At 46.0% G+C, this 49,001-nt stretch carries 38 protein-coding genes; 14 read left to right on the forward strand and 24 right to left on the reverse strand.

What is annotated here, in order from left to right:
• The first annotated feature begins 141 nt into the window (after positions 1 to 141).
• Positions 142 to 2,727, forward strand: coding sequence for a PAS domain S-box protein (locus QUA34_RS23795; RefSeq protein WP_333389509.1), 2,586 nt, complete (start codon positions 142 to 144; stop codon positions 2,725 to 2,727).
• Positions 2,728 to 2,820: 93 nt separating this feature from the next.
• Here QUA34_RS23795 and QUA34_RS23800 read toward each other — a convergent pair whose 3' ends face one another.
• The 12 genes from QUA34_RS23800 to QUA34_RS23855 all read right to left on the reverse strand — a co-directional run bounded on the left by QUA34_RS23800 (position 2,821) and on the right by QUA34_RS23855 (position 24,417).
• On the reverse strand, positions 2,821 to 3,282 hold the full coding sequence (locus QUA34_RS23800; RefSeq protein WP_333325004.1) for a VOC family protein: 462 nt from the start codon (positions 3,280 to 3,282) through the stop codon (positions 2,821 to 2,823).
• 495 nt (positions 3,283 to 3,777) lie between these two features.
• Positions 3,778 to 4,263: a glutathione peroxidase gene (locus QUA34_RS23805; RefSeq protein ID WP_333081401.1), complete on the reverse strand. Its 486-nt coding sequence runs from the start codon at positions 4,261 to 4,263 to the stop codon at positions 3,778 to 3,780.
• A 392-nt stretch (positions 4,264 to 4,655) separates the two neighbouring features.
• Positions 4,656 to 5,549 carry a DUF2382 domain-containing protein gene (locus tag QUA34_RS23810; protein WP_333389512.1) on the reverse strand — a complete coding sequence of 298 codons (894 nt, stop codon included), beginning with the start codon at positions 5,547 to 5,549 and terminating at the stop codon, positions 4,656 to 4,658.
• A 220-nt stretch (positions 5,550 to 5,769) separates the two neighbouring features.
• Complete coding sequence (locus tag QUA34_RS23815; RefSeq protein WP_333325001.1) at positions 5,770 to 6,630, reverse strand: DUF2382 domain-containing protein; 861 nt, start codon at positions 6,628 to 6,630, stop codon at positions 5,770 to 5,772.
• Positions 6,631 to 7,026: 396 nt separating this feature from the next.
• Positions 7,027 to 7,542 carry a DUF1499 domain-containing protein gene (locus QUA34_RS23820; protein ID WP_333389514.1) on the reverse strand — a complete coding sequence of 172 codons (516 nt, stop codon included), beginning with the start codon at positions 7,540 to 7,542 and terminating at the stop codon, positions 7,027 to 7,029.
• Between the two features lie 213 nt (positions 7,543 to 7,755).
• Positions 7,756 to 9,414 (reverse strand): adenylate/guanylate cyclase domain-containing protein, encoded by a 1,659-nt coding sequence (locus tag QUA34_RS23825; RefSeq protein WP_333389516.1) that lies wholly within the window; start codon positions 9,412 to 9,414, stop codon positions 7,756 to 7,758.
• A complete protein-coding gene (locus QUA34_RS23830; RefSeq protein WP_333389518.1) occupies positions 9,389 to 11,947 on the reverse strand; it encodes a response regulator in 2,559 nt (852 codons plus the stop codon). The genes QUA34_RS23825 and QUA34_RS23830 overlap by 26 nt, the downstream gene beginning before the upstream one ends.
• Complete coding sequence (locus QUA34_RS23835; RefSeq protein WP_333081395.1) at positions 11,944 to 12,336, reverse strand: response regulator; 393 nt, start codon at positions 12,334 to 12,336, stop codon at positions 11,944 to 11,946. Before QUA34_RS23835 ends, QUA34_RS23830 begins: the two co-directional genes overlap by 4 nt.
• Before the next feature lie 380 nt (positions 12,337 to 12,716).
• A complete protein-coding gene (locus QUA34_RS23840) occupies positions 12,717 to 14,141 on the reverse strand; it encodes a response regulator (protein WP_333324992.1) in 1,425 nt (474 codons plus the stop codon).
• Between the two features lie 7 nt (positions 14,142 to 14,148).
• The gene (locus QUA34_RS23845) at positions 14,149 to 18,093 is read right to left on the reverse strand and encodes a PAS domain S-box protein (RefSeq protein ID WP_445242840.1); all 3,945 of its coding nucleotides are present in this window, start codon (positions 18,091 to 18,093) and stop codon (positions 14,149 to 14,151) included.
• A gap of 450 nt (positions 18,094 to 18,543) precedes the next feature.
• Complete coding sequence (locus tag QUA34_RS23850; RefSeq protein ID WP_445242841.1) at positions 18,544 to 21,285, reverse strand: family 10 glycosylhydrolase; 2,742 nt, start codon at positions 21,283 to 21,285, stop codon at positions 18,544 to 18,546.
• Positions 21,286 to 21,678: 393 nt separating this feature from the next.
• Positions 21,679 to 24,417, reverse strand: coding sequence for a DEAD/DEAH box helicase (locus QUA34_RS23855; protein WP_333389524.1), 2,739 nt, complete (start codon positions 24,415 to 24,417; stop codon positions 21,679 to 21,681).
• 101 nt (positions 24,418 to 24,518) lie between these two features.
• On the opposite strand from QUA34_RS23855, the gene QUA34_RS23860 reads away from it, so the two are divergent.
• On the forward strand, positions 24,519 to 24,650 hold the full coding sequence (locus tag QUA34_RS23860; RefSeq protein WP_333389525.1) for a hypothetical protein: 132 nt from the start codon (positions 24,519 to 24,521) through the stop codon (positions 24,648 to 24,650).
• Positions 24,651 to 24,690: 40 nt separating this feature from the next.
• On the opposite strand, the gene QUA34_RS23865 is transcribed toward QUA34_RS23860, so the two are convergent.
• On the reverse strand, positions 24,691 to 25,455 hold the full coding sequence (locus QUA34_RS23865; protein ID WP_333389527.1) for a sulfotransferase domain-containing protein: 765 nt from the start codon (positions 25,453 to 25,455) through the stop codon (positions 24,691 to 24,693).
• Positions 25,456 to 25,588: 133 nt separating this feature from the next.
• Positions 25,589 to 25,777, reverse strand: a complete 189-nt coding sequence (locus QUA34_RS23870) for a hypothetical protein (protein ID WP_333389529.1) — start codon at positions 25,775 to 25,777, stop codon at positions 25,589 to 25,591.
• Between the two features lie 351 nt (positions 25,778 to 26,128).
• On the opposite strand from QUA34_RS23870, the gene hpsA reads away from it, so the two are divergent.
• From hpsA to QUA34_RS23890, 4 genes are all read left to right on the forward strand, one after another.
• Complete coding sequence (hpsA, locus tag QUA34_RS23875; protein ID WP_333389531.1) at positions 26,129 to 31,057, forward strand: hormogonium polysaccharide biosynthesis protein HpsA; 4,929 nt, start codon at positions 26,129 to 26,131, stop codon at positions 31,055 to 31,057.
• 32 nt (positions 31,058 to 31,089) lie between these two features.
• Positions 31,090 to 31,692 (forward strand): prepilin-type N-terminal cleavage/methylation domain-containing protein, encoded by a 603-nt coding sequence (locus QUA34_RS23880; protein WP_333389532.1) that lies wholly within the window; start codon positions 31,090 to 31,092, stop codon positions 31,690 to 31,692.
• Positions 31,693 to 31,754: 62 nt separating this feature from the next.
• Positions 31,755 to 32,825, forward strand: a complete 1,071-nt coding sequence (gene hpsC / locus QUA34_RS23885; protein WP_333389534.1) for a hormogonium polysaccharide secretion pseudopilin HpsC — start codon at positions 31,755 to 31,757, stop codon at positions 32,823 to 32,825.
• 59 nt (positions 32,826 to 32,884) lie between these two features.
• Positions 32,885 to 33,508: a prepilin-type N-terminal cleavage/methylation domain-containing protein gene (locus tag QUA34_RS23890; protein WP_333389536.1), complete on the forward strand. Its 624-nt coding sequence runs from the start codon at positions 32,885 to 32,887 to the stop codon at positions 33,506 to 33,508.
• A gap of 294 nt (positions 33,509 to 33,802) precedes the next feature.
• On the opposite strand, the gene QUA34_RS23895 is transcribed toward QUA34_RS23890, so the two are convergent.
• Positions 33,803 to 34,591, reverse strand: a complete 789-nt coding sequence (locus QUA34_RS23895) for a cobalt-precorrin-6A reductase (RefSeq protein WP_333389538.1) — start codon at positions 34,589 to 34,591, stop codon at positions 33,803 to 33,805.
• A gap of 81 nt (positions 34,592 to 34,672) precedes the next feature.
• Between QUA34_RS23895 and QUA34_RS23900 the strand changes: the two genes are divergently transcribed.
• Entirely contained in the window at positions 34,673 to 35,491 is an 819-nt protein-coding gene (locus QUA34_RS23900; RefSeq protein WP_333389540.1) for a tetratricopeptide repeat protein, read from the forward strand.
• 308 nt (positions 35,492 to 35,799) lie between these two features.
• On the opposite strand, the gene QUA34_RS23905 is transcribed toward QUA34_RS23900, so the two are convergent.
• Positions 35,800 to 36,036, reverse strand: a complete 237-nt coding sequence (locus QUA34_RS23905) for a hypothetical protein (protein WP_333324968.1) — start codon at positions 36,034 to 36,036, stop codon at positions 35,800 to 35,802.
• Positions 36,037 to 36,393: 357 nt separating this feature from the next.
• The gene (locus QUA34_RS23910) at positions 36,394 to 37,179 is read right to left on the reverse strand and encodes a TIGR01548 family HAD-type hydrolase (RefSeq protein WP_333389542.1); all 786 of its coding nucleotides are present in this window, start codon (positions 37,177 to 37,179) and stop codon (positions 36,394 to 36,396) included.
• A 178-nt stretch (positions 37,180 to 37,357) separates the two neighbouring features.
• On the opposite strand from QUA34_RS23910, the gene QUA34_RS23915 reads away from it, so the two are divergent.
• The 4 genes from QUA34_RS23915 (at position 37,358) to obgE (ending at position 42,067) form a co-directional block, all read left to right on the forward strand.
• The gene (locus tag QUA34_RS23915; RefSeq protein WP_333037125.1) at positions 37,358 to 37,669 is read left to right on the forward strand and encodes a 30S ribosomal protein PSRP-3; all 312 of its coding nucleotides are present in this window, start codon (positions 37,358 to 37,360) and stop codon (positions 37,667 to 37,669) included.
• Positions 37,670 to 38,056: 387 nt separating this feature from the next.
• Entirely contained in the window at positions 38,057 to 39,130 is a 1,074-nt protein-coding gene (locus QUA34_RS23920; RefSeq protein ID WP_333324964.1) for a class I SAM-dependent methyltransferase, read from the forward strand.
• A 416-nt stretch (positions 39,131 to 39,546) separates the two neighbouring features.
• On the forward strand, positions 39,547 to 40,440 hold the full coding sequence (locus tag QUA34_RS23925) for a Mo-dependent nitrogenase C-terminal domain-containing protein (RefSeq protein ID WP_333324962.1): 894 nt from the start codon (positions 39,547 to 39,549) through the stop codon (positions 40,438 to 40,440).
• A 586-nt stretch (positions 40,441 to 41,026) separates the two neighbouring features.
• Positions 41,027 to 42,067: a GTPase ObgE gene (gene obgE / locus QUA34_RS23930; RefSeq protein WP_333389544.1), complete on the forward strand. Its 1,041-nt coding sequence runs from the start codon at positions 41,027 to 41,029 to the stop codon at positions 42,065 to 42,067.
• Between the two features lie 139 nt (positions 42,068 to 42,206).
• On the opposite strand, the gene QUA34_RS23935 is transcribed toward obgE, so the two are convergent.
• From QUA34_RS23935 to QUA34_RS23965, 7 genes are all read right to left on the reverse strand, one after another.
• Positions 42,207 to 42,632, reverse strand: a complete 426-nt coding sequence (locus tag QUA34_RS23935) for an HNH endonuclease (RefSeq protein WP_333389559.1) — start codon at positions 42,630 to 42,632, stop codon at positions 42,207 to 42,209.
• A gap of 21 nt (positions 42,633 to 42,653) precedes the next feature.
• On the reverse strand, positions 42,654 to 42,965 hold the full coding sequence (locus QUA34_RS23940; RefSeq protein ID WP_333389545.1) for a hypothetical protein: 312 nt from the start codon (positions 42,963 to 42,965) through the stop codon (positions 42,654 to 42,656).
• A gap of 93 nt (positions 42,966 to 43,058) precedes the next feature.
• Complete coding sequence (locus QUA34_RS23945) at positions 43,059 to 43,487, reverse strand: HNH endonuclease signature motif containing protein (protein ID WP_333389547.1); 429 nt, start codon at positions 43,485 to 43,487, stop codon at positions 43,059 to 43,061.
• Positions 43,484 to 43,957 (reverse strand): hypothetical protein, encoded by a 474-nt coding sequence (locus tag QUA34_RS23950; RefSeq protein WP_333389549.1) that lies wholly within the window; start codon positions 43,955 to 43,957, stop codon positions 43,484 to 43,486. The genes QUA34_RS23945 and QUA34_RS23950 overlap by 4 nt, the downstream gene beginning before the upstream one ends.
• Before the next feature lie 8 nt (positions 43,958 to 43,965).
• The gene (locus QUA34_RS23955; protein ID WP_333389551.1) at positions 43,966 to 44,355 is read right to left on the reverse strand and encodes a hypothetical protein; all 390 of its coding nucleotides are present in this window, start codon (positions 44,353 to 44,355) and stop codon (positions 43,966 to 43,968) included.
• Between the two features lie 65 nt (positions 44,356 to 44,420).
• Positions 44,421 to 46,007, reverse strand: a complete 1,587-nt coding sequence (locus tag QUA34_RS23960; protein WP_333389553.1) for a serine hydrolase — start codon at positions 46,005 to 46,007, stop codon at positions 44,421 to 44,423.
• Between the two features lie 305 nt (positions 46,008 to 46,312).
• Positions 46,313 to 47,101: an RNA methyltransferase gene (locus QUA34_RS23965; protein ID WP_333389555.1), complete on the reverse strand. Its 789-nt coding sequence runs from the start codon at positions 47,099 to 47,101 to the stop codon at positions 46,313 to 46,315.
• 158 nt (positions 47,102 to 47,259) lie between these two features.
• On the opposite strand from QUA34_RS23965, the gene QUA34_RS23970 reads away from it, so the two are divergent.
• From QUA34_RS23970 to QUA34_RS23980, 3 genes are all read left to right on the forward strand, one after another.
• Positions 47,260 to 47,415 carry a DUF2256 domain-containing protein gene (locus QUA34_RS23970; RefSeq protein WP_333081368.1) on the forward strand — a complete coding sequence of 52 codons (156 nt, stop codon included), beginning with the start codon at positions 47,260 to 47,262 and terminating at the stop codon, positions 47,413 to 47,415.
• Between the two features lie 72 nt (positions 47,416 to 47,487).
• Positions 47,488 to 48,423 carry an isoaspartyl peptidase/L-asparaginase gene (locus tag QUA34_RS23975; protein ID WP_333081367.1) on the forward strand — a complete coding sequence of 312 codons (936 nt, stop codon included), beginning with the start codon at positions 47,488 to 47,490 and terminating at the stop codon, positions 48,421 to 48,423.
• A 338-nt stretch (positions 48,424 to 48,761) separates the two neighbouring features.
• Positions 48,762 to 49,001, forward strand: a 240-nt coding sequence (locus QUA34_RS23980) for a hypothetical protein (protein ID WP_333389557.1), incomplete at its 3' end; no start/stop codon positions are given.

A 49,001-nucleotide genomic window follows, 5' to 3' on the forward strand; every position in this document is an offset into this window, starting at 1 on the left:
GCAGGTTTTTTTCCATAATTGTAATATTCCGCCCAGAATGTCACACTTGTCAATACCCTCTGACCTGAATCCTTACACTTATTCATAGCCTAAACTGCCAAAAAGCGATATACTGGCAGCAAACTTTCTCCTGCAATATCCGTGAAGTATTTGCTCGATCGCTGCCTCCACTTTGTATGGACAGACCGACCAATTCGCCAGCGGGGAACAATCATCGTTGCTATCCCCATTATTTTTCTGTTTGCTTCCCTGCTAGCAATTGCAGCCCTCCGAGAGATTACCATACAGATAAGAGAGCGAGGAGATACTAATAGGGCAATACTTCAGGAAACTAACCGCTTGTTAACCCTTGTGGTGGATGCGGAAACGGGCATTCGAGGTTACGGCTTGACGAAGCGCCCCGCATTTCTCTCACCCTACTTAGAAGCCAAGAAGAGTTTGCCTCCGCTGCTGGCTAAACTCAAGGTTATGGTTCAAGAAAACAAACTGCAAGCTCAGCGATTTGAAGAGATAAAAAAAAGTACCGAACAGCATATAAATTTCTTGCAAAACACTTTGAATAAGCTCGACAGTTCGGCAACAAGCTTGCAGTCGCCGGAAATAATTGAGGTGTTCACTCAAGGCAAATTGAGGAGGGATAACCTGCGTGCAAAAATTAATGTGTTTGCTAATGCCGGCGAAGCCTACCAGAAAGCTCTAGATGAGCAAAGACGGGGTTTGATAGATTTCACTAATTTTGTGCAAGTTGCTGGTTTGCTTTTCGGCTGTTTGGGCGCCGGGGCTTCGTGGTATTTATTTGATGCTTTAGAGAAGGAGTTGAGGAAGCGGGAAGCAGGCTTGGAAGAAAGTAAAAGTCGCATTCAAGCTGTTGTAGACAATGCGGCTGACGGGATTATCACTTTGGACGCAGGGGGAAATATTGAGTCTTTTAATAAGGCAGCAGAAAAGATTTTTGGCGAGAAAGCCGATCGAATAATTGGCTCTAACCTGCGGCGACTGATAGCTCAACCGCAGCCGTACAGCAGCGTGGGGGATTATTCGGTCGAATATTTTGTGTTACATCCAGATACTACGCTGAAGACTTACCAGCAAGAAACAGTTGGAATTCGCCACGACGGAACTAAGTTTCCGATGGAATTAGCTATCAGCGAAATGCGTCTGGCAAATCAACATTTGTTTATTGCAATTTGCCGCGATTCCAGAGGACGAAAACAAGCCGAGGAAACTCTGCGAAAGCAAGCGCAAATGCTGAATTTGGCAAATGATACGATCGCGGTACTAGACTTGAATGGGGCAATTTCTTATTGGAATTTGGGGGCGAAGTGGCTTTACGGGTGGCGGAAGTCGCAAGCAATAGGAAAAAATATTCACAAGCTTTTACAAACAGAATGGACCCAACCTTTTGAGGTAATTCAAAAAGTATTCTTCGAGAAGGGTTCTTGGCAAGGAGAACTCGTGCGAACTAAGAAAGACGGGACAAAAATAACGGTGGCAAGCCGATGGACTTTGCAGTACGACGATCAAGATCAACCGGTTGCTATTTTGGAAATCAGCAACGATATTAGCGATCGCAAACGCTCAGAAATTGCTTTAGCCCAAAGCGCCCAGCGGTTTCGCGCTACTTTTGAGCAGGCGGCAGTCGGCATGGTTCAAGCGAGTGTGGAAGGCAAATTTCTGTTAGTCAATCAAAAAATTTGCGAAATTTTGGGCTACAGCCGCCAAGAATTGGTGGAGAAAAAATTTCAGGATATTACTTGGCCTGGAGATTTGGCAAGTGAACTGGAACTTGTGCGCCAATTGTTAGCAGGAGAAATTGAAAATTTCTCTCTGGAAAAGCGCTACATCCGCAAAGACGGAGAGTTGGTGTGGGCAAACTTGACGGTTTCGCTGCTGCGAGAACAAAATGGCACTCAATTTCTGATGAGTGTGGTTGAAGATATTAGGGATCGCAAACAAGCGCAGGAATCGCTGCGGTTGCGCGCTCAAGAATTGAGGTTAACAGCCCAAAATCTGGCTCAAACGACGAATGTTTTAAGAAAGCGGAATCAAGAATTAGACCAGTTTGCTTATGTAGTTTCTCACGATTTGAAAGCGCCACTCAGGGCGATCGCAAATCTCAGCAGTTGGATAGAAGAAGACCTCAGCGAGTCGATGACAGAGGATACTCTGCACCAAATGAACCTACTGCGTGGCAGAGTTCACAGGATGGAAGGTTTGATTGAGGGACTGCTGCAATATTCCCGCGTCGGACGAATTCAAGTGCCTTCAGAAATGGTAAAAGTTGAGAATTTATTAGCCGAAATAATTGATTCGTTGGCGCCACCCTCTGGATTTGAGGTGAAAGTTGAACCGGGAATGCCAACTTTTGTGACAGAAATATTGCTGTTGCAACAGGTTTTTTCTAATTTAATTAGCAACGCAATTAAGCACAACCGATCTGAATCGGGTCACGTAAAAATCTCGGTTAAAGAGTTAGATGATTTTTACGAGTTTTCTGTAGAGGATGACGGGCCGGGAATTGATCCTCAATATCACGATAAAGTTTTTGTAATTTTTCAGACCTTGGAAGCTCGCGATAAAGTAGAAAATACTGGGATTGGTTTGTCGCTGGTGAAAAAAATTGTCGAAGGTCAAGGGGGCAGTATTTCCATAGAATCTGCCGAAGGTGAGGGAGCTACTTTTCGGTTTACTTGGCCGAAGCAACCTATTAGCCAAGACGGAACATAAAACAACTCTAAAGGTAGGATGTTTACGGATTACCGCAATCCAAAGAGTAAATGTAGGCTGCAGACGGACTACAGAGAACCCGATAGCGAGTGTTTAAACTGGATCACAACGGATTTCGATGATAAATCCATCAGGATCGTAAAAGTAAATGCCGCGTCCTGTAGCGCGAGTGACGGGGCCGCTGTCGATCGCAATTTGATTAGACTTTAGCACTTCCAGAGCGCGATCGAACAAAGCCGGATCGATGTCGAAGGCTAAGTGGTTGGCGCGGGTAAAAGCTTTCTCCGGGTCTGAATTTGGCGGTTCCAAGTCTGGCTGCCAAAATAAGTCAATAACAGTGCCGTCTGGGGTAACGAAATTAGCGACTTTACCAGCGGCTACCATTTCTGTTAAAGTTGCGGGAATTTCTGCGCCTGTTAGTTCGTGCAGGCCGAGAATTGTACCGTAGAAGTGGCGGGAAGCTTTCATGTCGCGCACGTTTAAAGCGATATGGTGAACGCGGCGCAAATTCCCCGGCGCGAGGGCAATTTTGACGTTGTTTTCGGTAGTTTGCATGATTGTCATCAATTGCGAATGTTCAAATTGAAAGCAGTTTGATTTATTCAGATGGTCTGCTGTAAAATAAGCATTTTCAGTGGGTAGTCAGGAGTGGAACCCTCCGATTTCTATGAGGACTGAAGTCCTCACTACCAACACTTTTATTCGGGTCGTGCGATCGCACATACTATCCATTAGTATTATTTTTCTTTAGGAAACGATGCCATGCCTACAAATAGCATGGCCAGACCACCTGCCAGAATTGCGAAGGCAAGTACACCTACAACTAAATCTAATCCCGATGTATTTTCCATTAAATTAAACCGTTCTCCAATTAAATACAATCATCGGTATTTGTTTATGGTTTAGTGCTTGCACACAAGGGGGAAGAGCAGAAGAAAAAAAATAGCTTTCAACTTATTGGAAAAAAAGCCTATTAATTTCTTCCGTCTTCCCTAAACATCCATCCGTTAAATCAGTTAAATCCTGTACACTGCTTAGTTGCCGAACTTCTTATTTCGCCAATTCTCGATCGATAGCAGCGATTAGTTCGGGCGAATCGGGGCCAACACTGCTGCGGAATCTGGCCACCACTTCACCCTGTTTGCTAACTAAGAATTTCTCAAAATTCCACGAAACCTCACCCTTGGGATCGACTGCATTCGTAAGCTTAGCGTATAGCGGGTGCTGTTGAGTACCTTTAGCGCGTACTTTGTCAAATAATTCAAAGGTTACGCCGTACTTGGTAGTACAGAAATTGACGATTTCTGGATTACTTCCGGGTTCTTGACCTCCGAAGTCGTTGCAGGGAAATCCTAAAACACGGAGTCCAGCCTCGCTGTACTTCTTGCTCAATTCTTCGAGCCCTTTGTATTGAGGTGTATAGCCACATTTCGAGGCTACATTAACTATCAAGAGTACCTGGCCAGCGTACTCTCCTAGCTGCTTGTCTTCGCCTGCGATCGTTTTTACTTTAATGTCGGAGATTGTGCTTGGCATTTTCAAATACTTTTAAATTTTACCACCACAATTTTACCCCAAGTCGGTACAATTTTGTCTAGATGCCGATCACTAAAAATTTCAATATCCTGGTCGGGGCGGGCTGACGGGTATCGCGCTTATATTATAGATATGGGTGAACCCGCCCCTACCAAAATTACGGTTAATTTACCCAAGACGATATTAGTAGATGGCTGTGAAATTTTCCCACAGCATCTATAACAATCCTTGCATCATTTGTGAATTTCTTACTCCCTCCCCTTGAGAAGGGGAGGGCTGGGGTGGGGTAAAAAGTTTACGACTCCGGCAAGGATTACTATATCCCCCCAGTCAGCTATTAGATTTAAGTTTCTTGCTAATAGCTAAAATCTACACCGAAAAGCACGAATGTTTTAACTCTCTGAGTGGTGTTCCGTCATCCATTTTTGGTAAGTATCCTCAAGTTGCTTGTCTTCGAGAACGAGTTCGAGGCGGACTTTGACGCAACCGTGGCGGGGTTGAGATGCGATCGAATTTAAGATCCTGCTAGCTTTCTGCACAGAGGTAAATTCCGCCTTAACTGTCGGTTCATGGCGATCGCTCTTAATCTCCGTCAAATCTATACCGGTGATGTTTCCCTCGCCTAAATCTATTTCGGCCAACACCTTCGGATCGTCGCCGACTTGTTCGACAATCAGCTTTTCCCACTGGATGGGTACTTGTACCATCCGAGTTTCAATTTCTTTACGCACTATGACTTCGCCGACTTTGCGCTTGCTGCGATTGATCACCAATCGTTCTTCTAGCAGGCGAATTACTTCTTGATCGACAATATCGAAGTTGTCCTCATCCTCATCTGTCTCCAAATTGGGATCTGTGAGATCGGCATCTGTTATATTTGACATATCTGTTGAGGGATTGGTTAACTCACTGTTGCTAAATTCACTATGCGTTTCAGAGGCATTTTCTAAATACGGATGCGCGCCGTTTGCCGACACTACCGGCAGCATATCTACTTGATCCGAATTAATAGTTACGAACAGTGACTTTTGGTGATAATCGACTTTTTTGAGCAGCTTAATACTTAATAAAAAAGTGCGGGTATTTTCGCTACCTAACCCGGTCACCACAAAATTTAACTGACCGTTAGCATCAAAATAGACATCTTTAACTTTGCCGACCAAGTGACCTTGGTTGTCTTTGACGGTAAAACTTTTTAGCTTAGTTCTGACTTTTTCAGGAACCCGGTTGAGACCGGTTATTGATTTAGCAGTTGCTATCTTTTCTGCTGATGCTTGACCGTTCATTTTTTAAACTTTCCTGCTTAGGGATTTTTATTATGAATTGGTAAGGGGAAATTGGTAAAGGCGGGGAAAGTGCATAAACGTTGCCACAACTAGACAAGTTTTGTACCCCCCCGCCGCTCACATAGGAATTGTGCGATCGCTACCAATCCAATCAAACCTGCGCGGTGACAGAATTATGTCATTAAGGCGCAATTCCTATGCAATAGCTGTTGCGGTTGGTTTAGATCTTTTGATTTGTATTATCTACAACCGCAGTTCCATCAGTCTTAACGTCTAATTCTTCACGACGCAAGGTTTCTTCGCCCTCAACCGTGCTGCGAACAACTTCTTTTCTGATGTTGACTTCTTCGCGCACGAAAGCTTCCTTGTGGATGTCGGCAGTTTCTTCGTAGACTTCCATGCGTGCAACTTCCCCTGATTGGAAGTCAGCCTCACCGACTGAAACTACTCGACCCGCTTCTACCGGGGTTACTCGATCGATTACAACTCGTTCTTTTTCAATGGGTACTGAAGCTCGCGCTGTTTCAGTTTCCACGCGCTTGCCAACTGCTACTTCGCCTGTTTTTGCGCGGTGTTTGTTGGCAATCAAGCGTTCTTCATAAAGCTTGAGATTTTGGTGCTGCTGTTCGTTGGTTTCGTAGAGAGGGCGGTCGATATCGTAGTTGTAGCTGCTGCGATCGTAGCTAGCAGGAGTTGCAGTGCTTGCAGCGGCAGTTTCTTGATTGCGGTAGACGCCTCTTACCTGTTCTTCGCGATCGTAATCTACTGCTTCTAATTCATTGTAAGCCGGCAATTGTTCTGCTTGAGCTTTGTTGCGAAGGCCTGTGGCGTGGACGCGACGGGCTCCGTAGTCGAAGCGGGCCGAGCCGATTGGCAACAATACTTTTTTGCCAAAAATCCAAATACCGGTATCAATTACCAGATAGCGGAAACGACCAGTGTCATCAACCAAAGCGTCATAAACCGTGCCTACTTTTTCATCAGAGTCGCCAGCATAAACATCAAATCCCTTGATGTCGTCTCCAGCAAAAATCTCTTCCTGATAGTTAGGATAAAATTCTGCTAATCTTTGAAGTGCCATGTGTTTTTTCCTCTTTGCTCTACTTAAATTAATAGTAGAAATTAATTCGCTAACTTCCCTCTCCCTAAAGTCAGAAGTGTATAATTTAGGTTGTTTAATACTATAGGAATACTACGGCATCTCTGCTTCTGTGCTAGCGCGCTCAGCTATTTTAAAGATTGTAAAACTATACAATCGTCAATCTTATAACAAGTATTAAAAGTCAAAGCCATCCGTAGGAACAGGGCATTGCTGTGTCCTACTCCCCCCTGCCGGAGACTCCTTTGTGGTGTGCCTACTGTTAATAATTGTTAACTATGTGGTGACAAATCAACATTACCTAGTATAGTAATAGACAAAAATTAAAGTCCCTCATCTTGCAGGAGAGGGGCTTCGGGAAAGTTAGAAATTTTCAGTTCAGAGTTGATTGAATTGAGTTCTGATAGCTTCTATCCGACTGCGGTTAACTCCCATATCCGACTGTCCCAGACGGGAAGCCGATCGCACATGGATGACTTTTGCTGCATCATCTACCAAAAATTCAACGTCATCAACAAACCCCATCAAAGCACTGGTAAACTCCGCATAGAGGTAATTATCAGTTGCCGTGATAATTTTAGTTTTTCCATAGGACTCGATTACCCCTTTGAGCTTTACCATCGCTTCACTCTGGGACGAAGTGTATGCCAAAGGCTCAATTTTGTGTTCGGCATCTTGACTGAAGCTGCTGACGCAGTTGGGGGAACTCGGGCACGCTGCGAGTTTTCCTGACTGAATCCCGATATTGGCAGGTCTGGTTCCAGCAAACATTGTTTTTTCTCCGGGTATAGCGATAAAAGTAGCGATCGACAGTACCGCTACTGCTAGCAGTGATATTAAAATAACTAGGACTCTTTTCAACGCTGTCGGCGATTTTGTTTCAACTGTTTGCAAAGGATTAGCCCTCCAGAAAGTGCAAGTTGGATATAATACCAAATCCGGCTTAAATACCCCCTTTATTTCTTAGTCTGCGTGGGCGAAGCCTGCGCGTCAGCGCTTAGGCAGACTTCGTTTGTATAGTAGCGGTTTCAACCGCCGAATCATAAAGGGTATGGCAAACCCAGATTTGGTCTACTTTTCATATTAATTGAAATTGACCTCTAAAATTTAAAAAGATTTTTTTTGTTCTTCAATTAACCAGTAAGTCAGCATTCTTCCTTTACCTTTAACCGGGATATGACCCCGTTCTTCCAAAACAAACTGCTCTTTCAAACGCTCATAAGTCGCAGCCGTCACTTGAATTTTACCCGGCAATCCGTTCGACTCCATGCGTGAAGCAACATTAACAGTATCACCCCACAAATCATAGCTAAATTTACTAATCCCAATAATTCCAGCCACCACCGAACCGCTGTGAATTCCGAGTCGCAATTGAAAATTTTCTCCCATTTTGGCATTAAACCTCCTCAAAGCTGCCTGCATCTCCAAAGCTAAAAGTGCGATCGCCTCAGAGTGATCCTCCCGTGGCGTCGGCAAACCCCCAACCACCATGTAAGCATCCCCAATCGTCTTAATCTTTTCCAACCCGTGCAATTCAGACAACCTATCGAACTCCGAGAAAATCCCGTTCAAAATTTCTACCAACTGCGTCGGACTTTTGTGAGCCGAAAACTCTGTAAAACCCACCAAATCAGCAAACAAGACGCTCACATCATCAAAATGATCTGCTATCAACTTTTGCTCTTTTTGTAAGCGATCTGCAATAGGTTTCGGTAAAATATTGAGAAGCAATTTCTCGGTTTGTTCTTGCTGCACTTTCAGCGCTGCTTCAGCTTGTTTCCGCTGAATCAGTGAACCTAGCTGCGTAGCAACCGCACTCACTAATTCCAACAGGCGCGGCTGACATTTCAGGACTTTTTCCCGATAGAAAATTAAAATAGCTAACACTTGGTTGTCCGCCAAAATGGGCACCCCAAAAGCCGCTTTTAATCCCACACTAACCGCAATTTCCGCGCGTAAAAAAACTTGTTCAGGTGCAGTAGACACATCATCGATCCATTCAGACTGCTGCGACTGCCAAATCCTACCTGGGAGTCCCACACCGGGAGCAAAAATCAACTGCCAACTTGTTTGTCGGAATTCGGCAAAACTGGAGTCGCTGACGTACCTGCCTGTAGCGCATTTTAAAAAGCCCTCACTGCAAGGAATCCAAGCTTCGCCCAGATTCCATTCAATAGTTTGGCAAATTAAACCTAAAATCACATCTATAGCCGACTCAAAATCCTCAGATTTACTAATAGCTTGAGTTGCCTGCAGCAGCAATCTTGTTTCCATTTCCACCTGGTGGCGTTCAGCTATTTCCTGGTGCAACTGGATATTTTGAGCAGTCAATTTTTGATTTTTTTCTTGCAATTGCATTTGCAATGAACGCACAGTAAGTTGATTGCTCACTCGCGCCAATACTTCTTTCACCTGAAAAGGTTTGGTGATATAATCGGCTCCGCCAACTTCAAAAGCTTTTGCTTTATTTATTCCTTCTTCTAGCGCGCTGAGAAAAATGATGGGAATTTCCCTAAATTGCGCTTGTGCTTTTAATTTTTTACATAGTTCGTAGCCGTCAATATCAGGCATCATAATATCAAGCAAAATCAAATCGGGGGGGCTAGATTGAATTGCATCTAACGCCGAAAAACCATTAGTAACAGGTCGAACCTTATAGCCATTTTTTTGCAATATTCTAATCAACAAACGCAGATTATCTGGCGTATCGTCAACTACTAAAATATCTGCTTGATAGTTTTCAGTTTGTTCCGCCTTCATCTGCATTATCTGATTCCTCCGCCTCGGCAATTAAATTGAGAATTTTCTGGTAATCAAAATTATCGAGATGACCCTGGAGGATTTCCGCCAATTCAGGATGAGGCTCCCTTATTTCGTCGATTGTCCTGACAATTAAGTCAAAATCAGCACTGCGGATTACCTGCTTTATGTTGTCTATCCATTCTGCGGGAAGTGTAGGTAAATAAGCAAGCGCAGCATTAGGGAGGGAGCCAGATAAATTATTGCGATCGCCTATTGAGATAAAATCCCTTGAGTTAGAGTAGAGATACTTAACCCCCAAATGTTTGGTCAGGGTATCAAATATATCTGTTTTGCGGAAAGGTTTGCTAATAAAATCGTCGCAGCCGACCAGTAAAGCAAACGCTTGCCTTCCTTCAATTGTACTAGCTGTCAAAGCAATAATCTTCGGAATCGGGGAGTCGGGATGGGAAATATTCATTTCCCCCTCTTGCTCTCTCTGCTTGATTCTAGCCTTAATTTGTTTAGTAGCTTCGTAGCCGTCCATCACTGGCATTCGCACATCCATCAAAATTAAATGCGGATGCCAATTTTCCCACATTTCTATTGCTTCCTGACCGTTGGTGGCTTGTTCCACCGCGAAACCCAAAGGAGAAAGCATTTTGACTAAAAGTTGGCGGTTGTCTTCGCGATCGTCCACAATTAAAATCCGGTAGCACGGTTGATTGGGTTCCAACCCACTAACTTCGCGGTTAAGTTCCGGATCGGGAATCTCACCAACATTAACTGCACTGACTGGAATTTCAAATTTAAAAGTAGTGCCTACTTCCAGTTGACTTTCTACGACAATTTCTCCTCCCATCAGGCGGACAAATTGACGGCTGATTTTCAATCCTAAACCCGTGCCTTTCTGAATTTTTTTACCGGAAGCTGTTTGCACAAAAGCCTTAAAAATATTTCCCAATTCTTCAGTAGCAATGCCAACTCCTGTATCTTCAATTTCAAAGAGAAGGAAAAAAATAGGCACAGTTGAATCCTCAGCCTCATCCCTCAATTCTACTCTGGCTAAGTTAGTGCTATTAATCGCAAATTCCCGAATGCTTCTTGTGGTATCAAAGCAAGCTGTAGGACTATCCAATAAATCCATAAATCCCGATTTCTCTAACTTTATAACTCTTAAGATGATTTCGCCTGTTTGGGTAAACTTAATCGCATTACTCAGAAGATTAATCAGCACTTGCCGCAGTTTAATATCATCGGTTCGCACGTACTGAGGAACGTCAGAATCGCGATCGAAACGCAACTGCAATTCTTGAGTTTGTGCCCGCAGTTGAAACATATCTTGCAAATCGTCAAGCAAGCGGTAGAGATCGAAGTTTTTCGGGTTTAGCGTCATCCGCCCCGCTTCGATTTTTGACAAGTCTAAGACTTCATTGATCAAGGTCAGCAAATGTTCGCCACTACGGCGAATAATTCTCATATTTTCTCGGTTTTCGACAGTCAGATCCGGGCTGGGTTCCATGATTTGTGCAAAGCCGAGTATAGAATTGAGAGGGGTGCGTAACTCGTGGCTCATATTGGCCAGAAACGTGCTTTTAGCTTTGTTTGCCGCTTCAGCAGCTAAGACGGCTTGTTGCAGTTGTTCTGTGCGTTCGTCAATTTGGGCTTCTAAGGTGTGGTGGTAATCTGCTAGTATTTTTTCGGCTTGTTTGCGATCGCTAATATCTTGAAAAGCTGCGATCGCATAAACAATATTTCCGCTAGCGTCAAAAATCGGCGTGGTATTGATCTCGATCGCAATTCTTTTGCCACCTTGACGAATTTCTACATCGTCAACCTTGACAGATTCTCCTTTGAGTGCGCGCAAAATTGGCAGATTATTCGGCGGATAAAGCTCATCACTATTGGCAACATAAAGTTGATAAGTGGCAGCTAATTGTTCCGCAGTGCTTTCCGGGATAGTGTCTGCACCCAGCAAATCCCGCGCTGTCTGGTTGAAATAGGCGATCGAGCCATCGGGATGATAAACAGATACCCCCACTGGTAAAGCTTCTAAAAATTGACTCAGGCGGCTTTCACTCGCAGACAGCGCCTCATTTGCTAGCTTTAACTCCTCGTTTACTTCTTGCCGCTTATGAATTTCATCTGTTAATTTTTGGTCTTGCAAGTAACTGTGAACTGCTTCTACTACCGTTAATTTTAAGTCTTCGTTTTGCCAAGGTTTAGGAAGATAACGGTACAATTTAGCATACTTGATAGCATTACTCAGTGCTTCCAAATCTGCTTGCCCAGTTAGCATAATAGTCAGCGTGTCCGGCGAGCTTTCGTGAATTCTTCTGAGCAGTTCATCCCCTTTAATATCCGGCATGATATAATCGGAAAGCACCAAAGCAATCTCGTATTCATCTGCCTGCAAATCAGCCAGCAACTCTAAAGCATCAGCCCCCCCTTCAGCGGTTTCAATTATACACCGATCGCCGATCGCCTTTTTCAGTTCAATCTTTAAACTGTTCAAAACATCAGGTTCATCATCAATACAAACAATCACAGGTTTTTTCATAACTTAGCCAGCCCAGATTTTATCGTCTCTATTAAGTCTTTGCTTTGCCAGGGTTTGTACAAACAACAGTATAAATCTGCTTCTTCTACTGCCCGCTGAACAGCCGCTGCATCCGCTTGTCCAGTCAACATCACTTTAATGATTTTAGGATATTTTTGGTGAACTTTAATTAAAAGTTCGTCACCTTTAATTCCCGGCATCAGCCAATCAGAAACAACCACAATCACCTGAGCTTTTTCTTGAAAGTCCTCCAGTAAATCTAAAGCTTCATCACCACTTTCAGCTAATTCATAAAAGTAATCATTTTTAAATTCCTTCTTTAGCTGAATCTTGAGAGTATTCAAAATATCGGGTTCATCATCAACGCAAAGAATTATAGGCTTATTCATCTTTTCCTCTCTGCTTAAATTTTAGTAGGTTTACCGACATGACTTGCTTTTACATTGCTTTTACATTATTGATTTCGGGGAAGGATGCAGGATATCTGTCCCCTATCTTATTTTAATAGGACTTCCGAAGATTAACCCGGTTTCTTGTAATAAATCTTGTATTTGTCAGCGAGACAGCAACGAGTATCAATCGATTTTAGATTTTAGATTTTAGATTTTAGAATTGAAGCATTGACCTCACGGATAAATTCGGGGGGCAAGTTTCATCGGATACAGGTTTTTTATTTCTGGGTCCTGAGTCTGCGAAGGAATGAATCCGGGGGCTGGCATCCTGGATGCTTTCGGTCAGAGGGAATCTGCCCCCTACAGGTAAGTTTTGTTTAATAAATTGGCAGCGAGACTGTAAAAGTTGTCTGCCCCGGTACAGAATCTACAGCGATTGTGCCTTCGTGTTTTTCCACAATTTTTCTCACAATATCCAATCCCAAACCGCTACCTTCGCCCGCAGATTTAGTCGTAAAAAACGGCTGAAAAATTTTGGTAATAACTTCTGAGGGAATACCTTTGCCGTTATCAGTAAACTTGAGGAAAATATTTGCCTCTTGCTGCCGAGTTTCAATTGTCAAAATACCTTTATAATCCATTGCTTGCAGGGCATTATGAACGAGATTAGTCCAAACTTGATTTAAGTCATCGGGATAGCACATAATTTGGGGTAAATCTCCATAGTTTTTAACTACTTCTATACCGTGTTTTAGCTGATTTTGATAAAGGGTTAATACGGTTTCAATGCCATCATGCAAGTTCGCCTGGACTTTTTCTGGTTTGCTATCAAAATGAGCGTAGGTTTTTAAGGCAAATACTACTTTTCCCGACTTCGCTGTCGCTCTTTGTATCAGACTAATACTTTTTTTAAAGCTCGCAAACTGGTAAGCACTATTTAAAACTACTTCCCAATCCGGCGATTTAAAAAGTGGCAAGAACTCTTCTATATTTTCGTAGATTTCCATGTCAACTAAAGTATCCGCAATTTCCTCGGAGTTTTCCACAGCTTCTGCCATCAAATCCGCCGCCAACTGCTGTTTAAATTTACGTTTTTCTCTGCTTGTGAATAAAACTTCTTGATGGGTTGTTCTGTACAGTAAAGCTAAAAAATAAGCTTTGCTTTCCTCAGAAAGTTGTTGATAAATTTCAGGAAATTTTTCTAAAAACTCGTCAGAAAAATTAGCTATATTATTAATAGATGAACCTATAATTCCCAGGGGGGTATTGATTTCGTGAGCAATGCCGGCAATCAGTTGTCCCAGGGCTGCCATTTTTTCCGATTGAATCAAATGCTCTTGGGTGGCTTGCAGTTCCTGCAGCGCCGCTGCTAAATCTTGATTTTTTTCTTGCAAAGTTTGTTGCAGTGAACAAATTTTTAAATGAGTTTCTATCCGGGCTAAAACTTCTTCAACCTGAAACGGTTTAGTAATAAAGTCAACTCCGCCCACTGCAAAAGCTTTAACTTTATCCAGCACGTCATTGATCGCACTAATAAAAATAACAGGAATGTTTTTGGTAATTTCAGAATCTTTGAGTTGCTGACAAACTTGATAGCCGTCCATTTCCGGCATCATAATATCCAGCAGCACTAGATCCGGGGGTATTTTTTGAGATGCAGACAATGCTAGCTTGCCATTGGGTACGGGGCGAACTTGATAGCCTTTTTCGCTCAAAATTCCTGCCAGCAACCGCAGGTTTTCTGGCGTATCGTCCACTACTAAAATATTAGCTCGATTGGTTTTAGGTGAAGTTGAATTCATCGGGTATTTACTGTTTCTCGCTGAGTTCGATTATGTTCAAAATTCTGTCATATTCAAAATTATTAATGCAATCTTGAAGCTTGCCCGCAAGAGAGGGATTGACAGTGCCGATTTGTGCGATCGAAGTCGCGATCGCCTCCATGTCCACACTCAAAATATTTTGCTTGAATTGGGCCATCCAGTCTGGAGAAAGAGAGGCGAAAGCCTCCGGTGTCAGCACCTCTTGACTTGACTCCTCTACACCTGTGGCACTTACTGCGGTTGGATCTTCATAAATATAGCGTACTCCTAAATGTTTTCCCATTGCCACAAAAATGTCCTCCTCTCGGAATGGTTTCCGCATAAAATCATCGCAACCCGCCGAAAGAATCACCGCCCGTTCTTCCTCCAAAACGCTAGCAGTTAGGGCTACAATCGCCGTTGCTTGCCCGCCAGTTGTAGTTTTAATCTGTTTGGTAGCCTCGTAGCCGTCCATGACAGGCATTCTCATGTCCATCCAAATCAGATGCGGTTCCCACTCCATAAAAATATCAACCGCTTCTTTACCGTTATTCGCTTCTCTCAACTCAAATCCGAGTGGACTCAGAAGTTTTACTAACAGTTGGCGGTTCAAAGGTTTATCGTCCACAATTAGCAAGCGATAACTCGGCTGATTCGGTTCGAGGGCAACAACTCGACGTTGAGTTTTTTTGCTTTCAATATCAGCAGCTTCAACCAGATGAACTTGGATATCAAACTGAAATACTGCACCCTTTCCGATCTCGCTGCTAACAGTAATTTCACCTCCCATTAATTGCACGAATTGGCGGCTAATAGCTAAACCTAAACCCGTTCCTTCCTGAGAATCTTTACCTGTTTTCGTCTGCACGAATGCTTCAAACAACTGATGGATTTCCTCAGCAGCAATGCCTGCACCAGTATCTTGAACTTCAAAATGCAGCCAGTAGCGGCCGGGTAATTGGTCAGTGCTGTTTTTATGTATATTCCGTCTTCCTCCTTTGACTTGCATCGACACTCCCCCTTCTGAAGTAAATTTAATTGCATTATTGAGCAAATTAATTAAGACTTGTCGCAATTTAACTTCATCAGTACAAATGTAATGGGGAACTTCGGCGTCTCTGTCGAAGATTAACTGCAAACCTTTTTGCTCAGCTTTGAGAGCAAACATATCTTCTAAATCGTCGATTAGTTGGTAGAAATCGAAGTTTTTTTCATTAATAGTCGTGCGTCCGGCTTCGATTTTTGACAAGTCTAAAACTTGGTTAATTAAAGCCAGTAAATGTTCACCACTCCGCAGGATAATTCCAACATCTTCTTGATTTTCTTGAGACAACGTTTTACTGCGAAGCATGACTTGAGCAAAGCCGATGACCGCGTTCAGGGGCGATCGCAATTCGTGGCTCATATTGGCGAGAAACGTACTCTTCGCTTTGTTTGCTGCTTCGGCCGCTTCTTTCGCCTGCTGCAGTTTGATTTCCGCTTGTTTGTTATCAGTAATGTCTTTAATAAAACCTTCGTAGTAAAGTAGATTGCCTGCTTCATCGCAGGCAGCGCGACAATTTTCCGAAATCCAGATTATGCTGCCATCTTTGCGGTAAATTTCCGATTCAAAATTTGATAATATCCCGTACTCGTTCATCAGCGCTGCAAATTCGTCGCGACGGTTCGGTTTCACGTAAAGCTGGTTATGGAAATTCGGCTGTGCTGCTATTAATTCTGTCGGCGAGTCGTAACCGTAGATGTTAGCTAAAGCGGGGTTAGCGCTGATGTATTTCCCATCAATAGCAGTTTGAAAAATTCCATTCAAAGCATTTTCATAAATGTTGCGGTACTTTTCTTCTGCTTCCCGAAGGGCAGTTTCTGCTTTTTGGCGCTCGGTAATATCGCTAGAAATCGACAAAAAACAAGCTTCTCCGTCAATATCGATGGTTTCTATCGACAGCAGTGCCGTTCTTTCTGTACCATTTTTATTGCGAAACCTCAGCTCATAATTGTGAAGAGCCGTCTTGTTTTTTAACATTTGAATCATGCGATCGCGCTCTGCTAAACTCGCCCAAAAATTGAGTTCTACCGCTGTTTTGCCAATGATTTCTTCGTGACTGTACCCCATCATCCGACAAAAGCTCTCATTGGCTTCTATGTGGCGACCATCGCTGATTCTAGTCAGGGTAATCGCATTAGGGCTTAAACGAAAAGCTTTAGAAAACTTTTCTTTTGCCTTGGCAAGATCGGCGGTACGTTCTGCAACTTGCAGTGCTAAATTGTCGTTGTATTCCCTTAACAGTTTCTCCGCTAGTTTGCGTTCTGTAATATCTTGAAAAGCACACATTCCATAGATAATATTTCCTTGGGCGTCATAAATAGGAGTTCCCGAAATTTGCATGGGAACAGTTTTGTCAGCCGAGGAGATTTCAATGTCATCAACAGTGACACTTTTGCCCTGTAAAGCATTTAACATTGGGTCGCGTTCCGCCGGATAAATTTCCTGAGTTCCAGCTAAATAAGCTCCGTAGGATTGGCGCAAATTTTCGGAATTTGTTGCCACAATTCCTTGACCTAAAAGCTGCTCTCCTATAGGATTAATGTAGTGAGCTTGACCGTTTGGCTCTGCAATAAAAATCCCTAGCGGTACTGCATTAAAAAATTGTTTTACTCGGTTTTCGCTTTCCGAAAGAGAAGTAAATGAATGCTGCAATTGCTCGGCCATGCTGTTAAAAGCAGTGGCAAGTTCTCCGAGTTCATCTTCGCGATTCAGAGTGAGCTTTGTATCCCATTCATTCCGCGCCAAAGCTTTCGCCGCCGCATTCAATCTTAAAATCGGCCGCACCACCCATTTAGCAGTAAGAATCCCCAGAATTGTCGCCCCAATCAAAGCTGCAACCGACAGCAAAAAAGTCGTGCGCGTATTGAGGTTAATTTGCTCCATAAAGTCAGACTCTGGCACAACTACTACAATCAGCCAATCCAACCCTCGATCGTCTTTAAAAGGAGCTACCTGAAGAAAATTTCGATTGCCATCAACATCAAAAGTACGTTGTTGAGAATTATTAATTTTAGCTAAGCTATCGTAGGATTTATCTAAATGTTGTGCAGTTTGGCGAATTACCGGATTCTCGCTTTCTGAAGCTTTAATGCGTCTGGTTTCTTTACCTTCCACCACGAATTCTGGACTCGACGTTGAAGTAGCAATTAACATCCCCGATCGCTCCATGACAAAAGTTTGTCCTGATTTTCCTATTTTTAGGCTAACCAGAAATTCTTTGATTCTGGAAAAGAGCAAATCGCTGCCAGCTACTCCTAACAATTTGCCAGCATCGTCATAGATAGGCAAAGCAGCAGTAATTGCCAGTTCCCTCGTCAAAAAATCTGTATAAATTGGAGTCCAAATAGGTTTTTTTGCGGCAGTGGCAGCTAGGTACCAAGGACGAGTTCGCGGGTCGTAAATATTGGGTGAAATTTGGACTAATTGAACACGGTTTCCCTGAGAGTCCGCAGTATATCGACCTAATTTATTGCCAGTAGAGCTGTCAGCAGCAGATATCAAAATCCCATCTTTAGTGCGGATTGCTCCAGAGTGTTCTCCATTTTCTTTGCCTGTGTAAATGATGCTGATCGAATCAAAATATTGAATTTGTTCTAGGAAATGATGTTCTAGTTTTTGCTTGTCTTCTAGGTTCAACTGCCCCAGTTTTATGCCTTGAACGTTCAGGTGATTGACAATGTGGGGAATTGACATATAATGTTCCATGCGGTCTTTGATGCGATCGCTAATTTCTCCCCGCAACTGAGCGGCAACATCGTTGACTGCCCGCTGACCGTTTTGGAAAGATAGCCAACCTACAAGTCCTACCGTGCCGACAATTTGCACTAAAAAAGGAACCACGAGCACCGTTTGTAATGGAACTTTGCCGATAATTTTTGTAGCTAAACTATTGAGGGGTTTAGGAAACATATTCATCCTCAGAGGAATTGGGCATTGGGAATTGGGCATTGGTAATTGTTGGGAGTTTTGAGTGTAAATTATGTTCCCTTTGCCCTTCCTTTTATCCTTATGCTGTAGTTTACTGACGACAGTACCGTCGATCAATTTATATCAAAATAGCGTATTTCTACTCAGAGTTTTTTCGTAACTACTGATACAGATCATTGGGCGCGATCGACCTAAGTCGAAATCATCTGATCTATTGCACCATTCTCAATTACTTATTTAGGAACAGGCTTTCCGGCCTGTTCCACAAGAGATGAATTTTATTGTGGAACAGGCTTTCCGGCCTGTTCCACAACAAGTACATTTTCTTGTGGGGTGGGCATCCTGCCCGCCCAGGGAAGGGTTATTGAGAATGGTGCAACATCTCATTTGAACAAACAGTAGCTAACAAGCACACACCCCAAAAATCTGTATTTATCTGCGATTCAACTCCATCCTTTCGCCGTAGCGTAAAAGCATATCCAAACTCTCCAAACGATTTTGCCAAGTTTGCACCTGATAGCTATTTTCCGCAGAATGCAAGCGCATCGAAGATTGAAATTGAGATTGAAAACTCCTTAACAATCTTTTAGTAGTTGCTAAACTTTCGGTAGAAGGATTTGCCGCCAACTTGCTCAAAGCTTGCGCCAATTCATCCGCTCGACTTTGCAAAACTTTCAGTTCAGATTCGGACACCCGCAACTGATTGTTAGCCAATAAAAAACTCCATTCCTGCTTGAGAGCAGTATACCGCGAAGCCGCCGCCGCAAACGGCTGTCGGTAAGGAATCGGCTCCGCAGCAGAAGTGGAACGCACTGGGGTGCCTTGAGTGCGGTTAAAAAACCCCTGCATCCCGCTGCTGATACTTTCCACCGCAAAAATAGCATAGCCCCCTGTTGGCAAATCGCGTAAAGCTTGGATTTGGTCGATCGCCACAACTTCCGGGAGAGTCAACAACTTAACCGAGGGAGAAATCAAAGCCGAACCCAGAATTTGTTCATTTACCAGCGGTTCGGTGATGCGCTGAAGTCGGTTCGTATCCAAAGCATAAGTCATCGGCACAATCAAATCTACAATGCCCTGACGAGCCCAAACTTCCCAATTTTGCTGAATTTTGTAAATCCGCTGACTTTCCGGGTGCGGAAACACTGCCACCGACAGAATTGTGCGCGGATAATTCTGCCGCAAAAGCTGAGAAACTTCAGCTACAAAACTATTAATTTGATTAGTTTTAAACTCAACCCACTGCCGCCACAAACTGCCGTTTCTGGGGGAAATATTCACGGGATCTGCACCAGTCAACTGCCTAAATTGCTGCCTCGCAGCAATACCGTAACCGTAAGTAAAATTCGCATTGTCATCTTGAAAAGGATAGCGAATATAGTCTAATTGCACCCCATCTACTTTGTAGTTATTGGCAATTTCGTTGACTATTTGTAGCAAATAATTCCGCGCTTCCGGGTTCGCAGGATCGAGATAAAACTTACCATCGTTAGGATTTTGCGTGCGTCCTTTATTGTCAATATTGGCCCACTGTGGATGGGCGGAAAGTACCGGGCCTGGATAAGAGCTAGGCTGGCCAATTAAAGTATTGTGGCGCTTATTTCCTGTGGCAAAAACCCAAACCCAAGCGTGCAGTTCCATGCCTCGCTCGTGAGCTAATTTAACCGCAGATGCCAGCGGGTCCCAGCCAACTGTTAGGGGATTTTGTTGCGGTGCAACTTGACTGGGATAAATGGTATATCCGGCATTCAAAGTTTCAAAGAAAACGGTATTGATACCGGCGGCGGCGAGCCGATCGAACACTGCGGCCAAACCCTGCTCAGATCGCGCTGCGACGATCGTCCCGCGATCGAGCCAAACCGCCCGAATTTCCGCCCCAACCCGCTGTCCTTCCTTCGGGTAATTTTCCCACAGCAACTGCCGCGCTTCCACCCACTGCTTTCTAGCCTCCGCGTAGTTTTGCTGTTGCAGGAGTTGGTCGAAAGTTTGCAAAACCTGCCGCGCTTGGGCGATCGCCCGCACCCTGATCGCTTGCAGAACAGGGGGGCGACCGGCTGCCGGGCCGCCTCCGCCCTGTTCTGCAGCCAGCAGTTGAGGGGAGGTAGCAGCATTGAGATTGATGGCGGTATTGGCTGAATTAGATGCTGTCAGGGCGCTTTCAAACCGGCCGAGGAGGTTGGTGAGTTCTTGGCGCATCAAGTACGCTTCAATGCTGACGATCGGCTTATTGGAATTTGGCTGCACGTCCAAACCCGCCGGCGCCGACTGATCCGAAGGGTCTGTAAAAGTTGCAGGTACTGGATCGGGAAGCGAGCCAGAGGGAGAAAGTCGGCTCAGCGGGGTAGTACGCGGCAAACTAGGGCTGTTTCTAGTGACTCTTGAGGGGGGAGTTGGCAGTGGGGTCGCGGCAGCAGGGGGGGGCGCGGAGGGTGCAGAAGCGATTGTGCCTCCCCAGCGGGCGATCGAGGCTTGCAGCCAAGCCTTATCTACATTTGCCGAACCGTCGCTACCCCAGCGCCAGCCGAGATAGGTAGCGCGATCCGTGGCGATGGCTGCTGAGGAACCGGAACTATCTTTCCAAGTAGCAATAGTTTGACTGTTCGCATCAGCCGGAATCAAGACACCGCCTTGGACTGAGGCATTTTGTTGTGCAGTCGGCACCCAATTGCTAGAAGCGGTGCAGGCGATATCCCGACAGCGACTGCGTGGTTGTGGCGTCGCCGGCTGGGTTAACGGAAAAGCCCAATAGGCCCCAAGGAGCGATCGCAAAGATTGGCGCACCAATGCCGGGGAACTGCGGCCTACGGGGCCCGAAGCAATCAAGCGGCCGCCCTGGGAGGCCCAAGCTTCTAAAACTTTAATTTGTGCCGGAGTCAAAGTTTCAATGTTGGGCAAAAACAGCACGTTAACGCCTGTTAAATCCGCCGTACTTTTGATTGCTTCGAGATTGATTGGTTTGTAAGCAATGCCGCTTTCCCAGAGGCGCGTGGTAATCTTTACCCAGTCGGGAGAATTCTCGGAACTGCGAACAACGCCCAGAACTACTTCTGCGAAACTCGGAGAGGGAAATAGGATGAAGAGATTGAGTAATGTACTCGCTAGAGTTCCAATTAAGACTTTTTGCAAGAAAGTGAAAAAGCGAATTTTTTGAACCTGGGAGCAGGCATCAGGCATTTGAGCGGGCTTTTTGATTTGTTGCATCATAAAATAGGAGAATTACCCAGCGCACCGTTTCGGAAAATTTCAATAACAATTAAGATCGATCGATCCGCACCATACAATTTTCTATCCTGCCCTGCAACCTGAATCAGGAAAAAGTGCGATCGATCGATTTTAGATTTTAGATTTTAGATTTTAGATTTTGGATTTTAGATTTTGGATCTATTCCTCATGACAGTTGACAGTTGACTGTTTGGACATTTTTGCATTTAAACAATACCGATGCCACCGGAAACGATTTTAGATTAAAACCTGGGTGCATTTGGGTTGAAAAACCAAAAATACAATTTAGATGCCAACAGCCAACAGTCAACCGTCAACAGCCAACAGTCAACTGTCAACACTTTTCTAAGTAGCAGCTTCATTCACCGGAAATCTATCGATTAACTGCATCGCCCGACAAGCATTCCTCCGCAAAGCATCCGAAACATGAGGAACATGAGGAATCTGAGACAAGAAATCCAAAGTCCGGCGCAAAATCCGCACCACATCCCCTTCATCCAAACTCGTATGGCTAATCAGTTCCAGCCATTCAACGCCCAGAGCCCACTGTTCGACCAAAGTCACTAAATCCCGTTCCAGCCAAATCGGGATCGCAGCTTCGTGGCGGTACTGCACTTGAAACAATCGGCGGCGTAGGCCTTTTTGTAGATTGTCCAAAGGTGCCAAAACTTCCGGCGATAGCGAGTAGTGAGTCCAACTGTCGGGCCGAGAAACTTCTGTAACTAAGGCCGCACAAGCTGCAGCGAGGTGGTGGGGGTCGAGTTCGTCAAACTCGGCAGACATCAGGGACAAACCCAGCCACAGTTCGTTATCGCCGCGAATGGCGGCGCAAGCTTGGCCCAAGACGGTGGGCACTAACCTGTCGGAGGAGTCATCTCGGTTTCCATGTGCCGAAACTACTCTTTCCAAGCAGCCGAAATTCAGCAAGATGTCGATTAAGTTGAGAAATTGCTCCCAGTAGCGAGCTCGCTGCTTTTCTAACTCTTGTTCGCTTTTGCGAACTTCTTTTTTCAATTCTTCCCGGCGGCGCTGGCGTTTGAGCAAAGTACCGGGATTGCCCCATTCTAGAACCGGGTGAATTTCTAGCTTAGCTTCTACGGCTGCGATTTTCTGCTGTTGCTCGATCGCCTCTGGGCTCGGTTCTGGTGTCGGCAATGGTGGGATCGATGCAGCAATTGAAGCAGTTTCTTCAGTTCCCAAGCGGCACTGGCCGAGTCTCAGGGGCATTTCCGACGGCGGGTTCAAGGTATCTGCAACGGTCAAGCGAGGTAATTCGGCGTGCAGGGTAGCGACATCGCTAATGGCGACGATATACCAGCGGTTATCTTTGCCCAAGCACACCAAATTTGGTGCTTGGCCAGAACCTGGGATTTTGGCAACCAATACGGCGGGTACAGGATTTGTGTGCGATCGTTTGGCTGTCGGAACGTGTTTACCTTTGAGACTCAGAACCGTTCCGAGCACTGCAAAAGCCACAGCTACGGACATCTCCTTGAATCTCGCTTCTTCAGCTTGCTGCAAGAGAATTTTCAGCAAACGTTTGTCTTCTTTGAGTCTTGCCTGCAATTTTTCGTAATGGGCGAGGTGTTTTTCCAGGGTGGAGACATTTCCTCCGGCTGCCAGGGACTCTTCGAGTACCGCCAATTCTGTTTGCAATCGGTCTAATTCGGATTGCTGCGGCTGCAAGTACAAGGTAGACAGGTATTGACCAAAACTTCGCTCTACCAACTCTTGAGCTTCGTCGAGAGTGTGTGTTTGCAGCAAATTCAGCACCATGCCGTAGCTGGGCGTAAACTGACTGGCGAGGGGGTCGGCTTTGGCTGTTGCCAAATAAGAGGCTTCTTTTGCGCCTTCAAAGCGCGTCTGAACTGCGACAACGTGCCCCAGCTTGTCCATGCCCCGCCGACCGGCCCGACCGGCCATTTGCAGGAATTCTGAAGCGTTTAGCAGTCGGTGTCCCTTGTCGGTGCGCTTGGACAGGGTGGAAATGACTGTGGTGCGGGCGGGCATATTAATCCCGGCTGCTAGGGTTTCGGTGGCAAATACGACTTTAATCAAACCTCTGCCAAAGAGTTCTTCTACTAAACCTTTCCAAGCGGGCAAAATGCCTGCGTGGTGGGCGGCGATGCCTTTTAAAAGTGCTTCTTTTTGACCGAAGCGTTCTGCTTCTGGGTTTCGCTGTAAAAAATCGTCAATGATGCGTTTGAGTTCGGCTGTTTCGGCTTCGTTAACCAGGGAGAAATTGCCGACTTCTGCGACTGCTTGGTCGCACCCGCGACGGCTGAAGATGAAGTAAATTGCTGGTAGCATATCTCGATCGTCCAACCGAGCCAAAACATCGGTCAAACTCGGAGTGGGGATGCTGCCTCTTTCTACTTTTTGCCCCTTCTTTTTGGGGACTAACCGGACATTCGCTCTTTTGCCGGTCTCGTCTAGCAGGGGAAATATCCCTTTTTGGTTGGCGAAGTGGAATTGCAGCGGTACTGGCCGAAAGTCTGAGTAGACGAGCTCTGTGGGCCCGTGGACTTTGTTAATCCAGTCTGTGAGTTGGTCGCTATTGGCAACGGTTGCTGAGAGGGCGAGCAGTTGAATTTCGCTCGAACAGTAGATGATGGATTCTTCCCAGACGGTACCACGCTGCCGATCGTTCATGTAGTGACACTCGTCGAGCACCACGGTTTCGACTCCGGTGAGGGAAGTACCGACTTCTCCGATCGGCGTACCGTAGAGCATATTCCGAAATATTTCGGTAGTCATCACCAAAATCGGTGCATCTCGATTGACGGAGATGTCGCCCGTCAGCAAACCTACGTTGTTGTCTCCAAATTGACTGCGGAAGTCGCGCAGCTTTTGGTTAGACAAAGCTTTGAGGGGTGTGGTGTAGAAGACGCGCCGCCCCCTGGAGAGTGCTTGATGGATGGCGTATTCCCCGATTAACGTTTTCCCAGAGCCTGTGGGAGCACACACGACAACGGATTTACCTGCATCGAGGGCGGCGATCGCCTCTCTCTGAAAGTTATCTAGCTCGAATGGAAATATGGTCTTCAGATCCAGCTCTGGGCGGTTCTGGGCAGTGTCTGGCACAAGGATTATTATAAGGTTGCAGGGTAAGTATGCTTAAATCTTGCTGAAAGCAAGTCAGCAGAGGACTGTATTGATTTTAGACCAACGCCCGCAAATCGGCTATGAAGGAAGAAGGAAGAAGGAAGAAGGAAGAAGGAAGAGGGAAGAGGGAAGAGGGAAGAGGGCAAAAATTTTTTCTTTCTTGTGCCAACTGCCAAGAGACTTATTCCTTCGTTGCGATCTCCCTGGGATGAGAGGGGGAGGGATACTTTGATGCCAGGGAGATATTATTGATTAGTCCCAGCCGAAGTCTCGATCGCACAATTGAGCTAGTCTTTGGTTGTGCGATCGAAAATATGCTCTCAATTGGTCGTATACTGTCTCGCTGATGGGGGGATATTGGGTGGCGTTGTATTTTTCGTAGGTTTGTAGTTGGTGCGGCGGTAAGTCTAGAAATTGTAAGACGCTGTTGTATGTGCCGAAGGGATTGGTATACAAATCTTCGCTTTTGAGGATTAAAAGTTGTGATTTGGGAAAAAGTTTCATCCAGGCTGGGAGTTGATCGGCGTAAATGCCACGGGTTAGATAGCTGTGGTGTTGGTGTTCGTAACTGTAGTAGTTTGGGTCGGCTATTAGTTTTTCTATTTCGCCTTTGAGTCTTTCGGGTTCGGCGGCGATCGCACTTTCTAATGATAGGGATTCGTAGCCTATTTTGATATAGTAATAATAGTGGGAGATTGCGCGTTCTACGGGGTTTCTCAGCAGGGCGATTATTTTAACTTTTGGACATAAATCATAAATTCGCTGGGGAACTTGGGGGTGACAGATATAGTAGGGGCTGGCTTCTCCGGTTAGTAGGTTTTCGCCTGTTTGGGGCTGGGGAAATTGGGCATAGTACCAGTCTGGGCTTTTGTCGAAGTTGAAGTCGAAGTAATGGATTTCTTTTTGGGCGGCGGGGGCGATTTGGGGATGTTGGATTAGGTAATTGTACAGGGATGTTGTGCCACCTTTTTGGGCGCCGATGATGATGAAGTCGGGAGGTTTGGAGGGTTGTTTCATAGGTGGGGATGGTAGGTTTATATTTTGCAATTGTACTGACAGTGTGCCGGGGGTAAAACGAAAATTCGATCGCACTGACATCTTGCACTATTTTGGAGAACAGGCAAGATGCCTGTTCCACAAAAGTTCAATTTTATTGTGGGGTGGGCATCTTGCCCGCCCCTAAAACGCTTATTGGCAATGGCGCAAGAGTGGAGATCGCACTTTGACGCATTACGGAAATTCGATCGCCCAATTTTGATTCGATCGCGCTGACAGGCTTAACCACTCGATCGCCCACTCTACATTCTAGATTCGGGTGGTTGAAACCGAGCCTAGACAAACAAAGCCTGCCGGGGCGGGCTGGGAAATATATTGTATACGATCGCGATCACTGTTTTTGGGTGATCGAATTCACTCTGGCTCTGACCACTGACATTTCAATTTAACTAGATTACAGTGGAGTTAGAAATATCTAATTGGTGCGGGGGAAATCTTTCGCTGAAAAATATATTATCGGCGGCGATTTTGCTTGGGGGTTTGTGGGTGTTATTTTTCAGCCAAGGTACAGATTTAAATTTGTGCAAGAGGCTGATATGCAAGTTGCAAAAAATGGGAACAATAAAGATGGGATTGTACTGTCAAGCAGTAACTACCTGCAATACCATCTCTGAAATTATTCAGGAAGGCGTCAATGTTTAAGAGCAAATTATCCAAAGTTATCGTATCCCTGCTGCGGCGGATTGCTGGTGTTACCAGATCCGGGGCGAAGCGGCTGATGAGAGCAATGCTACAAACCCTGATGGCTATGGGCCGGAGGGCGAGACTGCCGGTGGCGGGGTTTGTGCTGCCCACGGTGACGATGGTGTTGCTGGTAGTGATTTTGTTGACTGTGGCGATTACCCTGCGATCGTTTGATCGGGCTAATACGGCGCGTAACGTGCGCGTGAACCAGCAGGTGCTGGCGGCTGCGACTCCCGCGCTCGATCGGGCGAAAGCAAAAATTCAGTTTATGCTGCAGGAAGACCCGCAAAGACCGACGGCGACTCCATCCGACAATGAAATGTACCGGATTATGTCGTCTGCTTCTGGTCAAGATCTTTATACATTCGGCGGTGAAAATCGACTGACACTTAAGTATGATCTCGATGGAAATGGTACAGTCGCTCCCTTTGACCCTGCGAAGCTAAATGCCCTAACAGACGAACAGATAAATACTGCTTGGAGATATCCCGTCGATACGGATAAAGACGGCGTGGACGATACTTATACAATCTACGGCATATTCTTTCGCTCTCCACCGCGTAACCCTAGCGGCGATTTTACAAGAGCGAGAAAGCCGTTAGAAGCAAGAACACCTCCAATGTCGGGAGGCTCGCTCAAAAAAGGGTGCGAGGCTGCCGCTGGTACTAGCGCTAGTTTGGTCGGCGACTCTGGTTGGTACAAAATAGATGGCAGGCTCAAAAAAAGTTTTTTTGTTTACACAGTCAATGTGCCGATGGCAGGAAAATTCAAAGGCACCCCTAGCGTTTCAGCTCTAGAATACCAGCAAGACCAAAGCCGCATTCCCCTGAGCAATAATGCGGTTGTATATGAAGATGATTTGGAAATATCTCCCGGCCCCTCGTTAAAGCTCAACGGGCGGATGATGACAAATAGTAATCTGATCGTGACGACTACGAGATCGGGAGAACAATTAAATTTATATCAAGTTAGCAGCAAGGATTCCTGTTTCTACGAACAAGAAAATAGCAAAATAATTGTGGGTGGCAATGTGGTCAACGGCCACTCGGGAAATAACAGTTCCCAAACTCCAGTGCCAGTACACCTGTTCAAAAAAGGTGATAATTCAGACTATCCAAAAACAAACCTAACAATTGACACCACAAATCAATCTACAAAAAACAGCTCTTTAGGCGTAATCTATAACAACCAAGCTTTCACGGATCGCATCGCGGCTTTAGTAAGGGAACGGATCGGACCAGTCGGGAGTGAAACCGATCCCCTTACCGATCCAATTTCAGTCCAAAACGCCCAACTAGATGTCGCAGGCTCTCCCGGACAAACACGGGAACAAGCGCTGGAAGAGTATTTTAAGCAGAGGACTCGGAAAGTTCCCTTTGCTGAAGTGCCCTTTGGCGTCAACGGAACTGGAGGCGCGATTAGTGGCAATTTGGTTGATGCAGGGGGGCCGGGTTTACGACCTAAACTTGCATGGGCAGATCCACAGAGCATATCCCAATTAAGTCTCACAGCCGAGCAACTAGAAGCAAAAAACCCTGAGCCTCCACCCGAAGAAGAAACATACATCGGTGATCGAGTAGTGGCGGGTAACAACTTGCCTGCCCTACTTTGGGACAACACCAAAAACCAATTTGTCAGCGCATCGCAACCATTAGGAAACTGGACAGATGACGGTACTGCTCGCACACGATCGTCCCAGGTGACTCAGCTCGCAGACGTGGGCGCGACAGACCGCGACGGTTTTTGGGAAAAAACATCAGCTCAAATACCTGCAACTCCTCTTGACGGTATAGGTGGTTTGCGGATAATTACCAGTGCAGGAGTTTACGATCGCACAACTTCCTTCCTGCCACCGCCTAGCTGGATAAATAGTGCTGGTAATCGGGTAAGCGGACCCGCCAAGATCGGCGATGCGTTGACCTCCAGCAATACTTACGACGACCCAGAAACTACAGGGGCGGGGGCTGTAGAGCAATACCCCGTCGTCTGGCCGGACTCCATGCCGATGTCACCGCTGGGACCTGGATCGAAAGTATATGACAATGTGGCAGGCACTTGGACTCGCTGGCGAACAGCGACGATGCCTGCTAGTGGTGGGCCAGAAGTAGTCGCAGACGCAAACGGTACTGATCTACCGGTCGTAACTGACTCAGCCATTGACCCCAGCACGCCCAAGTTTGCCAAAGGCGATTTGCGGATGCGGGCATCGGCCGTTTATCACTATGCCGACAGCGGCTACAACCAAGGTGACACTCCTCAACAAACCCCATTTGCCTGCGTCAGCAGTTACTACGACCCCAGTACCGCACTGACAGCGAGGAATATAAGTACACTGGCTGATGTCAGTGGAGATCTAACTCTTCCAGCAACAACCCGCCCTGCAAATACAAAAATCGGCTCTCACAACGGCATAGTTTACGAATTCCCAGGACGACCAACTGATCTTGGGGGACCTCTCCCCATCACTAACGGCTTGTTGACCGGTGGCAACCCCATTTATACCGCGCAAGCCAACTACGTCTTCCCTGACGGTAGGTTTGCCAACAAGCCTTTGAGAGAGGCGCTGCTAAAAGCTGAAGGCGATCGCAATTTAGAAGACTTAGCAGCGATCGACTCTACTGCTTGCGCTGTGGATATTTTGCAGAGTCCTACTGCTAGCACTGCAATTCCTGCTGGGGCTATTCAGGAAGTAGCATTTTTGAATGCTAGAGAAATCAAGGCGGTAGACGCTGACAATACCACCACTGCGGTAAATGAAGAGTTTACGCTGAGCAGCCCCTTGCCTGTGGCTACTCCACCTACTGCCCCCGCTGCAATATTGACAGGGAATTACAACCAGCCGATCGAAGAACGGCAGCCCCTAGAAGTTCGAGCGACTCAGTTGAATATAGAGGAACTGCGGGGGGAAGAATTTACTGGGACTAACGGGCCAGCGCCGGCAAAAGAGTATTTACTGCCAAACAGCGGGGTTATTTATGCCAGTCGGGATGACGCGCTCCCCGATCGGAGTGCTCGAAGTGCTGATGAAAATAGGGATAAATTAGTCAGTCCCACAGATTCTCTGCTCGACCCCACGCGCAAGCCCAACGGAATTTTAGTCATCAACGGTCAAAAGCTATTCCGTGGCAAACCTGGTCCGGTAAGACCAAATCCATATACAGTGGCAGATGTGGTTAGGGAAAAAGGTCTGACTTTGGTATCTAATTTGCCAGTTTATATCAAAGGAGAATTTAACAAACACAGCCAACAAGAGTTCGCAACAGCTTTAACAGACAATTGGAGTAATTTTTACGGTAGTCGTGGCATTCTCAATCCTAATTTTGCTTGTCGCGCAGGCGACCCCAGACTTAAGGATTGTACCATTGGTGATAATTGGCGTCCCGCAACGGTACTAGCAGATGCTGTTACTCTGCTTTCAGGAGACTACCGCTTTGGCTTCCGCAACGAAGGGGATTTTGACCTCAGAAATAATGCGGGCGCTGCTGCTGTACTACCTCGGAGACAACAAGGTTTTTATCACAACAATTTTGTTACTAACGGTCTCACTAGCCGGGCATTTTTAAGTGACGGCAAATTGTCCCCTGATGTGACTCCAGCAACAGCGCTCCAAGATTCTGATTATGCAACTCCCCAGTTGAATAGTTCTTACTTCAACAACTTTATCACCCCCGTCCAAAGGCGCGGAAATTTCCCAGAGTATTTGATGGAAACTTGCATAAAACTGCCGGTTTCGGAATGTACCGAGGCCGACTGGTTCGTCGATCCGTTGACGCCGGTCTCTGCGACACAGACAGGGCGAAAAGTTTCTGATGTAATTACCTCGACACCCACATACAATCAAGCTAACCGTTTAAGTACCTATAAAGCTGGTACAACTGCTGATCCTCCTATTCCTGCTTTACAGCGATTCCCCCGTCGCGTTGCATTCCCAAGAACTGCTGGCAATTTGGCTGGAGGGGCAACTCCACGGCCTTACGCCATTAGTGGCACCACAGTCAGTTCTACTGCTTCTGGGACACCAAAAGCTAATTCTCTGTGGTTCGCTACAACAGCAACACCAACTGCTACTGCTGTAAATTACGGTCAGGATCCATTACCGTTTGTGGTCAACAGAAATGGAACCGACTGGAATGGTATAAATCTGCCAGTTTTGTCCACAACTGCCACCTTCCAGCCGCTGCTGATGCCAGTCTTACAGCTTCAAACGGTGGGAACCGCCGCAGCCTCCGCAGGTCCACCAGTAGTTAATAAGGTAGTGAAAGAAACTGGGTGGCTACCCAGAGCTAAAGCGACAAGTTTCCATCTGATTGTAGGAGCGGGGGACATTCCTTCCCGAGCTCTTAACGCTAATACCGGTGACTCCAACGGGGGTCTGCAAAATTTGCCCCGCTTTTTGGAAAGCTGGCAAATCGGCGGTGTGGATACTCCAACCGACATCAAGGGTTCTTTCGTTCAACTAAATCGTAGCGCCTACAGCACGAGTCCTTATCTGCCAATTCTGCCACCGGATGCTCCTTCGATGGTCGCTGCAGCTACTAAACTAAAAAGTTTGTTTGAGCGACCAACGACTTCACCAATTGCTGCTTACACCGCTCCCGACACAGCATATAGAACTGATGGTGGAGGTCGCTTTCCCTATTTCATCCCACCAAAACGGGATTGGGGTTTCGATGTAGGCTTGCTATCTCAGCCACCTGACTTGTTTACCCAAAGATTTACCACTCCTCCCAGAAAGACTCAGCCGGATGAGTATTTCCGGGAGGTAGGTCGCGATGACAAGTGGGTACAAACTTTGATGTGTGCTGAACTTGCATCAACCCCGGGTACCTACGCTGTGGATGCTCCTTTCAAACCAAGTGTGTGTCCTCCTCCGGCCTAAATTTCTGCCTCGCAATTACTGGAGTTCTACTTATGACTGAGCAAAAACAACAGCAAAATTTACCTAAGTCGCGAGACGGCGGCTACACAATTATCGAGTCCTTGGTAGCGATGATTGTAGTTTCGGTGCTGATGATTGCGATCGCCCCCGTGATGGCCTTCTCTGTAGCAACTCGCGTACAAGCGCGGCGGGTAGAACTCGCCACGCAGGCGGCGAGAACTTACATCGACGCTCTCAGGACGGGGGCGATTAAACCGACAGATGGGGAATTTCCTGCAGCAGATGCTGCTGCCATTCCTGCTGCTCCTGGATCTGTTAACGATTTGTACTGCGTTGACTTGGATGAAAATCCTGGTTGTACTGGTAACAAAGATTTTCGTGTTCAGGGTGTGCGGCAATCATCTGTAAGTGCTACTAATTTAGATGCGAAAAAAGCGGGCTACGGTTTGATTGTGCGGGTTTACAGAGCCGATGCTACTAGCCCTTTGACAGCTACAGGTCAATCTATAGTTGGAGCTGGACTTGGAAACCCCAAGGCACCCTTGGTAGTAATGAATACAGAAATTCCTCCTGCCCCAGAAGGCGGGGCTTCATCCTATCGCTCCATTTGTGCTCGAACCGTTGGCTGTAAATAACGATCGCAGGAACTTCGATCAAATTAAAATCGCTCCCCCATTTGACAAAGGAAAAAGTCAAAATGAAAACTTTACTCAGGTTGCTTCTAAAAACTCAGCACCCGCCAAACCGCTCTGGACCAGCTCAAACAGACAAGGGCATGACTCTGGTCGAGCTATTAGTCGGAGCAATTATGGCGTTTTTAATCATTACGCCGATGCTCGGTTTTGTAGTGGATATGCTGAATACCGACAGGAGGGAACAAGTCAAGTCAAATACCGAGCAAGACCTTCAGGCGGCCGTTGATTTCATCGCCCAAGATTTGAGTCAAGCTATTTATATTTACAACGGCACAGAAATCGATGATATCAAAACTCAACTCCCTGCTCCTCCTCAAAATACGACTGGTACTCCAATTCTAGTATTTTGGAAGCGACAGCAGATTAAAAATGCTATCCCTCTGAGTGCGGGCTTAAAGCCAAGTGACTGTAAGCTTCCAGGCCAAACAGGGGGAACAATTGAATGTAACGACACCTACGTACGATCTTTAGTGGCATACTACCAGATTAAAGAGACTGGTTCTAATCCTATTTGGTGTCAGCCTTCAGGAGGCACTTGTCCTACACGTATTGAACGCTATGAAATTAAGGATGGAGTTAAAAACCCTTACGCCCCGCCGACCGACCCTGATTTCCCTTACTACGCAAAAACAGATACTCCCAAAAGCTCTCATAAAGATGAAGCTTTTAGTACAGCTTTTGATTTTAGCGAACCTACAAAAAAGGTGACACTTATTACAGGGGGATCGCCTCTAGTAAATTCTGAAGTTCTGGTTAATTATATCGACCACAGCCCCAAGCAACTTGATGCTGCTGAGTGTCAAAAGGCTCTCGGCACTCCCCAAACTCAAAGAGGGTTAGCGGGACCGACAGATGTTCCAGAAGGGACTCTAAGAGTAACCGACTCAGCCTCATCACCACCTACCAATAGCTTTTACGCTTGTGTTGATAATGCTAGAAACTTAGCCCGAGTAACTATCAGAGGAAATAGCCTCCGCCGACTTCAAACTAATGCTGATTATGATGCCAAGAAAGCGGCATATTTCCCAACAGCAAGCGTTCAAGTACAAGGTCTAGGCGCGCGAGGAAATTAACTTAATGCCTAAAACACCTTTCCGCATCGCCACCCGCCGATTAACAGTAGGATAATACCATGAAAACCCCACCAATATTATTAAAACTTTTGCATAAATCGGCTGCCAAGCCCAGCCCTAATCTCCACAACACTGCATCCAGAAAAGGCGATGGAGGGTTTACGCTTCTAGAAGTGCTGGTGATAGCGTTAATCATAGGTATATTAAGTTCGATCGCCGCTCCAAGCTGGCTGGCATTCATCAACAGACAAAGAGTTCGCACTGTGAACGATCGCGTTTTCCAATCATTACGACTTGCACAAAGCGAAGCAAAGCGAACTAAGAGCAGTGTCACAGTTACATTTAATCCTACAGACCCCCCAACAGTTACGTTTATCCCACCATTAGCTACGGGTGGTAGTACACAGACGTTAAATGCTGGAGGCGAAATTAAACCCGGCACTATTGCACTTTTAACGAATGCAACTGGTTCTGTTGTTGATGCTGATCTTCCTCTCAACTCGATCATTTTTGACTATCAGGGCAATGTAAAAAAATTGCCAACTACAAATCCTGCAATTCCTGGGCGATTTGTGGTATCAGTTTCTCCTGTTAAGGGTGGTGGTAAGCAGTGTGCGATCGTGGAAACTATCATAGGAGGAATGAGAACTGCTGAAGGAAATGATTGCCCACCACCATCCTAGTTTTCAATAAATTGAATCTTGATCTCTAACATCAATTCCGCATAAATGCAGAATTGCTAAAATCTATTAACTTAAATTATTTTATATTTCAAATCCTATTAAAACAGTCAAAAAATGCAGCTAGAACTAAAACAAATAATCATCCAGCCAGGAAATCAACTATTATTCAAAGACATAACCTGACCGATGTTTGAAACCCTACTAACATCATTTCCGGTAACACCGGAATGATGTTGACTGTTCACTGACAACAGTCAACTCGAATTTACTATTCCGATGCTAACGGATTTGATATCATAACTGCTTAACTAACCAAGCGATCGCCCCTTCAACATCAGCAACCTGCTCAACATCGGGAATCGGCGGCCGCTGCACCATCACCACCGGAATTCCCAGTCCCCTAGCCGCCACAATTTTCGCATAAGTAGCACCGCCCCCGCTGTTTTTACTAACAATAGTATCAATCTGATATTCTAATAGTAATTGGCGCTCCTCTTCCAAAGAAAAAGGCCCCCTTGCTAATAACAATTTACCATTAGGAATAGGAGTATTGAGTGCCGGAGGATCGATCGCCCGCATCAAAAACCAAATAGCATCCAAACCAGCAAAAGCAGCCAATTCCTGCCTACCAATCGTCAGAAACACCCGCTGAGACAGCCCTAATAAAGCCTTTGCAGCCTCCGAGTGGCTGGCAACATCAATCCAGCGATCGCCCTCCACCCTCTCCCAAGCAGGACGCACCAGCATCAAAAAGGGCACATTACATTCAGCAGCAGCAACAGCAGCATTAGCAGAAATCTGAGCGGCAAACGGATGAGTAGCATCGATTAAGAAGTCGATCGGGCGATCCTCTCCGTTGGCGTAGCCCCCGTAGGGGCGGGCTGCGCTAACGAGCAAAAACTCCGCCAGCCCAGCCGCCCCACCAAACCCCCCAATTCGCACCGTACCCGTTTTTGGGGTAAAAGGCTGTTGAGTGCGTCCTGCTAGCGAAGAAACCACCTCAATTTCAGCAATTTGAGACGCTCTTACCGCCAATTCAGCAGCATCCCCCGTCCCCCCCAAAATTAGCAACCGTTTTTTCACCAAATCACTCCTAACTTATCCAAGCAACGCCCGCAATTTGGGTTAATAATATGCTTAGTAAAGTTTAAACCGCCAACAACAATGATTCGCTCACTTTTGACATTTTTTACAGTATTAATTGTAACCGGGTTAGTATGGTTGGGAAATATCGCCCCCGTTGCCGCACAAGTACAAGCAACAGATATCGCCGATCCTCAACAGGAATTAGGAGAACTCGTTCAAAAAGCTTTTGAAGCTACAAATGAAGGCAAATTTCCCGCCGCAGAAACTTTTTGGACTCAAATCATTGACAAATTTCCCTCACAAGCCGCCGCTTGGAGCAACCGAGGCAACTCTAGAGTCAGCCAAAACAAACTACAAGCAGCTATTTTAGACTACGAAAGAGCGATCGAGCTAGCACCCGACGCCCCCGATCCATACCTCAACCGCGGCACCGCCTTAGAAGGTTTAGGACGGTGGGAAGAGGCGATCGCCGACTACAATCATGTACTAGAATTAGACTCCCAAGATCCAGCCGCCTACAACAACCGAGGCAACGCCGAAGCAGGTTTAGGACAATGGGAACAAGCAATTGCCGACTACAACAAAGCCTTTGAATTAGCCCCCGAATACGCCTTTGCCCGCGCCAACCACGCCCTCGCACTTTATCAAAACGGGCAAACCAAAGAAGCAATTCGCAACATGAAAAACATCGTCCGCAGATACCCCCAATTTGCCGACATGAGAGCCGCCCTCAGCGCCTGTCTTTGGGAAGCAGGAAAGCGCGGCGAAGCTGAGAGCAATTGGGTAGCCGCGATCGGCCTCGACTCCCGCTACAAAGACCTCGATTGGGTTGCCAATAACCGCCGCTGGCCACCACTTGCAGTCAGTGCATTAGACAAATTCTTGCACTTAAAATAATCTCACAACGCCAATGAAAAATTGCGAGCATCCCGATAATTGTGGCATATAATTCCTCAAAGGGATGATCCAAAAACTTGTCAAATGTCACCCGAAGATATATAGCAATCCTCGCATCATTTGTGAATTTCTTCTTACTCCCTCCCCTTGATAAGGGGAGGGTTGGGGTGGGGTCAAACCTTTACGACTCCTGCAAGAATTGCTATAGCAAGAAATAAACTATTGAAGAACAATTCTAACTCTTCTTCCCTGTTTCTTCTTTCCTCAATATTCACCAGTACACCGCTCATTGCTAAACTTCTTTATTCTCAAAACTCGTATTCCACATCTCCAGCAACAATCCTATCTGTCACCAACATTCTGTATAGTTCCAGTTCTTCAACAGTAACCTTTCCGTCAGCCCAAATCGCTCTCTTGATGTCTTCCATTTCATGCTTAGATATCTTGCCGTCAGCAACAGCTCGCTCGATTTTGACTTGGAGCTTTTCTAGTTGCCGAGTTTCTTCCGGCGTAGGTTGTTTATCACTCGATCGCGAAACTAACATAGTGGCACTCTCCTAGAGATTGACCTCTCCTCTGTACTAAGCCGCCGCAGCAGATATTGTCAACTCAAAGATGCAAAAATTGACAAATAAATGTAACAAAACTACATTTACTTGTCAATAAAATAAGGTGCAATATTATTTAACAAAGTTACATTTGTTTGTCAATAATATCCATGCCGGTTGTATCGGAATGATTAAACAGCAGAGGACACAGAGGATACAGAGAAAGGGAAGAGAGAGATGAATAATTCCGATGCGAACGGATTTGATATAATATCCGGTTCGCTAGGCGCACTCTACAGGAATTGTTTGTCAACAAAATAAGGTGCCGAATGCGTAGCCTACAGACTGACTGGCCTACTGAACTAACTCTCGAATCCGCGCAGCGGTCAACTCTTCGACATTCCTGAAAACCGCTGCAGCACCCGCATTTTCCAGCCCTGCAGCATAAGCCTCGCAGCGCACAGCATCATCCAAAACATGAGGCGGCAAAATTCCGATTCCCAGCCAAACCCGATTTGCTTGCACTTCCCGCGCCTTCACAACCGTGTAAATATCCGCAACAGTATCTCCCGCGTAAATCACCGGCAAATTTTCTTCTAAACCGTGCAGATTTTCCAACTGTTCAATTGCCGCGAAAAGTCCAGCCGGATCGGGTTTTCCCGGTGCATCTTCCATCGCCACCAACACCGGGGAATTTAAACTCAGTTTCCCTGACAAAACATAAGCAGCTTCATCCCGCATCGCCCCGCTAAAAAAGCCCCAAACCATGCCCTCAACCGTTAAATTTTCCAGGTAAGCCGGACTTAACAACAGCGGTTCATCACAAATGTAACCAGTCCAATTTTTCTCATCAGGCCCGCGATAGCGACTTTGGAAAAAAGCCACTAATTCGTCATAGTTGAGAGCGAGTTCGTTTCTCGATCGCCCAATTCCCTCAAAATAACGGCAAACTAACTCGAAAGACGCCTGCCAGTCATTATTCCACACTCCCTCAGACTTCAGAGAGTCAATATCGAGAGAATTCGGGCGAAAAGCGCCCGCCGTGAAATGTTCCACCGCATCCGCAATTGCCCGCCGGTAGGAACCGGACACATCCCGCACCACACCGTCAATGTCAAAAACTACAATAACTCTGTTCACAACTTAAACTATCCTTGTACCTAGGGCCGGTGAGAACCCAAATTTTATCTGTTCCCAGCCCCTGAGTGGCGCTAAAACCAGCCGCGCCACAAAACTTTTCATGGCCGATGACCAATTATCGAACAGAGTGTGCTACGCTTAGCGATTGTAGAAATTTTTAACAAGTTCGATCGGAACCCTGGAGGTTTGCTTGTCCAAGTTCATCTTAAAAGTTCTCTGGCTAGAAGAGAATGTTGCCCTCGCCGTTGACCAAGTTGTCGGCAAAGGAACTAGCCCGCTGACATCCTACTTTTTCTGGCCCCGCAAAGATGCGTGGGAAGACCTCAAAAACGAACTCGAAGCCAAACACTGGATTGCTGATAACGATCGTGTCGAAATCCTCAACCAAGCCACAGAAGTCATCAACTACTGGCAAGAGGAAGGCAGACGACGCCCAATGACGGAAGCTCAGTCAAGATTCCCCCTAGTGACTTTTACCGGCAGCAACTAAGCCCAGCTTTAATTTGCTACCCATATAAATTGCCTGTTATGGCTGACAAGGGGAAGGAGAGAGGGGAGAAGGCGAGAGGATTTGACGCTTTTTCCACCTCGCCGTGAAAAATACAATTTAAATCCGCTACAGCTTTTCTTGATACTAACTCCGATTTTGGAACCTACTGGGGTTTTGGGCTAGGTCGATTTGAGATTTTAGACTTGAGATTTATCCAAAATAAAGCTCTCAAATCTGATTTAATACAATCTAAAAAGACTAAGCAACCAAACCAAATAAATCTAAAATCGGCTTTTTTATACTCTTGAATTGTACAGTCAGCTCTCAACAGCCTTCCCTCTGACTAATGACTAATAACTAATAACTAATGACTTCTTCGCGGAATCTATGGGCGCCGAAAGTACGATCGACCAGACCGAACAGCTACCGCTGGTAGTAAATCCCGACATTCTCCAGCAAGCAATCCTCTACAAAATTAATACTCGCATAAACGCTCGCGGAGAATTAATTTTCCCCTGCGTCCCAGGAATGCTAAACCACTATCTCAAGTCCATAGAAAAGCTATTTAGCACTCTCGACAGACCCCTGCCCGAAGACCGCAGAGACGAACTCAGCAAGCTCTTAGCCACCAAGTTAGAACAAGGCTACCGCACCTCCACAGCATCGATGCTGATCCTGCAATACGAATCAGTGCAGCCGCCGCAAACCGGTTTAGCTTGCAAAGTCATTGTTACTAGCTCAACAGTTGGAGAACAGTACAAAAGCTGGGTAGACACCAGAGAACCTCCGCTTTTCGGCTCTCATCCCGATGCAAAATTAATGACCACGGCTGCTAAATTGGGTACACCCGATCGAGTGCGGATTTTGGACGTGGGGGCCGGTACCGGCCGCAATACCTTGCCGCTGGCGAGATTGGGCTATTCTGTAGATGCGATCGAACTAGCTCCAGCTTTTGCAGAACAATTGAAAGCCGCAGTAACAGCCGAAAACCTTCCCGTGACAGTGACTGAAGGCGATGTGCTCGATCCCTTAATGCGGATGAAACCAGCCCGCTACCAGTTGGCAGTTGCCGCCGAAGTCATCTCACATTTTCGAGACAGCGATCAAGTACGGCTTTTCCTCGCCAAAATGTGCGATTCCCTGTGTTCCGGAGGCCTGTTGCTGTTCAGCACCTTTTTAACCGTCGGCGACTACCAGCCAGATGCCCTCGTGCGACAAGTTGCCCAACTCTCCTGGTCTACTTTATTTACCCCCCAAGAACTCGCCACCGCAATGGAAGGGTTGCCCTTAGTCCAAATATCCGACGAATTGGTGTTTGAATATGAACGCCACCACCTGCCGGAAGGAGCCTGGCCACCGACGCCCTGGTTTCCCAGTTGGGCAACCGGTCGAGATGTCTTCCCAATGGCAAACGCACGTCCGCCCATGGAATTGCGCTGGATTTTGTGCCGCCGAAGTTAAAAATTTTCTCATTTTTAGGCGGACACAGCAATCACAACTGTTAACCGGCAGTAACATTTTCCTCAGATATTTTTATTTCAACAGCTTAAATCCGGCTAGCTGTTAATATGACGCTGCCGGCACAGAAAAATTTACAAAAATATATATTAAAATGTAAAGAGAGCGAAGTTCGATCGCCCCTGGGTGACAAACCCAGTGTCTGATTAGATCCAACGCTTGCCAACCTTTTGTTTCTTGCGAAAAATCGGGTTGCTAATGGCAATCGGGCTTGCATAAAATTCGATCGTCATCTTGATGGGTGCAACTAAAGTTAAGATGAATTCAACAAACCTATTCCTCTCGATAGATGACTTTTTAGGGAATAGGATTAGCCAATAGATTAGCTCGCTAGTCAGCGATGCTGCTGAGAAACAAATATGCTTTTAACACTTCCACTACAAGCGTTTGGAGCAATCTTCAGGCACAAACCTTCCACAAATAGATCATCCATCGACCAAAAAACCAGTAAAAATTATTGGGAGGGGAATATTGAGTCCGCTGTAAACGAACAAATTGACTGGTACATCCAAGTGGAAATGCTAATGAGTAACGCTAAATCTTCCTGCACCAATGAAGAGATTGCTGCTTGGCTGCGGGGATTGCTGACAATTGCTTGGGCAGACGGCAACTTTGACGAAGACGAGCAAAAAATGATTGCAAATCTAACTCAGGATGAACTACACCCGGTATCTTTTGAGGAGAGTTTTGAACCTATTACCCCAGAGGAATTAGCCGCTGTGTTAGGGAAAGACACCACCAAAGGCGAGGATTTTTTGAGGACAGCAGTCATGGTAGCTTTGGCAGACGGTACCTACTCGCTCAGCGAAGACGAGGTAATCTATAATTATTGCAGAGCTTTGGGGCACAATGTAGAGGCGCTCGAAGCTCTGCGACACACCATCGAAGACTGCAAGTGCGATGATCCGCAGGGGCCCAGCAGCCAAATAGTTTTTGATGCGAATGTCGCCCCCGCCGGAACACCCCTTTCATCTCGGCTACCTAAACCTCACCACAAAGATGTCCTGCAACCCGTCAAAGACTGGCTTGACGGCTGGGAAATTCACGACCCAAAATTGGCACACTTTGTCTGTAAAATTATTCCGCCCCAGTGTCCATTTGAGCGAGATGTCGTGTTATTTGGTCGCAAAATCGTCCACATTCCGGCGATGTGCCAGATTAACCCACTTTACGAACAGTTAGTCGGGATGCGCTTTCGAGCTCTCTGCTATTTGGCAGATGAATGTAAGGAAGATGTATCGTCATATTGTTAGTAGTTAGTAGGCAGTTGTCAGTTGTCAGTTGTCAGTAGGCAGTTGTCAGTAGGCAGTTGTTAGTAGTCAGTTGTCATTCTTGTGAAATCTTGGATTAATGACTGTAACTATTAACCAATGACTACTAATTAGTCCAGGATGCAAAAACCGGGTTTTTCTAGGACAAAACATCGTTACACCCATCCGCACCCGTAGAAAAAGCCAGTAGAAAAACCCGGTTTCCTCAGTTTTTGTAGGTAAGTCTTGCTAAGAGAAAATCTGCTTTGATACTACTTCAATAAAAGTCTTAGTACAATCCTCAATCTTATACAAATTATTAAAAATCGCAAATATTGGAGCCGGACACAGCATTGCCGTTTCTCTACAAATGCTCGCTTACAATCTCTCGCTCTGCACTACTTTTAAAAATTGGTATAATTATAATTTTCGGGCAACTGTAAGTCGCAACTAAACTTGGCTGGCGTCTGCCGACCCGGACTAAAGAAAAAGAGAAATATGGTACTTGGATCTGGTATCATAATAACTACTGACTATTGACAACTGACAACTGACAACTGACTATTGACTATTGACTACTGACTAAATTATGCAATTTATCGATCGAGCAGATATTCAAGTCGCAGCCGGCAAAGGCGGCGACGGTATGGTAGCTTTTCGCAGAGAAAAGTATGTACCGGCGGGCGGCCCCTCTGGCGGGACGGGCGGCAAAGGCGGTTCCGTGTATATGGTGGCGGTGGAAAGCCTGCAAACGCTGCTAGATTTTCAGTACAACCGGATTTTTAAAGCCGATGACGGGAAGCGGGGCGCGCCGAAAAATATGACCGGTGCCGGTGGGGACGATCGCACGATCGAAGTTCCCTGCGGTACAGTAGTTTACGACGCGGAAACTCAGGCCATATTGGCAGATTTGGTGACACCCGGACAGACTTTTTGTGTAGCCAAAGGTGGCAAAGGCGGTTTGGGGAATAAGTGTTTTCTAACCAATTCCAACCGCGCTCCCGATTATGCGATGCCGGGAAAAGAAGGTGAACACAAATTTTTGCGTTTGGAATTGAAGCTATTAGCGGAAGTGGGAATTCTGGGGATGCCGAATGCTGGCAAATCCACCTTAATTTCAGCTTTGTCTGCGGCTCGCCCCAAAATAGCAGATTATCCGTTTACAACTTTAGTCCCGAATTTGGGCGTAGTCAGAAAACCGACTGGAGACGGTACGGTGTTTGCAGACATTCCGGGATTGATTGAGGGAGCGCACGAAGGCGCGGGTTTGGGTTACGAGTTTTTGCGGCACATTGAGCGGACTCGGTTGTTGCTGCATTTGATCGATGTTACGGATGAAGATCCGATCGCCAATTATGTCACAATTCAGGAAGAATTGAAGGCTTACAGGCGTGGTTTAGCCGATCGACCGCAGATTTTAGCTTTTAATAAAGTAGATGCGATCGATCTCGAAAGCGAAGAAATCGGTAATTTAATCAGCCGACTTAAAGAAATTAGCGGCGCTCCTGTTTTGTTGATTTCCGCCGTTAGTAGACTTGGATTGGATGAATTGATGCAGCAAGTGTGGCAAAAACTCGACGAGATGAACGAAAAAGAGGCGGCGGAACAGTTAGCAGTCGTGAGCATTTAATCGCTTTCCGGTTCCTGAAATTTCCGTGAATAGCTAGGTGTTTTTTTGAGGGGGTCAAATCTTTCGGCTGTATGGCTGGTGCGGCAAGGGTTTGAGCCTCTCGGATCTCAGAAAAGATCTGGGACATCTATCTACGAAGTCAGTTTTTACTAAGTAAATCTTTAATTTCTTCAATAGTAAATGGAGGATATTTCCTATGAATCATTGCATGACAGTTAGGACATAGTGGACGTAAATCTTGAATAGGATTAACTTCATATTCTTGATTGATTTCAGATAAAGGTATTATATGGTGAACATGAATAAAACCTTTACCTATTTCTCCAAAAATTTTTTCAAAGTTAAACTGGCAAACATAACAATTTAGCCCATAATATTCAATACATTTTTTGCGAGCGGGATTATTCCTTTCATAGGCATTAACTTGTATTTGACGGATAGAACCTTCTTTAAAAGTTTGAGTTTCCTCTAATTCTCCGACTTCATCAGGAAAGATTAGCGTATCATCTGAGACACTAAAAGAATCGAAAAGCTGTTCAAAATTAAGTTTGGGTGTGGTTAAAATTTTGCAAACTAAAACATAGAGTTATTCTTCAGAATATTCTTTAAATCCTTCATAAATTTCTTTCTCACAACGCCATAACTCTCTCTGCCACCAGCCTCTACGCCTATTTTCATGATAAGGATCAAAGGCATCTCTCAAATTTTTGATTGTATTAGCGGAAATTCCCAGTAGAGAGCCTATTTTTTCATGGGTATCAGTCATGTTACCAAATCCCAATTTCTGATAACCATCTCTATCAAATCTTGAAAGATAATAAGCTACTATATAAGCATACGGGGAATTACAATCACCCAAGGAGTCTATAAGAGTATTCCAGTTATAAGGTTTTTTCACAATTAAAATTATTCATTTGTTTTGTAATACCGCTTCTCTAAGTCATTGCTACAATCGGCATCGTTGGGTTGATTTTATACAATCACCTACTGTTTATGTGGTTTGTGGGCGGGGTGCTGGAAATTCCCCAATACTGATAAGTTGCTCGCGTTCGAGGATGCGTTCTAGGAGGTTAAATTGCAGAATTTTAGCGGTTACGCGCCCTTCTGGTGTCCGTGGGACGATTGATCCTCCTTCTAGCCGAAAATGGTCTGACCATTCCTGGACACGGGGATTAAAAAAGGGAGTTAGTTGTCGTGTCTCAGGGTCGATGGAACCTAGGTCAGTTCCTTTGAAACGGTTGCAGCAAGGACAGGATAACGCTAGGTTTTCAGCTTCGGTGACCCCATCATGTTTTTCAGCAATGATGTGTTCCATTTCAAAGGCAAAGAGTGAAGCCGTTTGGGGAAATCGACAATACTCGCATTGCTCTCCGGCGCGTTGGGTCACTAGCCGACGCAGAGTGGCTGGTACATAACTCATGCTTCTGTCTGTAAGCGTTTATAGGCATTAGCTTTGGCTAAACGCACCCAATGTTCTAACAGCAAATAGCGATCGAGTTCAACTTCCTCTCTGGCCGAAAGAGTGCCGGATTTATTGCGATCGAGCAGTTCGCTCATGCGGGCTTGCAACGCAGGTGTGGGGCGGATTGCGAGGATTTCTTCTGGGCTGGGTTGACTCGCTAGCAGTTCGACGATTTGGCGATCGTCTTGGTAGGAGATGGTTTCTGCGGGGGCGAGTTCCCGAAGTGCGCGATCCAGGGCTTCCGGGAGACGATCGCCCAATTGTTGCAGTTTTTCGCCAAGGAGATCGGGAACTTCTAGGATAATTTGCATTAGCGCTGATGTGAGGATGGGAATTCCCTTGATTGTAACAAACGGAAAAAATGCCGTTAACTTAAATCCCGATCGGAGATTGAAACTGCATCGTCCGGTATTTGCAAAGTTGTTCAAAATTGAGATCACTGGCGAATTTGCCCATTGTAATCAACTCTGATTCGGCCATCTTGGGAAACCGTAACAACCGTTTCTACAGTAAAGACAGACGAACCAGGCTTGTTACCCTTAAAAGTAAAAGTCCAAGTTCCATCGCCATTGTCTACAAAAGGCGATTCCCTAGAAATACCGTGCATAGAAGCTTCAGCTCGATAGTTGCCTAAACCCCCATTAGCCCTTTCTGCTGCTTGACGGGCTAAGTTTTTTGCCCGATTGAGTTCGATATTATTGTTGATCACTCTCACGCCGTCCGTCTCAGATTCAGGAGCAGGATTAGCATTACTCAAGGTGGGGGAGACTCCAACGGCTAAAGTTGAGAGCGCTACCAGACAAGCAAGGCGGATGCTTAGTTTCATAATACAAACTGATTTATAGTTTGATAAAGTCTACGAGACTTGTCCGAAAAAACCCGGTTGAATTTTCAATTTTTAATTTTCACTTGTGAATCGGCTGGCGTTTCCCCACCGTACAAATAGCGGTAACTCATCCGAGAAATCTCCCGAATCAATGTTTGAGCTGGCTTCTCTGTTTCCGGTGAATGCTTCACCATCACCGCCACCAAATAACGCTTACCATTCGGCAAATCCACCATCCCCGCATCCGCTAGCATTGTATCAATGTTGCCGGTTTTGTGAGCAATAACTGAACCTTCGCCTAAACCTTTCGGCAGCAAAGAATCATTTCTAGTTTGGCGCATGATTTGCAAAATGCGATCGCGCGATTTGACGGATACCAAATTACCCCGATCAATCTGGGCTATGATATTAATCAAATCCTGCGGACTGGTAGTATTAGTTCCCTCCAAATCAGGCAAATTATTGCGGAGAACCGTCGCCCTCAAACCCCAATTGGCAAACTGCTGATTCAACACCTCAGCACCTCCCAACAACTCAATCATCATATTTGTCGCCGTATTGTCACTGACAACAATCATCTTTTGGGCAACTTCCAAAGCCGAATACTTCTTGCCAGGAGCCTGGTCTTGCATATCCCCAGAACCGCCGACAATGTGTTCGGACTTCAGCGTCAGCATCTGATCTAACTGCACTTTGCCCTCATCTACTGCTTGGAAAAAAGCTACTAAAATTGGCACTTTAATTGTGCTAGCTGAAGCAAAAGCAGTATCGCCATTAAAATTTAGGTAGCTTCCAGTATCTAAATCGACTAGAAATATTCCGGCTGTCAAACTAGGATTTTCTGTTGCTAAAACCTGAACTTGGGTTTTCAAAGCTCCTAATTCTTGATTCAGTTGCAGCACTTCTGGGGTTGCCGATTCCGCAGAGGCGCTATCGGCTTGGTTTTTCTGCCCTGCGGTGGTTTGTTCTTCTGGCGCTACAGTGGATGCTCGACTCACAGCATTTACCACCGACAGCAGCGTACCGCAAATCACCGCTATCCCAACTCCTAAAATCAGCAAGCGAGTAGCGTACACCAACGGTGGCACGCTCCGAGGTGCAGAGCGTTTACCCGGTCTCTCACTCGCTTTTGGGCGCGGTTTAGGCACGGGGGGTTTTTTGGCATCTGCGGGGATTACCGTGTCTGAAATGCGAACTGGGGGCGAACTGGGAAGACTTCCACGGGTGGTAGGGGGTGTGGCAGTTGGGATCTGGGTGTTGGGATTGCTGGCGATCGAACTCACATTTTCCCGCTCCTGATTGGGATCGGGAAACTCAAACATATCAACAGCAGCGAGGCCTTTTTTGCGGGGTTGGCGAGTCTTCGACTGCGGAGTTTTGCTGGTTCTGGGTTTTCTGGGGTTAATTGCCGATCGAGGATCGGATAAAAAGTCTTGTGTAGTAAATTCTTCCGAAGATGTGGGAGAATTGGCTCCATTTCTGCTGCCGCGGCCCTGTTGCGGTGGCAAAGTCGCAGGTTCGGGCGATCGAATTTCTGGGTTGCCGTTTTGCGGTTGCGGAGGGCGGCGGCGGCCCGATTTGCCAGACTGACTTGCTTTGCCGGACTTAGGCTGCTTTGAGCCGGAGTTGGGAGAAGATATCGAGGATATCACGGATAATATCGATCCTTTGGGAAACCGCTCTGCCACGTCTTACTCCTTCATCACTAATGTAAAGTTCAAGTTTAAGATTTTTCAGCTTGCCAGCCAATCAATTTTAGATTTTAGATTTTAGATTTTAGATTTTAGATTTGCCCCAGACGCTGCATGGTATCAGCAACCGGGTTTATTGCTCGCAAATTATCGCAAAGCTTAGGTTTTTAGTCAAGAAACCTTGTTATGAAGGTGATAAGTGGGTGCAGGAAAGTTCTCTGTGAAAAAAATCCTCAATCTCACATCCCCAATTATCAGCATTTCTCCTAGCTATCCATTGGATTTTCCGGCAACGCCCCATCCAGAGTATCAGAATTTGCCTCTCGTGGGTAAGTTTTGATTGCCCATTCTGTTTGGCGGAGGACGCCCCGCAGCATGGCGACTTCATCCACTGTCGGATAGGCTCTGTTGTACAAACGCCGAAATTTTTCCATCCGGCTTGCTGCTGTGTGCTGCTGCAAATATCCTATTTTGAGTAACAGCGTTTCTAGTTGCTGGTAATATCCCTCTAAATTTTCCAAAGGAGCCGATTCCTTCTGGCCACTGACAACTGACAACTGACAACTGACAACTGACTTGTATATTTCGTAACAGCAGATAGCGACGGCTTGAGCGAGATTTAGGGAAGTGTAGGCATCGCTGCTGGGAATGCGGATCAGGCGTTGAGCGCGGTTTAATTCGGCATTGGTCAAGCCACAGTCTTCTCGGCCGAAAATGAGGGCGCTGGGGGCTTCTAGGAGCCAAGGCAAGGCCTCTGCGGGTTCTTCTAGTTGTGTTGGCAACGATCGACTATCATCTCCTGTAGTTGCGATCGCTCTGACACACCCAACCAAAGCAGCGGGCAAACTCTCGACTACTTTCGCCGTTTCCAATATGTCGGCGGCGCGAACTGCCATCAGTCGGGATTCTTCCCCTAAATAATCGCATTGGGGATTTACCAAAACTAATTGGTGCAAACCCATATTTTTCATCACGCGGGCAACAGAACCCACATTCAAGGGCCCTGCTGGTTCGACTAAGACTATTCGGATGTTGGCGTCGGCCTTTTCGAGCATTTTTATTTGAGAGGTGTTTGGCAGAAATTAGGTTGTTTCCTTAGCAACAGGCCAGATGCCTGTTCCACAATCAAATTTAACTCTTGTGGAACACGCCTCTTGCCTGTTCATAAAAATGGTACAAGATGTGAATTAGTTAATCTATTGTCAAAATTAGCATGGCTAAGCAACGATCGAAATCTGATTTACCGACAAAAATGTGCTCAGTGTGCGATCGACCTTTTACTTGGCGCAAAAAATGGGCGGACTGCTGGGATGAGGTCAAATACTGCTCGGAACGTTGTCGTCGCCGCCGTTTGGCGGCTCAAGATTAAGAATTTAGGGCAAGTTGCTCGAACAAAGCTAAGATTGCAAAGGAAAAATTTTAGGTTATTAGGTTATAAATTATGGCATCGCAACAAGTGCAACCAAAATTAGTTATTCACGGCGGTGCCGGCAGTTCTCTACACAGTAAAGGCGGAATTGAGGCGGTGCGGAAATCGCTTTACGATGTTTTGGAGGAAGTTTATCCGCTGCTGAAAGACGGTGCAAGTGCCGTAGATGCAGTGGTGCGGGGGTGCCAATTGTTGGAAGATGACCCGCGATTCAATGCCGGTACTGGTTCTGTGGTGCAGTCGGACGGTCAAATTCGGATGAGTGCTTCGCTGATGGATGGTTTGATGCAGCGTTTCAGCGGGGCGATTAATGTTTCTCGCGTTCAACATCCGATCGAACTTGCTCAATTTTTGCAGCATTCGGACGATCGAGTTCTCTCTGATTTTGGTTCGGCGGAATTGCTGCGAGAACTTCAATTGCCGATTTACGATCCGATGACGGATTTGCGTTTGCACGAGTGGATGCAGGAACGCCAAGGCAATTTTAGCAAAGCAATGGCTGACGTGGTTGCCGAACCGGCCGGTGTGGGTACGATCGGAGTCGTAGCTTTGGATGTGCATGGACGCTTGGCTGCTGGGACTTCTACTGGTGGCAAGGGTTTTGAGCGCATCGGGCGGGTTAGCGACTCGGCAATGCCGGCGGGAAATTACGCGGCCCAAAGTGCGGCGGTAAGCTGTACGGGAATTGGCGAGCACATTATGGACGAGTGTTTGGCGGCGCGAATTGTGATTCGGGTAACGGATGGTTTGAGTTTGAAAGCTGCTTTTGAGCGTTCTTTTACTGAAGCTGACGAACGTCAACGGGATTTTGGCGCAATTGGAATTGATGCTAGCGGGGCGATCGCTTTAGGCAAAACTAGCGAGGTGATTTTGGGTGCTTTTCACAATGGTATGGAAATGGGCGATACTTTGGAAATGAGCAAGGGAACGTTGATTTTTATTGCTTAAAATGGCGATCGAAATTATCCTCCTAAAAGTTAGGAAATTGTTGACAACTTGCTGAATATAGCAATCCTAAGTCAGTACCAATATGTAGGGGTATTGCCCCCATGCCTACCCCCAGGGATCGGTGCAACCACGGGGGGTTTGCCCCTACAACAATTACACAATTCATTTAGGATCGCTATATATGTATTGGCGGTGTGGTATGTTAATTTAAATCCTCCTCACCGCCACTACCGATGACTCAACAGGAGAATCTCAATGCGATCGCTCAACCTCCGATCGCTCCAAAGAAATTACAAAAGTTGGTCAAGTTATGTAGGCGCAGTCTATGGGTAACTGCTGTGCTTGCCTTTAAAGTTCCAATTGTTGCCTACTTTTACACTAAACGACGAATTGCTTGTTATATTGCTTTGCTGCTTAGTAGTTTGATGGCTGTATTGACTTTATTCATAGTTTTTCCCAGAGAAATCCCGAAGGGCAGTACGCTTCCTGCTACGGCATTCTGGCTCTTCCGTACTTATTGTGCTAATTTTTTATTAAAATGCCAAAAAAGTAATGCCCGTATTTCAAAATTTATTAAA

This window comes from Microcoleus sp. POL10_C6 (genome assembly GCF_036701585.1).
Taxonomy (GTDB): Bacteria; Cyanobacteriota; Cyanobacteriia; order Cyanobacteriales; family Microcoleaceae; genus Microcoleus.

Bases quoted from the DNA above. Each gene is read 5' to 3' on its own strand.
- QUA34_RS23800 (WP_333325004.1), bottom strand. From the start codon at position 3,282: ATGCAAACTACCGAAAACAACGTCAAAATTGCCCTCGCGCCGGGGAAT.
- QUA34_RS23805 (WP_333081401.1), bottom strand. From the start codon at position 4,263: ATGCCAAGCACAATCTCCGACATTAAAGTAAAAACGATCGCAGGCGAA.
- QUA34_RS23810 (WP_333389512.1), bottom strand. From the start codon at position 5,549: ATGAACGGTCAAGCATCAGCAGAAAAGATAGCAACTGCTAAATCAATA.
- QUA34_RS23815 (WP_333325001.1), bottom strand. From the start codon at position 6,630: ATGGCACTTCAAAGATTAGCAGAATTTTATCCTAACTATCAGGAAGAG.
- QUA34_RS23825 (WP_333389516.1), bottom strand. From the start codon at position 9,414: ATGCAGATGAAGGCGGAACAAACTGAAAACTATCAAGCAGATATTTTA.
- QUA34_RS23830 (WP_333389518.1), bottom strand. From the start codon at position 11,947: ATGAAAAAACCTGTGATTGTTTGTATTGATGATGAACCTGATGTTTTG.
- QUA34_RS23835 (WP_333081395.1), bottom strand. From the start codon at position 12,336: ATGAATAAGCCTATAATTCTTTGCGTTGATGATGAACCCGATATTTTG.
- QUA34_RS23840 (WP_333324992.1), bottom strand. From the start codon at position 14,141: ATGAATTCAACTTCACCTAAAACCAATCGAGCTAATATTTTAGTAGTG.
- QUA34_RS23845 (WP_445242840.1), bottom strand. From the start codon at position 18,093: ATGTTTCCTAAACCCCTCAATAGTTTAGCTACAAAAATTATCGGCAAA.
- QUA34_RS23850 (WP_445242841.1), bottom strand. From the start codon at position 21,285: ATGCCTGATGCCTGCTCCCAGGTTCAAAAAATTCGCTTTTTCACTTTC.
- QUA34_RS23860 (WP_333389525.1), top strand. From the start codon at position 24,519: ATGAAGGAAGAAGGAAGAAGGAAGAAGGAAGAAGGAAGAGGGAAGAGG.
- QUA34_RS23865 (WP_333389527.1), bottom strand. From the start codon at position 25,455: ATGAAACAACCCTCCAAACCTCCCGACTTCATCATCATCGGCGCCCAA.
- hpsA (WP_333389531.1), top strand. From the start codon at position 26,129: ATGTTTAAGAGCAAATTATCCAAAGTTATCGTATCCCTGCTGCGGCGG.
- QUA34_RS23880 (WP_333389532.1), top strand. From the start codon at position 31,090: ATGACTGAGCAAAAACAACAGCAAAATTTACCTAAGTCGCGAGACGGC.
- hpsC (WP_333389534.1), top strand. From the start codon at position 31,755: ATGAAAACTTTACTCAGGTTGCTTCTAAAAACTCAGCACCCGCCAAAC.
- QUA34_RS23890 (WP_333389536.1), top strand. From the start codon at position 32,885: ATGAAAACCCCACCAATATTATTAAAACTTTTGCATAAATCGGCTGCC.
- QUA34_RS23900 (WP_333389540.1), top strand. From the start codon at position 34,673: ATGATTCGCTCACTTTTGACATTTTTTACAGTATTAATTGTAACCGGG.
- QUA34_RS23905 (WP_333324968.1), bottom strand. From the start codon at position 36,036: ATGTTAGTTTCGCGATCGAGTGATAAACAACCTACGCCGGAAGAAACT.
- QUA34_RS23920 (WP_333324964.1), top strand. From the start codon at position 38,057: ATGGGCGCCGAAAGTACGATCGACCAGACCGAACAGCTACCGCTGGTA.
- QUA34_RS23925 (WP_333324962.1), top strand. From the start codon at position 39,547: ATGCTTTTAACACTTCCACTACAAGCGTTTGGAGCAATCTTCAGGCAC.
- obgE (WP_333389544.1), top strand. From the start codon at position 41,027: ATGCAATTTATCGATCGAGCAGATATTCAAGTCGCAGCCGGCAAAGGC.
- QUA34_RS23945 (WP_333389547.1), bottom strand. From the start codon at position 43,487: ATGAGTTATGTACCAGCCACTCTGCGTCGGCTAGTGACCCAACGCGCC.
- QUA34_RS23955 (WP_333389551.1), bottom strand. From the start codon at position 44,355: ATGAAACTAAGCATCCGCCTTGCTTGTCTGGTAGCGCTCTCAACTTTA.
- QUA34_RS23965 (WP_333389555.1), bottom strand. From the start codon at position 47,101: ATGCTCGAAAAGGCCGACGCCAACATCCGAATAGTCTTAGTCGAACCA.
- QUA34_RS23970 (WP_333081368.1), top strand. From the start codon at position 47,260: ATGGCTAAGCAACGATCGAAATCTGATTTACCGACAAAAATGTGCTCA.
- QUA34_RS23975 (WP_333081367.1), top strand. From the start codon at position 47,488: ATGGCATCGCAACAAGTGCAACCAAAATTAGTTATTCACGGCGGTGCC.